Raw genomic sequence first — 57,015 nt, 5'->3', positions numbered from 1 at the left:
GATCTGGCCGACCTGGTGCCAGGCCGGGTTGTGGCTGAACAGCGCGTTCCCGAGGATGGCGTCCTTCGAGAAGAAGCCGGACAGCGGCACGAAGCCGGTGATGGCCAGGGTGGCGATGCCGAAGGTCGCCGCGGTGTGCGGCATCTTCTTCGCCAGGCCGCCCATGTTCCGGATGTCGGTGTCCTCGTTCATGCCGTGCATGACCGAGCCGGCGCCGAGGAACAGGCAGGCCTTGAAGAACGCGTGGGTGACGAGGTGCAGCACGCCGGCCCACCAGGCGCCGACGCCGACGCCGATGAACATGAAGCCGAGCTGGCTGACCGTGGAGTAGGCGAGGACCTTCTTGATGTCGGTCTGGACGAACGCGATCAGCGCCGCGAACAGCGCGGTGAGCGCGCCCACCAGCGTCACGGTGGCCATGGCCGCCGGGGCGAGCGAGAACAGGTAGGCGTTGCGCGCCACCAGGTACACGCCGGCGGTCACCATGGTGGCGGCGTGGATCAGGGCGGAGACCGGCGTCGGGCCGGCCATCGCGTCGGGGAGCCACACGTAGAGCGGCAGCTGGGCGCTCTTGCCGCACGCGCCCACGAACAGTCCGATCAGCGCGAACGTGACGGCCGCCTGGTAGGTGCGGCCGGCGAACACCCCGGTCTGGATCGCGGCGGCGGGATCGACGCCGTGCGCGAGCGACTGCAGGTCGGCGTAGCCCACCGTCCCGAAGATCGAGAACAGCGCGAACACCCCGATCAGGAACCCGAAGTCGCCGATGCGGTTGGTGACGAACGCCTTGCGGCCGGCGTACGCCTTGGCCGGGTCGGTGTACCAGAACCCGATCAGCAGGTAGCTGCAGAGACCCACGCCCTCCCACCCGACGAAGGTGAGGATGAGCGAGTCGCCGAGGACGAGCGTGAGCATCGCCGCGACGAACAGGTTCAGGTACGTGAAGAAGCGCGCGTAGCCCGCGTCGTCCTCGTGCGACATGTACGACGCCGAGTAGACGTGGATGAGCGTGCCCACGCCGGTGACGACCATGATCATCGTCGCCGACAGGCGGTCCACGAGCAGGCCCCAGCCGATCGAGATGATCGTGCGCCCGTCGGCGCCGGTCACCTGGATCCACGGATCACCGCGGAAGCGGAGCACGGTGCCCGTCAGCGCGTGGTAGAACGCGACCGACGAGACGAGGAACGCGCCCACCATCACGCCGATCGCGATCACCGTCACGTTCCCGCGACCGAGCCTGCGGCCGGTGAGACCGTTGACGATGGCGCCCGCGAGCGGGAACAGGATGATGGCCCACAGATAGGACTCTGCCGCAGCGGGAGAGGGTACGATCGAGGGCATAGAGTGGGGCGAAGGATTACCTTCATAGAGCCGCTCTAGCAAGGGTCTTGTCGGCCGAAAACCTCCCGGAGCATGCGGACATGACCACTCCAAAATTCGCCCCCGGGCCCGCCGGCGCGGCCTTGCGAGGGCTCCCGCGGACGGATCGGCTGGTGGAGGCGGCGGATCAGGCCGGCATGGTCGAGAAGCTCGGGCGCGGCGCGGTCCTCGAGGCCGTCCGGGCCGAGCTGGACCGCCACCGGGCGGCGGTGCTGGCGGGGGAGCCCTGCCCTTCCCCGGAGGCGATCGAGGCAGGGCTGCTGGACCGGCTCCGCGAGGACGCCCGCGGGTCGCTCCGGCCGGTGGTCAACGCCACCGGCGTCGTGATCCACACCAACCTGGGTCGGGCGCCGCTGTCCGATGACGCCATCGCGGCCATGGGCCGGGCGGCCCGGGGCTACACCAACCTCGAGTACGACCTGGTCGCCGGCGAGCGAGGCGACCGGTACGGTCACGCCGAGGCGCCGCTGTGCCGGCTGACCGGCGCCGAGGCGGCGGTGGCGGTGAACAACAACGCCTCGGCGGTCATGCTCGCGCTCGCCGCGCTGATGGACGCGCCGCCGGATCGGTCGGGCGGTGGGGAGGCGGGGGTGCGCCCGCTGGCCGCACCCGGCCGCGGCGAGGCGGAGCCGGGCCTCCCCGAGGTGATCGTGTCCCGCGGGCAGCTCGTCGAGATCGGCGGCGGCTTCCGCATCCCGGACGTGCTGCGCCGCTCGGGGGCCGCGCTCGTCGAGGTCGGGACCACCAACCGCACCTACCTGCGCGATCACGAGGCGGCGGTCGGCCCGCGCACACGCATCCTGCTAGCGGTGCACCGGTCCAACTTCCGGCTGTCCGGCTTCGTCCACGACACGCCGCTCGAGGAGCTGGTGGACCTGGGCCGCCGCCGCGCGCTGTGGGTGGTGGACGACCTGGGCTCGGGCACGCTCCTCGAGACGGCGCCGTTCGGCCTGGGGATCGAGCCCACCGTGCAGGAGCGGATCCGCGCCGGCGCGGACCTGGTGTGCTTCTCCGGCGACAAGCTCCTGGGCGGCCCGCAGGCCGGGATCCTGTGCGGCACGCGCGAGGCGATCGCGCGCGTGAAGCGCCACCCGCTCATGCGCGCGCTCCGGGTGGACAAGGTGACGCTCGCGGCGCTCTCGGCCACGCTCGCGCACTACGAGCGCGGCGAGGCGCTCGAGCAGGTGCCGGTGTGGCGCGCCATCGCGGCGGCGCCGGAGGCGCTGGAGGCGCGGGCGCGCGGCTGGCTCGCGGCGCTAGGGCCCGCCGGCGCCGGCTGCGCGGTGCGCCCGAGCCGCTCCGCGGTGGGCGGCGGCTCGCTGCCCGAGGTCACCCTCCCCACGTCCGTGCTCTCGCTGCCCGGCGCCCCCGACGCGCTCGCCGCCCGGCTGCGCCGCGGGGAGCCGCCGGTGGTCGGCCGCATCGAGGAGGATCGCGTGGTGCTCGACCCGCGCACCGTGCTGCCGGCCGAGGACGAGGCCCTGGTGGCGGCCGTGCGGGCCGCGCTGGCCGGCTGAGGGAGCAGCCAGTCGCGGACCGCGCGCCGCGAGGCGCGCCCGCGGGGACCTCGCGCGAGCCCGCGAATGCGGGCGCGCGAGGTCACGGGCCCCGCGCAGCAGGGTGGGGCCCCGCGGAGCTCCGCTCCGTGGGGCGGGGCGCAGCCCCGTCAGACATTGAATCTGTAGCCGATGCCGCGGACCGTCTCGAGGTGGCGCGGCTGCTCGGCGTCGTCGCCGATGTGGGCGCGGAGCCGGGCCACGAAGTTGTCCACCGTGCGGGCCGTGCCGAAGTAGCGCGAGCCCCACACCGCCTCCATGAGCTGCTCGCGCGAGTAGACGCGGTCCGGGTGGGTGACGAAGAAGGCGAGCAGGTCGAACTCGCGGCTGGTCAGGTCGAGGGCGCGGCCATCCACGAGCGCGCGCCGCGCGTCCAGGTCGAGCTCGATGCCCCCCGCCCTGCGGATCGCCTTCGGCTGCACGCCCTCGCCGCGCGCGCGGCGCCGGCGCAGCAGCGCGTCGATGCGCGCCAGCAGCTCCTTCAGCCCGAACGGCTTGCCCAGGTAGTCGTCGGCGCCGAGCTGGAGCCCGGCCACCTTGTCGGTCTCCTGGTTCTTCGCCGACAGGATGAGGATGGGGAGCTCGGGATCCTCCTTGCGGATCTCGCGGACCACCTCCAGCCCGCCCATGCGCGGCAACATCACGTCCACCACCACCAGATCCGGCTGCTCGGTGCGCGCGAGCTGCAGCCCGGTCTCGCCGTCGGTCGCGGAGCGGACGGTGTAGCCCTCCATCCCGAGGTTGAGCTGCAGGCCCCGGAGGATGGAGGGGTCGTCCTCGATCACCAGGATCCGCTCAGCCATGGTTCCCTCCGGCCACGGGCAGCGCGATGCGGAACGTCGCGCCGCACCCGGGCTCGCTCTCCACCGACACCTTGCCGCCGTGCCCGACCACGATGTGCTTCACCATCGCCAGCCCGAGCCCGGTGCCCTCCACCGTCCGCCGGAGCGGGTCGGAGGCCCGGTAGAACTTGTCGAACACGTGCTTCTGGTCGCGCTGCGGGATCCCGGGCCCGTTGTCGGTCACCGCGATGGTCACGGTGGGCCCGCTCGCCACGGCCGAGAGCCGGATCCGCTTGTCCGGCCCGGTGTACTTGAACGCGTTGTTGAGCAGGTTCAGCACCGCCTCGACCAGCGCCGAGCGGTCCGCCATCACCGAGGGCAGCCGCGGCGGGAGGTCCCGCTCCAGCTGCACCGGGTGGTGCAGCAGCTGCGGCTCGAACGCCGCCAGCGCGGCGTCGAGGACCGGGCCGAGCGGCTGCCGGGAGAGCTCGTAGACGCGCCGGCCGGACTCCATCCGCGCCCAGTCGAGCAGGCGGTTGATGAGGCCGGAGAGCCGCGCGGTCTCCTCGGCGACGATCTCGAGCGCCTCGCGCTGCCGCTGCGGGTCCTGCAGGCGGCCGAGCTGGAGCGTCTCCACGAACATGCGGATCGAGGTGAGCGGGGTGCGGAGCTCGTGGCTCACCTTGTTCACGAAGTCGGTCTGCAGCTTCGCGACCCGGGCCTCGCGGAACAGCACCGCCAGCGTGGCCGCGCTGCCGATGATGGTGGTGCCGACCAGCGACACGATCAGGATGCCGAACAGGTAGTCCCGGGCCACCGAGCCGTAGACGAGGATCAGGATCCCCACCGTCAGCATGAGCGCGGCGGGCACGAAGACGAAGCCGATGATGAGCGGAAGGACGTGGCGGAGCTTCAAGGGGGCCCTCTGGCGCGGCATCTTAAGCCGACCGCCTGCCCGACGCCTCCGTCCCCGGCCTCCCCGGCCGCCGGGGGAGCGGGCGGGCGGCGGGCGCCGCCCGGGCGCTCCGGCGGCCGGCCGCGGTCCGGAGCCGCGGCACACATTGGCCGCCCGCGTCGGGTGGCGATTGGCGCGCGCGAAATGGCTGCGAGAGATCTGCGCAATCCTGTCGGCGCCGGGGCCGTGACCACCCGCCGCCGGGCCGGCCCGCCGGGCGCTCCCGTGCGTGCACGGGCGGGCGCGCACCGCGCCGTGGTCACTCCGGGTTTCGCCTCGATTGCCTAACGCGGAGGGGCACGCGCCCGCGCAGCGGCGCGCGATTGCGCGCATGCGGCGCAATGCCCGCGGCGGATCGCCGCGGGGCGCCCGCCGCGGCGATCGCGCCAAAACGCCGCGAGATCAGGGCTCGCACCCGATCCGCGATCCGGCCGCCCGCCATCCCGTTGCGGCCGATCACGGTTGATTGCGGTCATCCGAAGCGCACATCCAGATTGCCGCCTGGACAAAAGCGCCCACCCCCATCTCGCCGACCCGGGCATGATGTCGCAGGCCCGAAACGCACGGAATCCCGATGGATTGTGGATCCGACGCGGAGCGCCGACGGAAAAATAGACAATCGTCTGGCCAATCGGTTTCGCCTTGGTAGACTCGCGCCGCGATCGGATTCGGGGGCGATATTGCCCTATCCACGCTTGGGAGCTTCACGCCATGCAAAATGTCATGCGGTACAGCGGCGCGCTGTTCTTCGCCGGCGTGCTCGCGCTTGCTGGGTGCAAGGGTTCTGACGGCGACGTCGGTCCCCAGGGTCCTGCCGGCCAGGATGGCCAGGCCGGACAGCCCGGACAGCCCGGCCAGCCGGGCCAGGACCTCACTGCCACCGCCAAGCCCGAGTCGTGCTCGGTGTGCCACGGCTCCGCCGGTGGGCAGCACCAGGCCATCTACGACAACTTCACCGACGGCCTCGACCCGGCCACCTCCAAGCTGCAGATCTCCAACATCACGGTCGTGAGCGTCCCGGGCACCGCGGCCGGCACGTTCGACTCCACGCTGACCTTCAACGTGACCGTCAACGGCCAGCCGTACACGGCCGGGATCGCCGCGCTGAAGCAGAAGCGCTTCACGGCGACCGAGTTCGACACCGCGACGAACACGTTCACGACCGCCACGGCCTTCAGCTGGGGCACGCCGGCGCACGTCGCGAACGGCCAGTACACGGCCACCAAGACGGCCGCGGCCTTCGCGCCCGAGGCGTCGAACGCGTTCGTGTACCTGTACCTCGGCGACAAGCTGATCCTGCCGGCCGAGGGGCACTACAACCTGATGGACAACGTGGCCAGCGCCGGCGTGACCTACGGCACCTGGTCGTACACGTCCGCCGCGAACGTCGCCGGCTGCGAGAAGTGCCACCCGGCGCCGTACGCGAAGCACGGCTACCGCCAGGCGACCGTCAACGGCCTCCAGGACATGGTGGCCTGCAAGGCCTGCCACACCGACCAGCGCGAGGGCACGGACTTCGTGTTCCAGATCCTCGGCGACGACCCGGCCGCGGCCGCCGCGCTGCAGACGGACGAGTCGGGTGAGACGATCTACAGCGCCGACCAGATGACGAAGTACGCCTACACCGCGACCATCGTGAACGACACGCACATGTCGCACGCGATGGAGTTCCCGTACCCGCAGTCGATGGCGAACTGCGTGACCTGCCACGAGGGCAAGCTCGACCTGATCCTCACCGACGCGAACTTCACGGTGAAGACCTGCAAGAGCTGCCACCCGGTCACCGGCACGGGCGCGAACGCCCCGGCGCTGAAGGACGTCGTCAGCGTGATGCCGTACCACCCGACGGACTTCTACGCGACGCAGATCGCCTGCAACGACTGCCACAAGGCCGGCGGCATCGGCCCGGTGTTCAGCGTCATCCACACCGGCTACAACAAGGCGATCTACAAGGACGCGGCCACGAAGTACGCGACCGCCATCACCTCCGCGGTCTCCTCGGCGACGTTCGACAGCGCCACCAACAAGCTGACGGTGAAGTTCACGGTGACCGGCGCCGACGCCGACGCGCTCGTGAAGCCCACCGTGGTCGCCGGCCTGTACGGCTACGGCACGAAGGACATGTACGTCAGCGGCCACAACGGCCAGGCCGACGGCACCCGCAACCTCGAGTGGTCCGAGGGCGCGGTCCAGCGCGGCGACCCGACCAAGTCGGCCAACAGCGACCGCCTCACGGTCACCCCGGCCACCGCGGCCGCGGGCCAGGCCGAGTGGACGGCCGTCGCCGACCTGACGCTGTGGGCGAACCTGATCGCCGACGGCACGGTGCAGAAGGTGGAGATCGCCTTCCTGCCGGTCCTCGGCCTCGACCAGGGCGCGGCCGTCAGCGCCACCAACGCGGCCATCGCGGTCGCCGGCAAGAGCGTGACGTTCGACCTCGCCGCCAACGCGATCGTCCCTGACGCCGACGCGTACGGCAAGGCCATCGTGAACACGGCGAAGTGCAACGCGTGCCACGAGTCGCTCGGCACCACGTTCCACAGCCCGTCGTACGGCAGCGCCGGCGTCGTCGCCTGCCGCATCTGCCACACGCCGCGCGACGGCGGCTCGCACCTCGAGATGCAGTCGCGGTCGATCGACTCCTACGTCCACGCCATCCACTCGTTCCAGGTGTTCGACGTGGCCGGGGTCGACTTCGCGAACCCGGTCGAGAAGATGGAGTACGAGCACCACATCGGCTCCGCCTACCCGAACTTCACGATCCTGAACTGCAAGTCCTGCCACGAGGACGGCACGTTCGAGGTCCCGGATCAGACGAAGTCGCTGCCGGGCGTGTTCTCGAAGGCCGCGGCCAACACGAGCTGGGACCGCACCATCGGCGCCGTGCCGATGTACGTCTCCGGCCCGGCCAGCCGTGCCTGCGGCTCGTGCCACCGGTCGCAGGACATCAACGCGGACGCCGCGAGTGACCTCGCGTCGTTCAACCAGCACGCGGCCACGTTCGGCTTCCTGCTGGAGACCTCGTCGGCCACCGCCGGTGCCGACTACGAGGCCGCCATCGCGAAGATCTTCTCGATCTTCAACTAGCCGCGAGGGCGGGGCGGGCTCCGGCCCGCCCCGCTCACGCGACACCCCGTAGCACGCGAGGCGAGCCGGCACCCCCGGCTCGCCTCGCTCGTTCCGGGGCCGCCTGCGGCCGGCGCTAGCCGCCGTGGAACGGCCGGCCCGCCCGGCCCAGCTCGGCGAGCAGCGGCGCCGGCTCGAAGCGCTCGCCGTGCCGCGCGCGCAGCCGCTCCATCCGGTCGAGCAGCGCCTTCGTGCCCACCGCGTCGGCCCAGCGGAACGGCCCGCCGCGGAACGGCGGGAAGCCGAGGCCGAACACCGCGCCGACGTCGCCGTCGCGCGCCGAGCGCAGGATGCCCTCGCCCAGGCAGCGGACCGCCTCGTTCACGAGCTGCAGCACCAGCCGCTCCTGGATCTCGTCCGCGGCGACGCGCTTGCGGCGGCGGCCCCCGGGCAGCAGGTCGTAGACGGTCTCGTCCACCCGCTTCTCCTTGCCGCCGTAGGTGTAGAAGCCCTTGCCGTTCTTGCGGCCCAGGCGCCCCGCCTTCACCACGTCGTGCAGCGCCGGCGGCGGCGCCATCCGCGCGCCGAACGCCTCCTGCAGGATCTTCCCGACCTTGTCGCCGACGTCGATGCCGACCTCGTCGAGCAGGGTGATGGGGCCCACCGGGAACCCGAACGCCACCAGCGCGTGGTCCAGGTCCTCGATCGCCGCGCCCTCGACCAGCAGGTGCGCGGCCTCGTTCATGTACGGCGCGAGGATGCGGCTCGTGTAGAAGCCGGGCCCGTCGCGCACCACGATCACCGTCTTGCCCTGCTTCTTCCCGAGCGCCACCGCGGTGGCGGTCGCCTCCGGCGCCGTGCGCGGCGTGACGATCACCTCGAGCAGCGGCATCTTGTGGACCGGGGAGAAGTAGTGCATCCCGAGCACGGTCTCGGGGTGGCGGGACGCCTCGGCGATGCGGCCGATGGGGATGGAGGAGGTGTTGGAGGCGAAGATGCCGGTCGGGTTCACCGCCTCGAACGCGCGCACCATCTCCTGCTTCAGCGCCAGGTCCTCGAACACCGCCTCGACGAGCACGTCCACCCGCTCCAGGCCGGACCAGTCGGTGGTGGTGGTGAGCAGGCGCAGCTTCTCGGCGCGCTCCAGCCGGTCGATCGACCGGCGCTTCACCCGCTCGTCGAGGACGCCGCGCACCGCCGCCACCCCGTGCGCCGCCGCGGCGTCGTCCCGCTCGCGCAGGCGCACCGGCAGGCCGGCGTTCACGGTCACGTAGGCGATCCCGCCGCCCATGAGGCCGCCGCCGAGCACGCCCACCGCGGACACCGGGCGCGCCTTCACGGCGGGATCGTCCACCCCGTTGTCCTTCTTGAGCGCGGTGGTGGCGAAGAAGATCTCCATGAGCCGGTGCGCCTCCGGCGTCATGGCGAGCTTCCCGAACAGCTCGGCCTCCTTCTCCAGCCCCTTCTCGAAGCCCTTCGCGTACCCGTGCTCGATGGCCTCGAGGGCGCGCAGCGGCGCCGGGTAGTGCCCCTTCGTCTTCGCGAGCGTGAGCTTCCGCGCCTGCCGGAACAGGACCTCGCGGCCGAGGAAGTTCTCCTCCAGGGCGGCGCGGGTGACCCGGGCCACCGCCCCGGCGTCCCGGCGCGGGGCGCGGCGCAGCTTGCCCGAGGCGAGCGCGGCGGCGCGCTCCTGCGCCACCTGCCGCAGCAGCGGCGGCGGGACCGCCTCGTCCACCAGGCCGAGCTTCAGTGCCTTCCGCGCCTTCACGGTCTTGCCCGCCAGGATGAGGTCGAGCGCCGGCTGGATGCCGATGAGCCGCGGGAGCCGCTGCGTCCCGCCGCCGCCCGGGATGAGGCCGAGCTGCACCTCGACCAGGCCGAGCGAGGTCTTCGGGTGATCGGTGGCGATCCGGTAGTGGCAGGCGAGCGCCCACTCCAGCCCGCCGCCCAGGCAGGCGCCGTGGATGGCGGCCACCACCGGCTTCCGGCAGCGCTCCACCCGGTCGAACAGCGCCTGGCCGTCGCGCGACAGCCGCTCCGCCTCGGCGGCGTCCTTCGCCTCCTGCATCAGCTCGACCTTCGCGCCGGCCACCCACACGTCGGGCTTGCCGGTGGCGACCACGACGGCCTTCACCGCCTCGTCCTTCTCCAGCCGGTCGAGGTGGGCCGCGAACTCCCGCATCGCCTCGGGGTGCACGGTGTTCACGCGCTCGCCCGGCTCGTCGAGCACCAGCGTCGCCACGCCGCCGGCGACCTCCACGCGGAAGTACCTCGACGCGCCCTGGCCCGCCGTCATCGCCTCAGCCGACATCATGCGTCCTCCGTGCACGCCGGCGCGCCGCCGCGGGGCGGGCGCCGGGGGCGAGTCACTCCCGCTCGAGCACCACCGCCGCGCCCAGGCCGCCCGCCGCGCACACCGTGATGAGCGCGTGCTGCCCGCCGCGGCGCCCCAGCTCGCGGAGCGTCTGCAGGATCATGCGCGCCCCGGTGGCGGCGAACGGGTGCCCGAGCGCGATCGAGCCGCCGTTCACGTTCAGCCGCGCCGGGTCCACCTCGCCGAGCGGCTCGGAGCGTCCCAGCTCGCGCTCGGCGAAGTCCTTCGAGGCGAACGCCTGCAGGTTCGAGAGCACCTGCGCGGCGAAGGCCTCGTGCATGTCCACGAGGTCCATGTCGGCGAGCCGGAGCCCGGCGCGCTCCAGCGCCACCGGCGCGGCGTAGGCCGGCCCCTGCAGCAGCTGGTCGCGCGGGTCGAGCGCGGCATAGGCGTAGGCCTTCAGGAAGCCGAGCGGCTTCATCCCGAGCGCCTTCGCCCGCTCCTCGCTCATGAGCACGAGCGCCGCCGCGCCGTCGGTGAGCGGCGAGGCGTTGCCGGCGGTGATGGTCCCGTACTTGCGGTCGAACACCGGGCGGAGCTTCGCGAGCGTCTCGACGGTGGTGTCCTTGCGCACGATGTTGTCGCGGGCCGCCACGTGGTCGTAGCGCGGCGGCACCGGGACGTGCATCACCTCGGCGTCGAAGCGGCCGGCGTCCCAGGCCTCGGCGGCGCGCCGGTGGCTCTCGTACGCGAGCCGGTCCTGCGCCGCGCGCGAGATGCCGTTCACCTGCGCCATCTTCTCGGCGCTCTCGCCCATGGTGAGCCCGGTGGTGGGCTCCTTCAGCGCGGGCGGCGTGGGCGTGAAGTCCTTCGGGCGCAGGCCGGCGAGGATGCGGGCGCGGTCGGCGAGCGTGCGCGCGCGGCTCAGCTCCACCAGCGCCTGCGCCAGCGGGCGCGAGGCGAAGATGGGCGCGTCCGAGACCGACTCGGCGCCGCCGGCGATGGCGCAGTCGGAGTGGCCGAGCCGGATCTGGTCGGCGGCGTCGGTGGCCGCCTGGATCGAGGTCGCGCAGGCGCGCGCCACGGTGTGCGCCTGCACGCTCCGCGGCAGCTGGGTGCGCAGGACCATCTCCCGGCCGATGAGCGTGACCGTGGGCGAGGGGATGACCTGGCCGAAGATGACGGAGTCGAACGCCTTCGGCGGCAGCCCGCTCCGCACCACCAGCTCGTTCACCACCAGCGCGCCGAGGTCGGTGGCGGAGAGGTCCTTGAAGTCGGTGCCCGCCTTGACGAACGGGGTGCGAAGGCCGGCCACGACCGCGGCCCGCCGGCCGGGCGGAGGAGAACCGTTCATGCCCATGAGCGCAGCTCCGGTTGACTCGGAAATCGGTCGGTTGCCTGGCCAGATGTAGTGAGCATGGCGCGAAGCGTCAACCAAGGACCGCTGCTCCCCCCCGGGGATTCGGGGTGCGGGGATGGAGCCGGCAGGCGCCCTTGCGCACGTCAGGGGGGCCGGGCACGATTGATCCATGAGGCGTTCCCGCCAGCTGAAGCCACTTTCGAGCGAGCACCACCAGGCGATGCTGGTCGCGTTCCAGCTCAAGATGGGGCTGGCCGGCCACCCGGAGAGCGCGGGCGCCCCGAAGGACCTGCCGGGGCTGCTCGCCCTGGCGCGGCGCTTCGACGAGCAGGTCTTCCGGACCCACAGCCGTACCGAGGAGGACGTGCTCGGGCGGCACCTCACCGGCGCCGACCTCCACCGGCTGGGCTCGGAGCACGCCGAGCTGACGCGCCTGCTCGAGAGCGCGCGCACGGCGCGCCCCCAGGAGCTGCGGGCCGCGCTCACCGCGTTCGCCGAGCTGCTGGAGCGGCACGTGCGCTGGGAGGAGCGCGAGGTCTTCCCCTACGCGGAGGACCACGTGGACGAGGCGACGCTCGCCACCATCGGGGGCGAGCTCGAGCTCCGGCTGGTCCTGGCGCGCACCGAGGCCCGCGGCGCCCAGCGCCGCTGAGCCCCCCGAGCGCGGCCGCTACTCCGCCTCGGGCGCGCCGCCGCTGCGCGCCACGTCCTCGCTCTTGATCTTGCCGGGGTCCATCCCCTGGGCGCGCTTCGTCATCTGCGCGAACAGCTCGTCGAACGGGGGCGCCGCCCCCTTCATGAACCGGAGCGGGTTCACCCGCGCCACCACGAAGTTCTTGAGGTAGGGCGAGTCGAACCCGCGCGCCTTCAGCCGCGCCACCGCCTCGCCCACCGCGTCGTCGAACGCGAGCAGCACCCCGGCGCGCCGCTCGCGCTCGGCCAGCGCCCGGGAGAGCTTCTCGTCCGAGAGCGCGTCCACCTTCCGCAGGATGGGCGCGTAGGCGCCGCCGGAGAGGCGCGGCCGCTGCTCGTAGGCGAAGCCGAGCGTGACGAGCGCCGGCTCCTCGAACTCGAGCGCCATCTCGCTCTCCCTGGGATCGAGCGCGCCGGCGAGGTCGCGGTACATGCGCACCACCTCGAGCGCCTTCTCGCGGAGGTTGTGCGCCTTCTCGATGTTGAGCGCGAGGATCTGGTACGCGACCTCGCGCTCCGGCACGAGCAGCGCCAGCACCGTCCGCGCCCCGAGCTCCTTCAGCGCGGTGAGCCGGTGGCCGCCGTTCGGCGTGAGGTACCGCTCGCCCTCGCGCACCGCGACGATGGGATCGAGGTACCGGCGGGTCTTGTCCATGGCGAGCGTGAGCTTGCGCACGTGCGCGTCGGAGACGTCGCGCTGGAACGCGGTGCGCTCCACCTTCTCGACCGGCAGCGCCACGAACAGGAGCGGGTGGCCGCCCAGCGGTTCGCGGTAGGCGGCCAGCACCGCCCCGCCGTCCGCCTCGACCGCCTGCGCCAGCGCCTCGAGCTCCGGCGGCCGCTCCGCGAGCGCCACCTGCTGGGCGCCGAGCTCGGTCGGCTTCAGCGTCACCCCCTTGCGGGCGCGGGGACGGCCGGTCTTGGTGACCGGGCGCTTCTTCTTCGTGGCGGCCATGAACCCATGGTAACCGGCCGCGCGACACGGGGGTTGCCCCCGGGAGGTCCGGGCCGCAATATCTCGCCCCCGTGATCCAGGTCCGCGCCCTCGCCAAGCACTACCGCGTCGCCCGGCGCCCCCCCGGCCTCGCCGCCGCGGTGCGCGCGCTGTTCCACCGCACCTACGAGACGGTGCGCGCGGTGGACGGCATCGACTTCTCCGTCGGTGAAGGCGAGCGCGTCGGCTTCCTGGGGCCGAACGGGGCGGGCAAGACCACCACCCTGAAGATGCTCTCCGGGCTGCTGCACCCCACCGCCGGCGACGTCACGGTGGCCGGGCACGTGCCGCGCCGCCGCGAGCCGGCGTTCCTGAAGGCCATCACGCTGGTGATGGGCCAGAAGCAGCAGCTGATCTGGGACCTGCCGCCCGCCGAGACGTTCGAGCTGAACCGCGCCGTCTACGACATCCCGCGCGCACAGTTCCAGGAGACGGTGGCGGAGCTGACCGAGCTGCTCGAGCTGGGGCCGCTGGTGCAGAAGCCCACCCGCCAGCTCTCGCTGGGCGAGCGGATGAAGTGCGAGCTGGCGGCGGCGCTCCTGCACCGGCCGCGGGTGCTGTTCCTGGACGAGCCGACCATCGGGCTCGACGTCTCCATGCAGGCCACCGTGCGCCAGTTCGTGAAGGCGTACAACGAGCGCTACGGCGCCTCGGTGATCCTGACCAGCCACTACATGGAGGACGTGCTGCAGCTCTGCCCGCGGGTGGTGGTCATCGACCACGGCCGGATCATCTACGACGGCGACCTGCGCGCGCTCGCGCACCGGATGCGCCCGGACAAGCGGATCGTGCTGCGGCTCGCGACCGGCAACGGCGCGGGGCCGTCGGGCGGGGACCTGGCCCGCTTCGGCCAGGTGGTGTCGGCCGAGCCCGGGAGCGCCACGCTGCAGGTGGCGGCCGAGGAGGTCTCGGCGGTGGTGGCGCGCCTGCTCGCGGCCATGCCGGTGACCGACCTCACGGTGGAGGACCCGCCGCTCGAGGAGGTCTTCTCCGAGCTGTTCCGCGCGTCGCGGCGCGCGGCGGAGCCGGCGAAGTAGCGGGCGCCTCAGAGCGCGTGAATCCATCCCCGGACCGAGCCAGGCGGTCGAGACGCGAGCAGCGCGAGGCGCGACGACCGAGCATGCCCCGAGGCATGTGAGGGAGGAGCAACGACGCGATGCGACGCGGATCGGCCGCCGCGGCGACGGGAGGGGATGGGTTCACGTGCTCTCAGCGCTCGTCGCGCGGTGGCGGCACCGGCCGCCCCGCCGGCGCGAGCACCTTCACCGTGGAGGCCTCGCCCAGCGCCAGCCCGTCCCCGCGCGGCTCGGCCCCGGTCACCTCCACCACGTCGCCGCGCAGGAGCCGCTCGAAGGCGCGGTTCTCCGGGCGCACGTGCTTCTCCTGGAGGCTGAGGCCCATCCGGCCCTCGGGGCCGCAGCCCATGTAGCGCAGCCGGCCCTTCGACGGCAGCGGCTCGGAGACGATGCGGAACACCTTGCCGGCCGGCGGCGCCTGCCAGGCCTCGCCCGGCGCCGCCACCACGAGGTAGCTCATCTTCACCGCCTCGCGCCGCAGCCCGGCCGCCTTCGCGATCTGCGCCACCAGCGGCGGCGGGTCCACCGGCCGCTCGGCGTGGCACCAGTCGGTGTCGCGCAGCAGCGCCGGGCACGGGCCGCGGAACAGGCACGGGGCGCGCACCGCGGCGCCGCGCTCGACCAGGAGGTCGCGCACGCGCAGCAGCGCCCGCGAGGTGTCGCGGAGCGCCGGCTCGATCACGAGGAGCGAGCCGCCCGGCGCCACCAGGGCGAGCGCCTCCTCGAGCAGCCCGGCGCGGCGCCGGTCCTCGTCCTGGCCCTTCCACAGCTCGTTCAGCACGTGGCCCATCGAGACGAGGTCGAAGCGCCGGCCGCCGGCGAGCGCGGCCAGCCCGGCCCGGGCCGGGTTCCACTCGCGGGTGGCGAGCGGCTCGCCGGCGTGGCGGGCCAGCTCGCGCGCGGCGGCGAGCGCGCGGGCGGAGCGGTCCGCGGCGGTCACCTCGGCGGCGCCGGCGTCGAGCGCGGCGAACGCCATGGGGCCGGGCCCGCTGCCGAGGTCGAGCACGGCGCGCGGGCGGCGCGGCAGCTCGGAGAGGACGCCGCGCGCCTGGAGGTACGAGACCGGCCAGTAGAAGAGCAGGTAGGCGCCGAGGAGCCGCTCCTCGTCCATGTAGCGGGCGCCGGCCAGCTCGCGGTCGCGGGTGAGGCCGCGCGAGAGCCGGGCCACCGCCGCCCCGACCTCGCGCAGCTCCTCGGGCAGGAGCGCGTCCGGCGGGGGGCGGGGGCCGCGGCGCGGGGGACCCTTGCGCGCGGCGCGCCAGGTGGCGAGCAGGCGGGGGACCCAGCGCGCCAGGTCGTCGGCGGGCGTGTTCGGCACGCCCGTGGTTCTAGACCAACCCGCGTTCCGGCGGAACAGCGGCGCGCGGGCCAGGCGGCAGCCGGCCCCGGCGAGCCCGCGAGCCCGCCGGGGCGCCGCCTCGCGCACGTTCAGGCGAGGTCGAACACCAGCAGCTCGGCCGTGCCCTCCCCCGCCCCGGCGAGCGCGACCTCGGCCTCGCCGGAGAGCGCCGCGCCGTCGCCGGCGCGGAGCCGCTCGCCGTTCACGGTGGCCTCGCCGCGCGCCACCTGCACCCAGGCGTGCCGGCCCGCCGCGAGCGGGAGCGCGGCGCGCTCGCCGGCCGCGAGGAGCGTCGCGTACACCCGTGCGTCCGTCTGGATGGTGGTCGCGCCCTCGGCGCCGTCGGGCGCGGCGATCAGGCGCAGCCTGCCGCGGCGCTCGGCCTCCGGGACCTCCCGCTGCTCGTAGGAGGGCTTCACGCCCTGCCGGTCGGGGATGAGCCAGATCTGGAGGAAGTGGACCTCCTCGCGGTCCGATCCGTTGAACTCGGAGTGCATCACGCCCGTGCCCGCGCTCATGCGCTGCACCTCGCCCGGCCGCAGGCGCCCGCCGCCGCCGGTGGAGTCGCGGTGCGCGAGCGTGCCGGCGAGCACGTAGGAGAGGATCTCCATGTCGCGGTGGCCGTGCGTGCCGAACCCCTCGCCCGGCTTGACCCGATCCTCGTTGACGACGCGCAGGGCGCGGAAGCCCATGTGCGCCTCGTCGTGGTAGTCGGCGAACGAGAAGGTGTGGCGGGTGTCGAGCCAGCCGTGATCGAAGTGGCCCCGGGCCTCGGACTTGCGGACGGTGATCATGCGCGGAACCTAAGGACGGGATCCGCCCGGTCCAGCGCAGGCCATGCCGATGGCCCCGCGTATGGGCGAGGCAGGGCGAGGCGCCGCCCCGTCACGCCGGCAGCGGGACCTCGAGCACCATGCCGTCGTGCGCCACGTCGAGCGGGCCCTGCCAGACCTCGCGCGCCTGCTCCACGAGCGGCTCCCAGGCGCGGTCGTAGCGGGTGGACAGGTGCGTGAGCACGAGCCGGCCCACGCCCGCGTCGTGCGCCACCCGGGCCGCGCCGCGGGCGGTCGAGTGGAGCGTCTCCTCGGCCCGCTCCGCCTCGCCGTCGCCGAAGGTGCAGTCATGCACCAGCACGTCCGCGCCCCGCGCCGCCTCCACCGTCGCCGCGCACGGGCGCGTGTCGCCGGTGATGACCAGCGACCGGCCGCGCCGCGCCGCCTCGACCACCTCCTCCGGCCGCACGGTGCGGCCGTCGGGCAACGTCACCGGCTCGCCGCGCTGGAGCGCGCCGAACAGCGGGCCCTTCGGGATCCCGAGCGCCTCGGCCTTGTCCGGGTGGAAGCGGCCCGGCCGGGCGTCCTCGCGGAGCGCCCAGCCGAGCGACGGCGTCCGGTGCTCGGTGGGGAACGGGACCATGGCGCAGCCGTCGCGGCGCACCGCCTCGCCCGCGCGCACCTCGTGGATCCGGACCTCGTAGCTGAAGCGCTCCGCGCCGGTGAACAGCATGGTCTCGAGCAGCCGCTTCGCCGGGCGCGGGCCGTAGAGGTCGAGCGGCTCGGTGCGGTTCTGCATCGACAGCGTCCGGAGGAAGCCGATCGCGCCGAGGTAGTGGTCGGCGTGGAAGTGGGTGAAGAAGATGGCCGCCACGTCGAACCCGGCGCCGAACTGGATGAGCTGGCGCTGGGTGCCCTCGCCGCAGTCCACCAGGAACAGCTCGCGCTCCCGCCGCACCGCGTGGCCGGTGAGGTTGCGCCGGATGGTGGGCTGGGCGGCGGAGGTGCCGAGGAAGGTCAGGCGGAGCATGCCGGCCGGAATGTAGTCGAAGCGCGGGCCCGGCGGCACGCCGGATCGATGGGGGGCGCCTCTCGCTAGGACGACGCGGACGTGTAGCGGGAGATGGAGCGGAGCCAGACCGCGCGGGCGAGCCCCGCGAACGCCACCGCGCCGGCGGCGATGAGCAGGGCCCTGGGCGGCGCCAGCCGGCCCAGCAGCGCCTCGGCGGGGAAGGTCGTCATCACCGCGAGCGGCACGATGAAGGTGAAGATCACCCGGAGCGCGCCGCGGAACACCGACGCCGGCCAGCGCGCGGCGTCGTAGATCGACACGAACAGGAACGAGAGGTTGTCCACCTTCACCACGAAGAAGGCGGCGGCGACCACGATGATCCAGAGCGAGTACAGGATCACCGTGGCGGCCCCGAACAGCAGGCACGCCGCGAGGACGCCGCCCGCCGCCGGCGGCCGGCCCATGCGGTGGAACGCCACCGCGAAGATGACGAGCCCGCCCAGCACGTCGATGATCCGCCACGGCTCGAACTTGGCGGTGGAGACGAGGAACTGCGCGTCGGCCGGCTTCAGCAGCACGAAGTCGAGCGTGCCCTTGCGGATGTGCTCGACCACGGTGGTGAGCGACGGGTTCACCGCGCCCTCCAGCACGCCCTTCATGAGCGTGAACCAGCCCATCACCACCAGCGCCTCGTCGAAGCTCCACCCGGCGACGGCGTCGCGGCTGCCGTAGACCACCAGCAGCGGCACGAGCGACCACCCGGTCCAGAACAGCGCCAGCGCGCCCTCCACCAGGAACTCGACGCGGTACTGCATGGCCACCGCGGCCGAGGCGCGGAACTGCACGGCGAGCAGGCGGAGGTAGCGTCTCACCTACCCTCCGAACGCCGCGAAGCGGCGCAGCCCGAGCGCCCAGGCGGCCCGCGCGCCCAGCGCCAGCGCGCCCACGAACGCCCACTGGATGGCGAGCTCGGCGAGCGCGGCCGAGCGCGGGGTCATCCCGATGATCATCTCCACCGGGAACGCCAGCATGTACCGGAACGGCAGGAAGCGCGCCGCGGTCGCCACCCAGTGCGGGAACAGCTCGAGCGGCACGAGGTACCCGGAGAACACGCCGAACAGGCCCAGCCAGATCTCGAACAGCGAGCCGGCCTGGTCGATCCAGAACGCCAGGGCGCCGATGATCGCCATGGCGAGGAACGTGATGAGCCAGGCGCCCAGCACCGTCACCGGGAACAGCGCCACCAGCAGCGGGTCGCCGGTGAGCCGGTCGCGGCCGACCACCAGGAGCGCGCCGAGCGCGATGGGCAGCGACACCAGCAGGCGCACCGGGATGGCGGAGAGGTTCTCCGCCGCGTAGGCGAGCAGCGGGTGGACCGGCCGGAGCAGCCGGAACGCGAGCGTGCCCTGGCGGATCTCGTAGTTCAGCTCCCAGATCACCCAGGCGCCGGTGAGCAGCCGGACCACCAGCGTGGCGAGGTAGTAGGCCACGAAGTCGCGCTGACCGAAGCGCCCCACCGGCGCGTCGCGGGCCACCGCCGTCCACAGCGCCAGCATGACGAGCGGCATGTTGGTGGAGAGCAGCCACACCACCATCTCGGCGCGGTACGCGACCGCCTCGGCGAAGCCGATCTTGAGGAGCGTGGGGATGGCGCGCAGGGTCCGGGGCACGGGCGGGCGGAAAGGTAGATCGTCGCGCGCGCGGGCGCCACGGAATGGCGCCCGGCGCTACCCGTACGACTCGCGCTTCACCCGGTCGCGCGGCACGCCGAGCTCGTCCAGGGCGGCGAGCGCGGCCTCCAGGAACCGGGGGGCCGGGGTCTCCCCGCGCTCCTTCGCGGCGGCGCGCTCGATCGGCCCGACCGCGGGGCCGCACGCGTACCAGAGCGCGGCGCGCGGATCCGGGACGAGCTCGCGGAGCAGCTCCGCCGAGATGCGGCCGCGCCGCACGCCGGGCCCGCGGCGCTCCGGCTCCGGCTCGCGGGTGAGCGTGTGCACCACGCGCAGCCGGTCGGGGTGCTCGGCCGCGAGCTGGCGCAGGCCGTCGCGGTAGATGACGTCGTCCCAGGTCCGGTTCGAGTAGACGAACGTGTGGCGCAGGCGCGGGTGCTCGCGGAGCGCGTGCTTCAGGATCGACCAGTTCGGCACCGAGCCGGAGCCGGCCACCACGTGTACGAGGTGGTCGGTCTTCTCCTCGACCCGCGGCGGCAGCACGTACGGGCCGGTGAAGCCGGTGATGACGAAGCGGCTGCCGCGCGGCGTGCGCCGCACCAGCATCGGCGAGAGGAGCGGCGGGTACCGGGTGCGCCCGCTCTGGTACGTCTCCTCCTTCACCGTGATGGCGAGGTAGCGCTCGTGCGGCGCGGACGCCAGCGAGTAGGCGCGCGGCGCCTCGCGCTTGCCCTTCAGGTCCTCCAGGTAGGCCACCCACCGCTCGAGCGCCGGGAACTGGCGCGGGTCGATGGTCAGGAAGTGACCGGCCAGGTAGTCGAGCCGATCGTTGCCGGTGAAGAGCACGAGCGTGGTGGTGTCGGCGGTCTCCTCGATCACGTCCGCGACCATCACCTCGAGGTCCTTGATGCGCCGCCGCGGGACCTCGGCGCGCACCGGCTCGCCCTCCGGCGGGACGGCGGTGCGGACGGCGCGGGTCTCGAGGGCGGGCTCGCTCATCGAGAGGACATAGGCGGGCCTGCGGCGGCCCGCCATGCCGCGATCGAGGCTACGGCGCCGGGTGACGGGCGCCGGCGGGCGATCAGGCCTCGAGCCAGGCGGCGAACGCGTCGAAGGCGTGCGGCCGGCCGAGGAAGTCCTTCACGAGGTCGGCCGCGGGCTTGGAGCCGCCCGGCTCCAGCACGGCCCGGCGGTAGCGGCGGGCGGGGGCGGGGTCGAGCAGCCCGGCCTCGCGGAACGGGCCCAGCAGGTCCTTCGCGATCACGAGCGACCACATGTACGTATAGTAAATGGCGCTGTACCCGTCGAGGTGTCCGAAGGACTCGTGGAAGTAGGTCCCGGGCACGTGGCGGAACGGCGTGTAGCGCTCCTGCAGCTCGGCGACGAGCGCGGTGGTGTCGAGCGCGGCGGGATCGCGCCGGTGCAGCTCGAGGCTGGTCGCGGCGTAGAACATCTGCTGCCGGACCATCAGGCCCTTGCCGTACTCGTCGGCCGCCTTCATCCGCGCCACCAGCTCGGCGGGGATGGGCTCGCCGGTCTCGACGTGGCGCGCGAAGGTGGCGAGGACCTCCGGGTCCCACACCCACTCCTCCAGCATCTGCGAGGGCGCCTCCACGAAGTCCCACTCGGTCGCGACGCCGGACTGGCCCGCCCAGCGGGTGTGGCCGCCGAGCACGTGGTGCAGCAGGTGGCCGAACTCGTGGAAGAAGGTGCGGACGTCGCCGTGCTCCATGAGCGCCGGCGCGCCCGCGGCCGGGCGCGGGAAGTTGCACACCAGCACGCCCTCCGGCAGCCGCCGGCCGGCCTGCCCCGACGCGAGCGTGAACTGGGCGTAGTGCTTGTACTTGCCGTCGCGCGGGTGCATGTCGAGGTACACGCGGCCGAGCAGCGCGCCGTCCTCGATCACGTCCCAGGCCTCGACCTCGGGGTGCCACACCGGCGCGTCCGGCGCGCGGCGGTAGGCGATGCCGAAGATCCGCCCGGTGACGTCCAGCACCCCCTGCTTCACGCGCTGATACTCGAAGTACGGCCGCACCGACTGCGAGTCGAAGCCGTAGCGCTCCGCCTTCACCCGCTCCTGGAGCCAGGCCGAGTCCCACGGGTCGACGCGGTCGGCGCCCGGGCTGTCCTCGCGCTTGCGCTCGAGGAGCTGGGCGTGGTCCCGCCGCATGCGCGCCTCGGCGGCGCCCGCGATCCGCTCGATGAAGTCGGCCGCGGCGCCCTCGCTCCCGATCATCTTGTCCTCGGTGACGTAGGCGGCCCAGCTCGGGTAGCCGAGCAGCCGCGCCAGGTCGGCGCGCCGCGCCAGCATGCGCGAGAGCACCTCGAGGTTGCGCGGGTGGCCGCGCAGCCGGTACAGCCGCCAGAGCGCCTCGCGCGCCGCGGCGCTCCGCGCATAGGTCAGGAACGGCACGTAGTCGGTGTTGTCGGTGGTGAGCGTCACCCGGCCGTTTGGCCCGGGGGCGTGCGCGCGGCGCCAGTCCTCCGGGAGCCCGTCCAGCGCGGCCGGCTCGACCTCCAGCCGGCGCACGTCGTCCTTGATGTTGCGCCCGAACTCCTGCCCCACCCGCACCAGCTCCTCGCGGAGCGCCTTCACGCGCGCGCGGGTGGCGTCGTCTCGGTCCACGCCGGCCCGGCGGAAGTCGCGCAGGCTCTTCTCCACCAGGTGGCGGGTGGCGGCGTCGAGGCCCGAGGGGTCGAGCCCCGCCAGCGCGTCGTACAGGCCGCGGTCGAGCGACAGCTCGGTGGAGAGCGCGTCCACCTCGCGCTCCGCGGCCTCGGCCGCATCGCGCAGCGCCGGATCCGGGTGGACGTTGCGCGCCAGGCTGGCGCGCGAGGCGGCCTCGGAGAGCGCCGCGAACGCCGCGTCGAACGCCTCCAGCGTGGCCAGGCCGCCCGCCGGCCCGAGCGCGCGGGCCCGGGCGGCCTCGGCGCGGGCGCGGTCCATGTCGCGGCGGCAACCCTCCGTGAACGCGAGGGGCGTGCCGGTCAGCTCTCGGGAGGCCTCGGGGCGCAGGGGCTCGGACATGGCCTCATGTGTACTTCGCCCCGGGCCGATCCGCACGGGGCCGGTGCGGGGCCGCACCGGCGGTGCGCGCGGGGCCGCGGCGGCGCGGGCCCCGTGCGCGCCCGGCGCCGGTCACAGCTCCGGCTTGGTCTCGCGCATCATGAGCGCCGTCACCGCCTCGCGCGGCGCGAGCCCCTCGTACAGCACCCGGTAGATCGCCTCGGTGATGGGCATGTCGACGCCGAGCCGCTTCGCCAGCTCCCGCGCGCTGCGCGCGTTGCGCACGCCCTCCGCCACCTGCCCGAGCTCGCGCTGGATCGCGTCGGCGGTCTTGCCCGCCGCGAGCCCGCGCCCGACCGTCCGGTTGCGCGACAGGTCCGACGAGCAGGTCAGCACCAGGTCGCCCAGGCCGGCCAGGCCGGACAGCGTGAGCGGGTTCGCGCCCTTGCGCACCGCCAGCCGCGTGATCTCGGCGAGCCCGCGGGTGACGAGCGCCGCCATCGCGTTCGCGCCGAAGCCCATGCCGTCGGAGATGCCGGCCGCGATGGCGACGACGTTCTTCACGCAGCCGCCGACCTCGCAGCCCACCACGTCACCGGAGGTGTACGGGCGGAACGTCTTGGTGTGGAAGGCGTCCTGCACCTGCTTCGCGATCCGCTCCCAGCGCGCCGCCACGGTGACCGCGGTGGGCAGGCCCTTCGCGACCTCCTTCGCGAAGGACGGGCCGGAGAGGACCGCCAGGTACGGGTGGAGCGGGACCGGCAGCACGTCCTCGACGACCTCGGTCATGGTCATGAGCGTGTCGAGCTCGATGCCCTTGGCGACGCAGACGATGGGCGTGCCGGCGTGCACGTGGCGCTTCGCCTCGATCACCACCGGGCGGACCGCATGCGAGGGCACGGCCAGGACCACCAGCTCCGCGCCCTCCAGCGCCTTCGCGACCTCGCCGCTGGCGTGCAGGGTCGGCGGGAGCTGCAGGCCGGGCAGGTAGCGCTCGTTGCGGTGGTTGCGCGCGATGTCGTCGAGGACCGCGGCGTCCTTGTCCCACGAGGTGACGGTGTAGCCCTTGCCGGCGAGGAGGGAGGCGAGCGCGGTTCCCCAGGAACCGGCGCCCAGGACGGTGGCGCGCATGATGGGTTCTCCTTTGCGGCCATCCTAGCCAGGAGCGGTCCGCGAAACGGTCTTGATTCTGCGGGGCGGGCCGTGATGGGGCGGAACGCGGGGGCGTCCCCGGCGATGCGCGGTGCGTCAACCGGCCGCGGCGGCGACCGCGGCGAGGACCAGCACCACCCCGAGGGCGACCGCCGCGGGGCGCCAGGGCTGCAGCCGCCACGCGAACGGGCGCTCGTGCTTGCGGTGGAAGCGGGGCAGCGAGACGTACTCGCGCCAGCCCTCCTCGCGCCGGCGGCGCGCGCCGTCCTGGTCCCCGAGCTTGTCGAGCGCGCGCGCCAGCCAGAGCCGCCCCTCCACCGAGCCGGGGCGCTCCACCAGGAGCCGCTCCAGCGCCTCGCGGGCGCCGGCGGCATCGCCGCGGCCCAGGCGCTGCCGCCCGAGCTCGAGGTCGATCTCCCCGGCCCGGAAGTCGGGATCCGCGGCGCGGGCCACGGCGAGCGCGCGCTCCGCCGGCTCGGCCTGACCGCTCCGGCCGAGCGCCGCGCCCATCAGGAACGCGGTGTGCGCGTCCTCGTCCCCCGCCTCCACGTTGGGCCGGAGCACCTGGGCGGCGCGGGCCGGGCGGCGCCCGGCGAGCAGGAGATCGGCGAGTTCGAGCCGCGCGCGGCGGTCGTGCGGGTTCACCTCGAGCGCGCGGGCGAGCTGGAGCCGGCGGCGCCACCGTGCCACCCCGCGGAGCGGATCGGGCAGGACGCCCACCGTCATCCGGTCGGTCGCCCACCAGACGGCGAGCAGGAGCGCGAGGGCGCCGAGCGGGCTGCCGGTGAGCTGGACCAGCAGGTAGAACAGGAGGAGCTTGGACATGGGGCGGCGGGAGCCTACCCGCCGGCGCCCCCGGATGCGAGCGCCGGCGGCCTGCCCTCACCGTTGCGCGGCCACGACCTGGACGTCCTGGCCGTACTCCGCGCGATACGGCCCCGCCGGGAAGCCGGGGCCCGGCCACGCGAACGCCTGCGCGTTCGCCTGCCGCGCCAGCGGCATGTAGTTCGGCGAGGCCTTCGTGACGGCGGCGTTCACCAGCGCGCCGATGAGGCCGCCCCCGGAGTTGCCGGGCTGGTAGCTCATGGACCGGCGCTCGGTCCAGAGCGTCTGGCCGGTCTTGCCGTCCTTCAGCACGTACTCGAACTCGACGTTCACCTGGGTGGTGACGACCATGTACTTCGCCTCCCACTTCTCGATGGAGGCGAGCAGCACCGCGTCGGCCCCGAACAGCGAGCAGAGGCGCACCGGGTCGGCGCCGTGCACCAGCGAGGCGTCGGCGAGGCCGTCGTCCTCGAGCACGCGCTTCACCAGGTTGACCGGGAACACGTAGTAGCCGCGCTCCGCCACCGGCACCGGCAGCGTGGAGAGGAAGTACTCCGGCGCGTCGATCTCGACGCTCTTGTTCACCACCGGCACCACCAGGATGGCGCGCGGGCGGGCGGTGTTGAACGCGCCGTAGTCCTTCTTCACCTGGGCGGTGCCGCAGGCGGAGAGCAGCGCGGCGAGCGCCGCGAGCGATGCGATGCGTCCCGCGACCGATGCGAGCCGTTCCATGTTCACCTCCGCTCCAGCGCGCCGGCCGGACCGTGCGTGGCGGCGGCCTTGGCCGGCGCCTTCGCGGGCGCCCTGGTGGCCTTCGGCGGGGCGCTGGCGGGCTTCGCCGGCGCGGGCGCCGCCGGCTCCTTGCCGCCGCGCCGGTCGGCGAGGCCGATCATCTTCTGCATGAGCACGCCGGACTCGGGCCACTTCTCGCGCTCGAGCTTGAAGTACCGCGAGGCGTCCTCGTACCTGGCCTCCTCGTAGAGCGCGTACCCGTACTCGGCGTAGCAGCCCGGCGGGACCTTCTCCCCGGCCTGGTCCGCCTCGTCGATGACGACGCGCAGGCGCTCGACGAACGCCTCGCGGTCCTGCGGGTTCTTGTAGTGGGCGTACAGCGCGTCGTCGTACGCGCCCCAGCGGTAGAGCGTGCGCCCGGCGCACCCCTGCAGCAGGGCCGCGGTCGCGGCGAGGACGAGGACCGCGCGGAGGGACGCGCGCATCAGTGCACCCTCACCGTCTTCAGCTCGCTCTCGACGAACACCGTCTGCCGGTACACCGCGGCGCCGGACGGGTCGCGGATCTCCACCTGGTGCGTGCCCGGCTCGACGCGCAGCACGGTGGGGTTGCCGTCGTACGCGCTCGCATCGCCCACCGGCTGCCCGTCCACCACCAGCACGGCGCCGGCGGGCGCGCCCGCCACCGCGAGGCTGGGGCGGCTCTCGATCGTCTTCACGACCGTCTGCGGCATGGCGCAGCCCGCCACCAGCGCGGCGGCCGCCGCCGCGAAGACCACGTTCCGCATGGCGTACCTCACGGCGTGGCCTCGGCCACGAAGAGCTTGGGGAGGGCGGCCTTCTCGATGGCGCCGGACGTCACCTCGCACACGGCGCCCTCGCTGGTCTCGCCGTCGCCGAACAGCGACAGCACCTTGATCGTCCCGACGCGCTTCGGCGGGAGCGCCACCTCGAACCCGGTCTGGCGGCTCTTCACCGTGTTGCCCGCCTCCATCACCGCGAGCACGTCGCCCTCCCGGACGCCCTGGTGGCGGCCGCCGGAGATGAACACCTGCCTGCCCTGCACCTCGAGGATGTCGGAGCGCCAGGGGCGGGCGGCGAGCGTGGAGACCAGGCGGTCGATCACGTCGGAGATGGCGGCCGCGATGGCGCGGTCGTTCAGGGTGGCGTCGTACTCGGCGCGGCTGCCGAAGCCGGCGATCTCGCCCGACTCGGTGCTCGCCTCGCCGGCGCCGAGCGCGGAGAAGTACGCGTGGCCGGTCTTCACGTCCACCAGGCGGATGTCCACCTTGGCGCGGGCGGTCTGGACCTTGGTGCTGCTGAGGAAGCCCTTCTTGCCCCCGACCGAGCGGCCGAACTCGGTGACCGAGCCGGAGATCACCGTGTCCGCGCCCACCAGGCCGGCGACGCCCCGGAGCGCCTGCTCGCGCTCGAGCTTCTGCAGGTCGGGGCGCTCCAGCACCACGAAGCTGCCCGACATGACGAGGCGCGACGCCAGCATGTCGGAGGCCTGCTTGCCGATGCGATCGAGGTCGGCGTCGTTCAGCAGCGAGCGGCCGTAGCTCGTCTCGTTGGTGAACCGCGCGATGGCGATCCGGGTCTTGTAGCGCTTGGCCGACGGCGCGGGCGCCTGCGCCTGCTGCTGGGCGGCGACCTGGGCGGCCTTGGGGACGGGGGACTCCACCTCCACCGGAGGCTGCGAGACGGTGGCGCACGCCTGGAGCGCCAGCGCCGCCGCCGGCAGGGCGAACCGGATCCGCATCGGACTCTCCTCCGCACCGGGTGCGGGAAAGGGACGCGGCACGCTACCACGAGGGGTGTTCCCCACAGTGAACCGAATCGACCGCGCCCCCGATCCACGGGACGCGCGGATGGAGGCGCGGGGCGCAGGGACGGGCGCGGTGTGCGATGACGGCGGAGGCCTCGCCCTCAGCCCACCGCGGCCGCGACCGCCCGCTCGAACGGGCGCGGGGCCGCGGCCGCGAGGGCGATGACGCGGCGCCGCAAGGCGGGGTGTCGCGCGAGCGCGAGCACGAGCCGGGTCCAGCGGGCGTACGGTCCGTAGCGGCGCCGCCACGCGCCCTCGTAGGCCGCGAGGTCGCGGGGGGTGGCGCCGCGGGCCAGCGCGCGCGGGAGCAGCGCGGCGAGGTCGAGGGCGCACCCGAACGCGAGCGAGAGCCCTTCCCCGGTGACGGCGTCCAGGTAGCCGCCGGCGTCGCCGAGCAGCACGAGCCGGTCCGCCACCCGCGCGCGGGCGGCGCGCGCCAGGGGGCCGGCGCCGCGGGCCGGGCTCGCGAACGCAGCGCCCTCGAGCCGCGCCGCGAGCGCCGGGAAGCGCCCGATCAGCGCCTCGAACGAGCGCGCCGCCCCGCGCTCGAACAGGAACGCGACCCCGACCTGCCGCGGGCCCACCGGCGTCACGTAGGCCTCGACCCCGTCGCCGAAGTGCACCTCGACCGCGTCGCCGGCGTCCGGGACGTCCACGTGGCGCCGCACCCCGAAGCGCTCCGGCGCGCGCACCGGGCGCTCCAGGCCGGCCCGCCGCCGGGTCGGGGAGCCGAGCCCGTCGGCGGCGACGAGCACCCGCCCCTCCGCCGCCTCCCCGCCCGCCAGCGCGACCCGCACCCGGTCCGCGAGCACGCGGTGCTCCGTCACCTCGGCGCCCTCCCGGAGCTCCGCGCCGGCCTCCCGCGCGCGCCCGCGGAGCGCGGCCTCGAGCGCCACGCGCCGCACGCCCAGCCCTCCCGGCCCGGGCAGCACCAGCCTGGCCGCGGCCCCCGACGCGTCCACCCAGCGCAGCTCGCGCAGGGGCCGCGCCTGCGCCGGCCCGAGGCGCGCGCGCACCCCGAGGCGCTCCAGCGCGGCCACGCCCGCCGGGAGGATGCCCTCGCCGCACGCCTTGTCCACCGGTCCCCGCCGGCGCTCCAGCACCAGCACGTCGAGCCCGCGCGCGGCCGCGGCGGCGGCGAAGGCGAGCCCCGCCGGTCCGCCGCCCACCACCACGGCGTCGCGGAGCCGCGCCACCGCTCAGCCCCCGCGGCGCCGCGACCGCCCGAAGGCGAGCTGCGAGCGCGCGGCGGCGAGGGCGAGGCGGAGCGCGCTCACCGGCTGCGGCGGCGTGAGCGTCCCCGCCTGGAAGCGGCGCAGCGCCTCGGCGCGCCGCAGCTTGCCGGAGGACGTCCGCGGGAGCGTGCCGGGCGCGAGCAGCCGCACGGTGTGCGGCGCGATGCCGGTCGCGGCCAGCACCGCGCGCCGGACCCGCGCCTCGAGCTCGGCGTCCGGGGTCCCCTCGTCCCGGGCGCGCTCCGCGAGCACGAGCAGCGCCTCGCCGGCGCCGCCCTCCGGCTCGAAGCCGAGCGCCACCGCGCAGCCCGGGCGCAGGCCGGGCAGCGCCGCGAGCGGCGCCTCGAACTCCTCCGGCGCGTGGTTTGCGCCGCGCACGATCACGAGGTCGCGGGCGCGGCCGTGGAGGTGGAGCGCGCCGTCCACCACGAAGCCGAGGTCGCCGGTGTCGAGCCATCCACCCCGGAGCGCCCGCGCGGTCGCCTCCGGGTCGCCCAGGTACTCGCGCATGAGCGCGGGGCCCCGCACGAACACGCGCCCGACGCGCCCCTCCCCCACGCGCACGCCGGCCTCGCCGCGCAGCTCGACCTCGACGCCCGGGACCGGGGTCCCGACGGGCATCACCTCCCGCCCGCCGGGCGCGACCACGCCGTCCGACGCGAGCCGGGCGGCGTCCACCCCGAGCCCGCCGAGCGGCCCGCCGGGGCGCGCGAACGTCACCGCCAGCGCCGCCTCGCTGAGGCCGTACACCGGCACGAGCGCCCGCGGGTCGAGCCCGTGGGGCCGGAAGCGCTCGGCGAAGCGCCGCAGCGCCACCGCCGAGACCGGCTCGGCGCCGTCGAGCAGCAGCCGCACCGTGGCGAGCGAGAGGCCGGCGAGGTCGGCGTCCTGCACCCGGTCGGCCGCGTACGCGTACGCGAAGCTGGGCGCGGCCGAGATCGTGCCGCGCCGCCGGGCCAGCGCGCGCAGCCAGAGCGCCGGGCGGGTGAGGAAGTGCTCGGGCGGGATGAGCACGAGCGGCCCCGGGTAGCTCATCGCGGCGAGCAGGCAGCCGATGAGCCCCATGTCGTGGTAGAGCGGCAGCCACGACACGAGCACGTCGTCCGGGCCCGCCGAGGTCGCCGCGACCAGCGCGTCGGTCATGGCCGCGAGCGCGCGGTGGGTGAGCGCGACCGGCTTCGGGTCCACCGTCGTCCCGGAGGAGAACTGCACCAGGCCGAGCGCGTCCGGCTCCGGCTCGCGCGCGATGCGGGCGGGCAGCGCCGAGAGCGCCGACACGTCCACGCACCCGAGCTCCGGCCCGCCCCGCTCGACGGCGCCGCCGAGCAGCCGCCGCGTGCCGCCCGCGGAGACGACCAGGCGCGCCCCCGCCACCTGGATCATCCGGCCGGTGTCCACCGCGTACGCGTCGAGCCGGCCCAGCCGCACCGGCGGGTAGAGCGGCACCGGCACCGCGCCGGCCAGCCACGCGCCGAAGAACGCGTCCAGGAAGGCCGGCTCGGTCCGGAGCACGATGGCGACCCGATCGCCGCGCCGGATGCCGAGGTGGACGAGGTTGGCGGCGGCGCGCTCGGCCCGGGCGCGGACCTCCGACCACGGCAGGAACGTCTCGCGCTCGTGCAGGTCGAGGAAGGTCGCGCCGGAGGGGTGCGCGGCCGCGGCCGCCAGCGCGTGCGCCAGCGTGGCGTGGCGCGGCGGCGGCTGGGGCGGCCCGCGCAGCCTCACGGCAGCAGCTCCGGCGCGGTGCGCGCCACCACCAGCCGCGCGAGGTCGCCGAGCGTCCGGACCGCCAGGCCGGCCTCGTCGTCGAGCGCGATCCGGAACCGGTCCTCGACCGCGACCACCAGCGAGAGCCGCGCGAGCGAGTCGAGGGCGTCCACGAGCGGCGCGTCGCGCCCGGCCGCCAGCGCGGCGTGCGCGCCGTCCAGGCGCAGCTCGGCCCGGGCGATCCGCACGATCTCCTGCGCGACGCGCCCCTCCGCGTCGTCACCCGCCGCCTGGCCGACGTCCCGGGCGCTCACCATCGCAGCAACACCAGCTCGGCCGCGAAGCCGGGGCCCATGGCGGCGAGCAGCCCGAGGTCGCCCGCGCGCGCCTCGCCCGAGTCGAGCAGGTCGCCGAGCACGAACAGCACCGAGGCCGAGGAGAGGTTCCCGATGTCGTGGAGCGAGCGCCAGGAGCGCTCCAGCGCCGCGCGCGGCAGGCCCAGCGCCGCGCCCACCGCCTCCAGCACCTTCGGGCCGCCGGTGTGCGCGACCCAGTGCCGGATGCGCCCGCGATCGAGGCCGTGCGCGCCGAGGAAGCGGTCCACGTCCGCGCCGAGGTTCGCGGCGATGACGTCGGGCACCTTCGACGAGAGCAGCACCTTGAAGCCGCCGTCCACCACCTCCCAGCCCATCACCCACTCGGTGTCCGGGTAGAGCACCGACGCGGTCGCGACCACCTCCGGCCCGCGGGGCCGCGCCGAGGCCGGGCGGGCCCCGCCGCCCAGCACCACGGCCGCCGCGCCGTCGCCGAACAGCCCGGTCGCGACGACGTTCGCCATCGAGGTGTCGTCGCGCTGCAGCGTGAGCGAGCAGAGCTCGACCGACAGCAGCACCGCGACCTCGTCCGGGAACGCGCGCAGCGCGTCCGAGGCGCGCGCCAGCCCCGCCGCGCCCGCCAGGCAGCCCAGGCCGAAGATGGGCGTCCGCTTCACCGAGCGCGGGAGCGCCATCCGATTCACCAACCGTGCATCCAGCGACGGGGTCGCGACGCCGGTGACGGTCACGTAGAACAGGTGGCCGACGTCGGACGGCCCGAGCCCGGCCCGCTCCAGCGCGTCGCGGACCGCCGCCTCGCCCAGCTCCGCGCCGGCCTGCGCGTAGGCGGCGTTGGCCTCGCCGAAGCCGCCCAGGCGCGAGTACGCCTCGAGCGGGAGCGCGAGGTGGCGCCGGGCCACCCCGGTGGCCCGGTGGAGCTCGGCCAGCCGGCCGGTGTTGAAGTGCGCCTCGCCCCAGTGGGCGGAGAGCGCGGCGATGAGCGTTTCCTGGTCGGCGACGGTCGCGGGCAGCGCGCGGCCGACGGAGAGGACTTCGGGGTTCGGGCTCGTGGATGGAACGGGCGACCTCCGCGGCGAAGCCCATCGGATGCGGGGGCGCGGCGCGCGTTGCAAGGTCCGCCCGGGTCCGCCCGGGGCGTCCCCCCATGGCGCGCCACCGGCGGGGGCGGGCGGCCGCTCCCTCGATCCTAGCTCAGTCCAGATCCAGCTCGATCCAGCTCAGCTGGCCGCGGCGCTCCACCCGGAGCACGCCGGGACCGCCGGGGGGGAGCGCGGCCACGGCCGCCTTGAGCGCGGCGAGCGAGGCGACGGGCGTCCGGTTCACCGCGTGGATCACGTCGCCGGGCTCGAGCGCGGCGCCCGCCTGCCCGGCCTCGGGCACCCGCGCCACCACCACCACGCCCGCCGGCGAGCGCAGCTCGGGCATGGCGGCGCGCGCCTGCGCGTCGAGGTCCATCGCCACCACCCCGAGCCGCGGGACGGTGCTGCGCGCCAGGTCCGCCACCTCGGCGAGCCGCTCGGCCGGGCGGCGCGGCTCCACGCCCGCCACCTTCACCGAGAGCACGTCCTCGCCGCGCCGGAGCGCCAGCGCGAGCGGCGCGTCCGCCGGGTGCAGGTAGATCGCCGGCGCCAGCGAGGGCATCCCGTCGATGGGCCGCCCGTCCACCGACACGATGATGTCGCCGGCCAACACGCCCGCCTTCTCCGCCGGGCTGCCGGGGGCCACGTCGCCGACCACCACGCCCCAGTCCTGCGAGAGCCGGAGCCCGGCCGCCAGCCCGGGGGTGATGGCCTGGGCGGCGAGCCCGATCATGCTGTGCTCCACGCGGCCGTGGCGCCGCAGGCTCTCGTACACGTACTTCACCACGTCGGAGGGGATCGCGAAGCCCAGCCCCTCGCTCCCGCCGCCCTGCGTGAGGATGAACGTGTTGATGCCGACCACGTTGCCGTCGGTGTCCACCAGCGGCCCGCCGCTGTTCCCCGGGTTGATGGGCGCGTCGGTCTGGATGTAGACGACCGGCCGCGCCGGGTCGGGCTGCCGCGCCACCGACGAGACCACGCCCATGGTCACGGTGCTGGCGAGCCCCTCCGGGCTGCCGACCGCGAACACGAGCTGGCCGGGGCGGACCTCGCGCCGCCCGAGCGCCAGCACCGGCAGGTTCCGCGCGTCGATCTTGAGGAGCGCGAGGTCGATCTCCGGCTCCACGCCGATGACCCGCGCGTCGTAGATGCGCCGGGCGGTGTGCGCCGCCGGGCCGCGTCCCTCCGGCAGCAGGATCCGGACCCGCTGAGCGCCCGCGACGACGTGCGCGTTCGTGACGATGTAGCCGTCCGGGTCCACCACGACGCCGGACCCGAGGACGCGCTGGCGCACGATCGCGCCGGAGGCGGTCTCGTCGGCCGGCGCGTAGCCGCTCACCGTGACCTGCACCACCGCGGGCGAGATCTTCTCGATCACCTCGCCGAGCGCCGCGTCGAGCGCGCGCAGGATGCCGGTGCCGGCCGGCCCCTTCGCCTTCGGGGGCGCCTGCGCCGGCGGCGCCGCCTTCGGGCCCGCGCCCGCCGCCCCCGGCGCCCCGAGCACCCCGAGCGCCGCCGCCAGCGCCATCGCCTTCCACCCCTGCCCGCCGCTCGCCATGGCCGTCCTCTCCCGCCCGGACCGCCGGGCCTCGGGCGGAAGTCTCCACGCCGGGCGCCCCCAGGCAAGGGAGGAATGCGTGACGGATCGTGCGCGATCGGCGCCCGGACGACCCTCCGGCGAGGGAACCCGACCCCCCCCCCCTCCGGCCCGGCGGCGCGGCGGGACGGCTCGCTTGCCAGGGGTCCTCCCGGTCTTACGTTGGCGCCATGCGAATGGAAAAGCTCACCGTGAAGGCGCAGGAGGTCCTCGCCGCCGCGCAGGGGGAGGCGCGCCGCCGCGACCACCAGGCCGTGGACGTCGAGCACCTCGTGCTCGCGCTGCTGGCGCAGGAGGAGGGCATCGCGCGCCCGGTGCTGGAGAAGATCGGCGCGGACCCGCGCCTGGTCGCCTCGCGGGTGGAGGACGAGCTGCGCTCGCTGCCGAAGGTGTCGGGCGCGGAGCCCTACCCGGCCAACCGGCTGCTGAAGCTCTTCGACCGGGCCGAGGACGGGGCCCGCAAGCTGAAGGACGAGTACGTCTCGACCGAGCACCTGCTGCTCGCCGCCGCCGAGGACAAGGGCGGCGCCGGCGACGCGCTGCGCGCGTCCGGCGCCACGCCCGACCGCGTCCGCCAGGCGGTGCAGGAGGTGCGGGGCGGCGCGCGCGTCACCTCGCCCGAGGCCGAGAGCCAGTACCGCGCGCTCGAGAAGTACGCGAAGGACCTCACCGACCTCGCCAGGAAGGGCAAGCTCGACCCGGTCATCGGCCGGGACGACGAGATCCGGCGCGTGGTCCAGATCCTGTCGCGCCGCACCAAGAACAACCCGGTGCTGGTGGGCGACCCCGGCGTGGGCAAGACCGCCATCGTGGAGGGCCTGGCCCGCCGCATCGTGGACGGCGACGTCCCGGAGGGCCTGAAGAACAAGCGGCTGCTCGCGCTCGACCTGGGCGCGCTGCTCGCCGGCGCGAAGTTCCGCGGCGAGTTCGAGGAGCGGCTGAAGGCCGTGCTGAAGGAGGTGACCGGCTCGGAGGGCCAGATCATCCTCTTCATCGACGAGATGCACACCATCGTGGGCGCCGGCGCCGCCGAGGGCGCCATGGACGCGGGCAACATGCTGAAGCCCGCGCTCGCCCGCGGCGAGCTGCACGCGGTGGGCGCCACCACCGTGAACGAGTACCGCAAGCACATCGAGAAGGACCCGGCGCTGGAGCGGCGCTTCCAGCCGGTGTTCGTGGGCGAGCCGTCGCTCACCGACACCATCTCGATCCTGCGCGGCCTGAAGGACCGGTACGAGCTGCACCACAAGGTCCGCATCCAGGACGCGGCGCTGGTGGAGGCGGCGCGGCTGTCGAGCCGCTACATCACGGATCGCTTCCTGCCCGACAAGGCCATCGACCTGGTGGACGAGGCGGCCAGCCGGCTGCGCATCGAGATCGACTCGATGCCGACCGAGGTGGACGAGGTGCGCCGGCGCATCGGGCAGCTCGAGATCGAGCGGCAGGGCCTGCGCAAGGAGCAGGACGAGGCCTCCCGCGCGCGGCTCGCCGCGGTCGAGAAGGAGCTCGCCGCGCGCAACGAGGAGTTCACCGCGCTGAAGGGGCGCTGGGACGCCGAGAAGGCGGTGATCCAGGAGCTGAGCCAGGCGCGCCAGGAGCTGGAGACGCTGAAGGTCGAGCAGGCCGCGGCCGAGCGGCAGGCCGACTTCCAGAAGGCCGCCGAGATCAAGTTCGGGCGGCTGCCGGAGCTGACGCGGCGGGTGAAGGCCGCCGAGGAGAAGCTGGCCGAGGCGCAGACCCGCGGCGCCATGCTGAAGGAGGAGGTGACGCCGGAGGAGATCGGCGAGGTGGTCTCGAAGTGGACCGGCATCCCGGTCTCGCGCCTGATGGAGGGCGAGGTCGAGAAGCTGCTCGGGATGGAGCAGCGCCTCCACGAGCGGGTGGTCGGGCAGGAGGAGGCGGTGAGCGCCGTCTCCGCGGCGGTGCGCCGGGCCCGCTCCGGGCTGCAGGATCCGAACCGCCCCATCGGCTCGTTCATCTTCCTCGGCCCGACCGGCGTGGGGAAGACCGAGACCGCCCGCGCGCTCGCGCAGTTCCTGTTCGACGACGAGCGGGCCATGGTCCGGCTCGACATGTCCGAGTACATGGAGAAGCACACCGTCTCGCGGCTCATCGGCGCGCCCCCGGGCTACGTCGGCTACGAGGAGGGCGGGCAGCTCACCGAGGCGGTGCGGCGGCGGCCGTACGCGGTGGTGCTCTTCGACGAGATCGAGAAGGCGCACCACGACGTGTTCAACGTGCTGCTCCAGATCCTCGACGACGGCCGGCTCACCGACGGCCAGGGCCGCACGGTGGACTTCCGCAACACGGTCATCATCATGACCTCCAACATCGGCTCGGCCGACATCCAGCGCCTCGCCGGCCGCCCCGGCGCGGACATGCAGCAGATCCGCGAGGCGGCGCTCGAGCACCTGCGGGGCGAGTTCCGCCCCGAGTTCCTGAACCGGGTGGACGAGATCGTGGTGTTCCGGCCGCTCGGCCGCGAGGACGTGGGCCGGATCGTGGAGATCCAGCTCGCCCGGCTGCGCAAGCTCATCGAGGAGCGCCACGTCACCCTCGAGCTCACCGAGGCGGCGCGCGAGGCCATCGCCGACGCCGGGTACGATCCGGTCTACGGCGCGCGCCCGCTGAAGCGCGCCATCCAGCGGATGGTGCAGGACCCGCTCGCGACCCGCCTGCTCCAGGGCGAGTTCAAGGCCGGCGACCACGTGGTCGTGGACGAGGGCAAGGACGGCAACATCGTCTTCCGCAAGGGCGAGCGGCCGGAGGTCACCGTCCACTGAGGGTGACGGGGGTGGGACCGGCGGCGCATGTGCGCCCCGGCCCCACCTCGCCCGACGCCGGGCCTGTCGGCCCCGGATCGCGGCGGACTACAACCGGACGGCCCGCCTCCCGCGGGCCCCGGAGGTCCCCGCATGCGTCCGCTCGGCCACGCAGCCCTCGCCGCCCTCGCCGCGCTGCTCGCCCTCGCCGTCGCCTGTGGCGGCCGCGCGGCGCGGACCCCGCCGCTCGCGGTGGACCCGCCGGCGTTCCGCCCCGAGGCGCTCCTCCCCACCGGCGCCGACGCGTACGGCGTGGCGCTGGCGCTCTCCGGCCGGATCGAGAACCCGAACCCGGTGGCCCTGCCGGTGGCGGGCTTCACCTACGCGTTCGAGGTGATGGGCGCGGCGGCCGGCGGCGGGCAGGTGGCGAGCGACCTCGTCCTCCCGGCCGGCGGCGCGTTGCCGGTGACGGTCCCGGTCCGGCTGCGCTGGGCCGACGTCCCTGGCTTCCTGGAGGCGCTCGCGACGCGCCCCTCGGTGCCGGTGACGGTGAGCGGCGCCGCGCGGGTGCGGGCCGGCGACGGCACGGTGGCGGCGCCGTACCGGATCGACGGCAGCGTGGTGCTGCCGCGCCTGCCGACGGTGACGCTGGCCGACGCGGTGGTGCGCGAGTCCACCCTGTTCCACACCGTGGTCGAGCTGCGCATGAGCGTTCGGAACCCGAACCCGTTCCCGCTGCCCACGGGGCGCCTCTCCTACGACCTCCGCGTCTCGGGCGTGCCGGTGATCCAGGCGGCGAAGTCCGCGCTCGACGCGGTGCCGCCGCAGGGGCAGGCGACGGTGGTGGTGCCGGTCCGCTTCTCGACCGTGGGCGCGGCCGCGGGCGCGCTGGCCGGCGCGGCGCGCGGCCGGGCGGACCTGTCGATGTCCGGGCGGGCCGGCTACGGCGCGCTGGAGGTGGGCGTGGACCTGCGCGGCGCGCTCGCGGCGCGGTGAGGCCGGCCTACACCGCGGCGGCGCCCGGCGCGCCGGGGCGCGAGACCACGAAGCGCGCGGTCATCGCGTCCATGGTCCGGATGTGCTGGACGAACCAGGCCGGCACCGTCTCGAACAGGTAGCCCCGGAGCCGCACCGGATCGCCGCCCTCGCGAAAGGCGCGCGCCTCCCCGTCCATCTCGGCGAGCACGCGGTCGTGCTCCCCCTTGTGCTGCGGATAGGCGGGGAAGCCCGTCTCGCGCATGACCTGCTCCTCCCGGAGGAAGTGCTCGCGGGTGTGGACGGCGAGCAGCGAGAGCCGCTCCAGCACCGTCTCCAGCCCGCCCGTCCGGGCGCGGTGCGCCTCGAGCGCCTCGCCCAGCCCCTCCAGCAGCCGCACCTCCTCCGCGTGGTCCTCGTTCATGAACGGGAGCGGCAGCTCGGGGATCTGGCTGGCGTCGACGAAGCGCATGGGGCAGGCGGCCTCCGGCGGCTCCGGTGGGATGCCGCGGCAGCGCTGATGTAACCCGGCGCGAACCGCGGCGCCTCGCCCTCGGCCGGGGCGGCGGCGGCCGAGACGGCGGCCCCCTCGCCGGCAGGCCGGCGAGGGGGCGCGGGGGAGGCGGGCGAGCGGGCGGGGCTACTTCGCCTGGATGTAGCCGTCCGAGGTGAGGAGCTCGGCGGTGAGCACCGCGCCGCCGGCGGCGCCGCGCACCGTGTTGTGCGACAGGCACACGAACCGGTAGTCGAAGATCGCGTCGGGGCGCAGCCGGCCGATGGTGACCGCCATGCCGTTGCCGGCGTCGCGGTCGAGCCGGGTCTGCGGGCGGGACTCGTCCTCGAAGTACTGGAGGAACGGCTTCGGCGCCGAGGGCAGCCCCAGCTTCTGCGGCTTGCCGGAGAAGCTCTTCCACAGCTCCAGCACGTCGTCCCTCGACGGCTTGCGCTCGAAGGACACGAACACCGCCGCCATGTGGCCGTCGGAGGCGGGCACGCGGATGCACTGCGCGCTGATGACCGGGTCCTGGGCGGCGACGATCCTGCCGCCCTCCACCCGGCCCCAGATCTTCATCGGCTCCTTCTCGCTCTTCTCCTCCTCGCCCTTGATGAAGGGGATGAGGTTGTCCACCATCTCCGGCCACGACTCGAACGTCTTCCCGGCGCCGGAGATCGCCTGATACGTGGCGACCGCGATGCGCTTCGGGCCGAACTTCATGAGCGGGTGGATGGCCGGCACGTAGCTCTGGAGCGAGCAGTTCGGCTTCACCGCCACGAAGCCGCGCGAGGTGCCGAGCCGCTTGCGCTGCGCCTCGATCACCGCCGCGTGCTCCGGGTTGATCTCGGGCACCATCATCGGCACGTCCGGCGTGCCGCGGTGGGCGGAGTTGTTCGAGACCACCGGCGTCTCGTGCTTCGCGTAGTCCTCCTCGAGCCGGGCGGTCTCGTCCTTCGGCATGTCCACCGCGCAGAAGACGAAGTCCACCTCGCCGGCGATGGCCGCCACGTCGGAGGCGTTCTTCACCGTGAGCCCGGCGGTCGCCGCGGGGAGCGCCGACCTGAGCGCCCAGCGCCCCTTCACCGCGTCGGCGTACTTCTGCCCGGCCGAGTTGGCGCTGGCCGCGACCAGCGTGACCTCGTACCAGGGGTGGTGCTCGAGCAGGGCGACGAAGCGCTGACCGACCATGCCGGTGGCGCCGAGGACTCCGACCTTCAGCTTCTTCTGGCTCATGGCTCCTCTCCTCCGAGGAGGGGCGAACGCGAGGGGAAAGGCGGAGAGGGTAGCACACCGGGGGCGGGGGCCCACGGCTCCCGCCTCCTGGGGAGCGGCCGCGCCCGGGTCAGTAGAAGACCTCCTCCAGGAACAGCCCCTGCGGCGGCGCGGTCGGCCCGGCCTCGGTGCGATCGCCGCGCGCGAGCAGGTCGAGCATGGAGCCGGGCGCCCGCCTGCCCCGCCCCACCTCCACCAGCGTGCCGACGATGTTCCGCACCATGTGCTTCACGAACGCGGTCGCCTCGATCACGACCTCGATCCGCCCGCCCGCCTCGCCCAGCACGTCCAGGCGGCGCACCTCGCGCACGGCGTGCTCGCAGGCGCAGTCGGAGGCCTGGAACGCGGCGAAGTCGTGGCGTCCCACGAGGTGGGCGGCCGCCTCGCGGACGCTCGCGAGCTCGAGCGGGTGGAAGTGCTGCCAGGCCTGCAGCCGGGTGAGCGGGGCGCGGGTGGGCAGGTTCTCGATCACGTAGCGGTAGCGCTTGCCGCGCGCGCTGCGCCGGGCGTCGAAGCCGTCCGGCTCCAGGCTGGCCGCGCGCACCGCCACGTCGGGCGGCAGCAGCGCGTTCATGCCCATGACGTACGCCTTCACCGGCAGCGGCCGATCCTCGGGGAACGAGACCACCTGGCCGCGCGCGTGGACGCCCGCGTCGGTGCGCCCCGCCGCGGTGACCCGGCGCGGCGCCTTGTGCAGGGTGGCGAGCGCCCGCTCGACCTCCGCCTGGATGGAGGGCCCGTTCGGCTGGACCTGCCAGCCGACGTACGCGGTCCCGTCGTACTCCAGCACGAGCTTCACCACCGGCACGCGGCGAAGGTACCACGCCCTCGCGGCCGGGCGGCCCGATGCGCAGGGTCCGGGCATGCGGACCGCCCCCGTCTCCGCCGTCGTGGTGCTGCGCCCGGTCGCCCTGCTCGCGGTGGCGCTCGCGGTCGCCGCCCTGCTCGCGCGGTGCGGCTCCGGGGGCGACGGGGGCGGCGCGACGCCGCCGCCCGGGGACGGCGGGCCGAACCCGCCGCCCGCCCCGCCGCCGGGGGCGCCGGGCTGGGCGGTCGCGGCCGCGGAGCGCTTCGAGGCGACGCTGCCCGACGGCGCGTTCGCGCCGGACCCGGTGCCGGACGACGGCCCGTTCTCGGACGGCGGCGCGTTCTTCGCTTCACGCAGCGTGACCCCGCCGGCGGCGTTCCGCGCCTCGACGCCCGCGGGCGCGGGCGGCTGGTTCACGATCGAGTCGTACACGCGCCGCGCGGGCGCCTCGACGCACGAGCTCGCCGAGGTGGTCCAGGACCCGGCCGATCCCTCCAACCACGCGCTGCGGATCACCTCGCGCGCGCACACCGACGCGACCGTGCTCCGCCCCTCCGCGCCGCTCCCGGCGCGCTACCGCGTCTCGGTGCGGGTGGGCTTCCCGTCCTTCGGCGACGGGGTCGCGGGCGGGCCGAACGGCTACGACGGGCCCGCCGACGCCGGGCCGTGGTGGCCGGGCGAGGACGCGACCCGGCAGAACGGGTTCTACTGGCTCACCATCCTGGATCGGCTCCCGCGCCCGCACGTCAACACCTGGATCCACCACCACCGCAAGGTGGTGGTGGACTCGGACAACCACTACCCGCCGTGGATGGAGATCTGGGACGGCGGCCGCTTCGTGTGGTCGGGCGAGCACCCGGTGATGCTGTTCGCGCTCGACGGCACGCAGCCCGGCACCGAGCGCACCGGCCCGCCCTTCCTCTCCTTCTCGAACGGCGCCTGGCAGCCGTCCGGCGCGATCCGCGCGGTGGACGCCTACCTGCCGGACACCTGGTACCGGCTGACCATCGAGCGCGACGGGCCGCGCTACACGATCGAGGTCTCCGGGCGCTTCCGGTACGGCGGCGAGCAGACCTACCGCGCCACCATCGACGCCGCGGCCGCGTGCGTTTTCCACTACCCGGTGGACGCGGCCGAGGCGGCCGGCGCGGCGCGCTGCGTGGACGAGGGCGCGTTCGCGTCGGTGGGGCCGGCCTACCCGCGCTGGCCCGCCGGCGGCGCCTGGCCGGACTGGTTCATGCTCGGCGATCCGCACGTGAACTACTACGAGGGCAGCGTGCTCTACGACGACCTCGTGCTCGAGACCTGGCGCGAGTGAGCCGCCCGGCCCGCCAGGGAGCGGGGCCGCGGCCCCGAGGCGGGCTAGGCTCGCGGCGTGGACCCGACCCAGCGCGCGCGCCGGCCGCTCGTGGACGCGCCGCGCGCGCTCGCGGCGCTCGCGTTCGCGCTGCACGCCGCCTGCGGCGGGCGCTACGGCATCTTTCGCGACGAGCTCTACTTCGTCGCCTGCGGGCGGCGCCTCGCGGCCGGCTACGTGGACCAGCCGCCCGGCATCGCGGTGGTGGCGCGGCTCGCCTCGGAGCTGTTCGGCACCTGGGTGCCCGGGCTGCGGCTCCCGGCCTGGCTCGCCTCGGCGGCGACGGTGCTCCTCGCCGGCCGCCTCGCCGCGCGGCTCGGGGCCGGCGCGGCCGGGGCGGCGCTCGCGTCGGCGGCCACGCTCGCGTGCGGCGTCCTGCTCGCGCTCGGGCACTACCTCACCATGAACGCGTTCGAGCCGCTGCTCGTGCTCGCGCTGGCGCTGCTCCTGGTGCGCCTCGCCGACGGCGGCGACCCGCGCCTCTGGGTGGCGGCCGGCGCGGTGGCCGGGCTCGCCGCGCTCTTCAAGTACACCTCGGCGCTGGTGGCGCTGGCGCTCCTCGCCGGCGTCGCGGCGACCTCGGCGCGGCGCGCGCTCCGGACGCGCTGGGCGCTCGCGGGCGCGGCGGTGGGGCTGCTCGCGGTGCTCCCCAACCTCGCCTGGCAGCTCGCGCACGGGCTCCCGTTCCTGGAGCTGGTGCGGAACGGGCAGCTCCACAAGAACGCGCCCACCTCGCCGTCCGCGTTCGCGCTCGCGCTCCTGCGCGACGCGAACCCGCTGCTCGCGCCGCTGTGGCTGGGCGGCCTCGGCTGGCTCGTCGGCCGGCCGGGAGCGCCGGGCGCGCGGGCGCTCGGGATCGGGGCCGCGCTCTACCTCGCGCTCCTCGCCGCCACCGGCGGGAAGCCCTACTACGCCGCGCCGGTGCTGCCGCTGCTGCTCGCGGCGGGCGGGGCCGCAGCGGCGCGGCTGCTCCGCCGCCCGGCCCTGCGGCTCGCCGCGCCCGCGCTGACCGTCCTGTCCGTCGCGCCGGCGCTGCCGCTCGCGCTCCCGCTCCTGCCGGAGCCGGCGTTCGTCCGCTGGCAGGCGGCGCTCGGCGTGGAGCCGGAGCGGATGGAGCGGACCACCTACGGCGTCCTCCCGCAGATCTTCGCCGACCAGCACGGCTGGCGCGAGCTCGTGCGCGGCGTCGGCGAGGCGGCCGCGACGCTCGCGCCGGCGGAGCGCGCCACCGCGGCGGTGTTCGGCCAGAACTACGGCGAGGCGGCCGCGGTGGACGTGTACGGCGCGGACCTGGGGCTGCCGCCGGCCATCTCCGGCCACAACCAGTACTGGCTGTGGGGCGTGCCGCCCGGCCGCGGCGACCCGATCCTCGTGATCTCCGACGCGGACGAGGACTGCGGGGGCGCGTTCCGCGAGCGCGTGCTGGCGGCTCGGCTGCCCTCGAGCCCGTGGGTGATGCCGTACGAGGACGCGCGCTGGATCTGGATCTGCAGGGGGCTGCGGCGCCCGCTCGCCGGGCTGTGGCCCGCGCTCCGGTCCTACCAGTGAGCGGCGCGCCCGGCGGGCCGCATTCGTTGACCCCGCGGCGCCAGCCGCGCTATATGCGGCTTCAACTTTCGTTGAAGGTTCCCCCGGAGGCGCGGAAATGGCGGCGCAAGAGCAGGCCATCCTCTCCCAGCTCGACGCGAGCGCGCAGCGCGGCGTCCGCCCGGAGCGCGCGCAGGCGGCGCTCGCCGGCGTGCCGAGCCTCCCGGAGAGCCTGCTCGAGCTGGAGGCGCAGCTCACCCGCGCCACCGAGGACGCCGAGGCGAAGCTCCAGGCCGCCGCGCGCCACCTCGTCTCCGCCGGCGGCAAGCGCATCCGGCCCATGGTGACGCTGCTCGCCTGCGGCGCCTGCGGCGGCGAGATGCGCGGCGCGGTGCCGTACGCGGTGGCCGCCGAGCTGACCCACTCGGCCACGCTGCTGCACGACGACGTCATCGACGACGGCCCGGTGCGCCGCGGCCAGCCGGCCTCGCGCGTCATCTGGGGCAACGCCGTGTCGGTGCTCTCCGGCGACTGGCTGCTCACCCGCGCGCTCGAGATCGTCTCGGCCGAGCCGGCCCGCTCCGCGGCGCTGCCGCCGCTGCTCGCCACCATGCGGCGGCTGGTGGAGGGCGAGGTGCTCCAGCTCTCGCTCCGCGGCGGCTTCTCCGCCACCGAGCAGGCGTACATGGACGTGGTGATGGGCAAGACCGCGTCGCTGTTCGGCTGGGCGGCCGCGGCCGGCGCCTGGGCCGCCGGCGAGGTGGGCGAGATCCCCGCCGCGCTGGTGCGCTTCGGCGAGGGCATCGGGGTCGCGTTCCAGCTGGTGGACGACGCGCTCGACTACGCCGCCGATCCGCGGCTCCTCGGCAAGCGGCTCGGCACCGACCTCATCGAGGGGAAGGCCACGCTGCCGCTCATCCGCGCCTGCGAGGCGGAGCCGGCGCTGCGGGAGCGGCTCGGGGGCGTGGTGGACGGCACCGCGGACGTGGAGACGGTGGCCGGCGAGGTCATCGCGGTCGTGAAGCGCGTGGGCGGGGTGGACGCCGCGCGCGCGCTCGCCCGCGAGCACACCCGCACCGCGCTCGAGGCGCTGGAGCAGGTGCCGGACGGCGTGCACCGCCGGGCGCTGCACGCGGCCGCGCTGCAGCTGACCGAACGGGCGTTCTGATCGTACCGAGGGCTGCGCCCTCGCCCCGCCGGCAGAGCCGTCGGGGCCCCACTCCTGCTGCGCGGGGCCCGTGACCGCTCGCGGAGCGTGACGACGAGGGCTGCGCCCTCGCCCCGCCGGCAGAGCCGTCGGGGCCCCACTCCTGCTGCGCGGGGCCCGTGACCGCTCGCGCCCGCCTTCGCGGGCGCGCGAGCGGTCCCCGCGGCGAGGGGCTGCGCCCCTCCCCCGCTGCGCGGGGGCCCCCTCCCTGCTTGCCGTCGTGCTGCGTGGATTCGCCGGTTCGACGTGGCGCGGGAGGCGCGTGGCACCGACGCTCGGTTCGGGGACCACCCGGGTACTCCGTTTCGCCCGCGCCGGTCCATACCTGCCAATCGATGCGCGCCCGCGTCGCCGCGCTCGTCCCGCTCCTGCTCGCGTCCTGCGCCCTCGGCAGGCCCCGGCTCTCCACGCCGGCCTGCGCCACCGGCGCGGAGGCGCTGCCCTCCGGGATCCAGCTGGTCGCGTATGCGCTGCCGCACCGGCCGGACACGCTGGTGGCCGCGTCGTACCGGGTCGGCAGCGCGCGCGACCCGGCCGGGAAGGAGGGCCTCGCGCACCTCGTCGAGCACCTCTCCTTCCGCGCGCACCGCGGCGGCGGGCGCGCCCTGTCGGCGCAGCTCGAGGCGGAGGGGGTCGAGTTCGACGGGCGCACCTCGGCGGACGCCACCGACTTCCACGCGGTGGGCGACCCCGAGCAGCTCGACGCGCTGCTCCGCATCGAGGCGGACCGGCTGCGCGACCCGCTGGCGGGGGTGGACGAGGCGGAGCTGCGCCGGGAGCGCGAGGTGGTCCTGCAGGAGCTGGCGCTGCGGGGCGACCCGGACGCGCTCTGGCCGCAGGTGGACTGGCTGACCGCCCGCGCGCTGGCGGGCCACCCCTACGGACGGATCGCCACGCCCGGCTCGCTGCGCGCCATCACGCTCGAGGACGTGCGCGCGTTCGCCCGGGCGCACTACCGCCCGGAGAACCTGCTGCTCATCGTGGCGGGGCCCGCGCCGGCGGAGGCGGTGGCCGCCCGCGCCCGCGCCGCGCTCGGCGAGCTGGCCACGCGGCCGGGCCAGGCGGCGGACCCGCCGGTGCCGCCGCCCGAGCTCGGCGCCGCGCGGCCGGCGGCGCTCGACGTGGTGCGCGCGCCGGTGGAGCGCGCCTGGCTGCTGCTCACGGTGCCGCTCCCGGGCGACGCGGCCGCCGGCGGCGCGCGCGCGTACCTCGCGCTGCGCGCGCTCGAGGCGCAGGTGGAGCAGGTGCTCTCCGGGCCGGACCGCGAGCGCGCGCTCTCGGTGGAGCTGCTCGTCCACGGGATGGACGGCGCGTCGCTGCCGGTGATCCGGATCGGCCTGCGCGGCCCCGACGACGCGCGCCCGCTGGTCGAGCGGCTCCGCGCCGGCCTGCGCTTCGCCGGCTGGCAGGGCGGGCCGGATCCGGGGGGCGAGGAGCTGCGCGACCGGCTGGTGCTGGACGCGCACGTGCGGCTCGAGGCGCTCGACGCGTCCGAGGTCGCCCGCTGGATCCGGCTCACCGGCCGCACCGACTACCTCACCGGCATGCCCGCGGCGGTCGGCGCCGCGGTGACGCCGGACCGCGCCGAGTTCGCCCGCCGGTGGCTGCGCGAGGAGCGCCTGGTGGCGCTGGCCGTCGTTCCCGGCGAGGCGCCGCGGGACGACGCGCCGCCGCGCCTCCCCGGCGCGAGCGCGCTCGACGACGACGACCCGCACGGCGCCGCGGCCGCCGGCGAGCCCGCGCCCGCGCGCGACGCGGCCCGCGCCATGCGCCCGCCACACCTCGACAGCGCGCGCCGGCGCAAGCTGAAGAACGGCGTGCGGGTGATCGTGTCGCCGCGCCCCGGCTACCGCGTGCTCTCCGCGCACCTGGTGGTGCGCACCGAGCCCGCCGGCCCGCTGGAGCGCGTGTTCGAGGTGCTGGCGCTCCGCTCGGCCCGGTGCGCGGACCGGCCGGCGACGGTGGGCGGCGACCGGCTGGAGTTCGGCGCGCGCGCGCCCACCGAGCTGGTGGACCTGGCGCTCGCGCAGGTGGCCTGCCGCGCGGGCGACCTCCGCGTGGACGCCGCCGCGTTCGAGCGCGAGCGCGACGCCATGGCGGACGCGCTGCGGCGCCGCCCGCCCACGCTGCACGAGGCCGCCGGGCAGCAGCTGCTCGAGCTGCTCTACCCCGGGCACCCGTACTCCGCCGAGGTCACCGAGGCGCGGGTGCGCGCGTTCCGCGCCGCGGACGCGGGCAAGTGGCTCGGCCTGAACGTCCGGCCGGAGCGGGCCGCCCTCGTCATCGCCGGCGACGTCGCCGCGACCGACGCGCTGTTCGAGCGGATCGAGCAGCGGCTCGGGCGCTGGCGGCCGCGCGGCGGCGACGGCAAGCTGCCGCCCCGCCCGCCGGCGCCGTTGCCCGGGCGCCGCGAGCTGGTGGTGGTGGACCGCCCCGGCTGGCGGGTCGCCGAGGTGCTGGTGGGCGTGCGCGTCCCGCCGCGCGGCGCCCGGGACGAGGCGGCGTTCCGGACGCTCTCCTGGCGGCTCCAGCACGCGCTCACCGCCCGGCTCCGCGACGACGCGGGCCTCACCTACCGCGTGTCCCTGTCGATCCTGGAGCAGTCGCTCGGCAGCGCGCTGGTGCTCTCGACCGCGGTGGACCGCGCGCGCGCCGGCGAGGCGCTGGCGGCGATGCTGGGCGAGCTCGCCGCCTCGGCGCGGCCGCTCGAGCCCGAGGCGCTGGCGCAGGCCCGCTGGCGCGCGGTGCGCCGCGCCGGCCGCGGCCTCGGCACCTCCTGGCGGAACGCGCTGCGGCTCACCGAGATGTTCGTCCACGGCCTGCCGCCGGACGAGTGGGACACGTTCGCGGCGCGCACCGCGTCGCTCGACGCGCGCGCGCTCGTCGCCGAGGCCGGACGCTGGGCGCTCGGTCGCGAGGCGATCGTGGTGGTGGGCGATGCCGCGGCGATCGCGCCGGCCCTGCAGGACGCGGGGGTCCCGGCCCGGGTGCTGCCGGCGATCGCGCGGCGGCTGCCGCCCGGCGCCGCGCAGCCCCTGCCCGGACCGCGCGCAGCGGTGCCGTGAGCGCGGGGGCGCGCGCGGCGCGGCGGGGTCAGGCGTTTCGCCAGGCCCGCTCGGCGCGCAGGATCACCTGCCCGAGCGGCACGTCGTAGGGCCAGGAGTCGAGGATCAACCGGCCCAGGTCCTCCGCCCGGTCGCGCTTCGGCGGCAGCGCGTCGCCGTCCAGGGCCGAGAGGTAGCCCTGCAGGCGCGAGCGGCACGTCCCGAGCTGCTCGGGGCAGAGCCGGTGCTGGTTCGTGGACAGCTCGCCGTCGAGCTCAGTGAGGGCGAGCACGATGAGGTCGCGGGCGCGGTTTCGGCGTTCCATCGAGGCGAACCATCACGCGTCCGCTTGACCGAAGTCAAGCGGCCCGGGCCAGCGTCCCGGAATCATGAGGCTCTCCCCGCCGCGGCGGGGCCTCCGGATCCGTTCAACGAACATTGAAACCCCCGGGAACCTGGGGTACAGATCCGCGCGCCATGGCCTACCGCTCGCTGCGTGAGTTCCTCGCCCGGCTCGACGAGGCCGGCGAGCTGGTCCGGATCACCGAGCCCGTCGACCCGGTCCTCGAGATGGCCGCCCTCGCCGACCGCGCCGCCAAGCAGGGCGGCCCGGCGCTCCTGTTCGACCGCCCCGGGACCCTGCCCGTCGCGATGAACCTGTTCGGCACGCGCCGGCGCACCAGCTGGGCGCTCTCCTGCGACGACTTCGAGCAGCACGCGGACGAGCTGCGCGCGCTGCTCCGCACCGCGCCGCCCCAGTCCTTCTGGGACAAGCTGAAGATGCTCCCGAAGCTGGGGAAGCTCGCGGCGATGGCCCCGAAGCACGTCTCCTCCGGCGCCTGCCAGGACATCGTGGACCGCGAGCCCGACCTGGGCACGCTGCCGGTGCTCACCACCTGGCCGCACGACGGCGGGCCGTTCGTCACGCTCCCGCAGGTCATCACCCGCGACCCCGAGACCGGCATCCGCAACGTGGGCATGTACCGGCTCCAGGTGCTCGGGCCGCGGCGGCTCGCGCTGCACTGGCAGCTCCACAAGACCGCCACCGCGCACTACCGCGCCTACCAGCAGCGCGGCGAGCGGATGCCGGTGGCCATCGCGCTCGGCGGCGACCCCGCCCTCACCTACTGCGCCTCGGCGCCCCTGCCGCCCAACGTGGACGAGTACCTGTTCGCCGGCTTCCTGCGCGGTTCGTCGGTCCACACCGTGACCGGCGTCGCCACCGGGCTCGACGTGCCGGCCGACGCCGACCTCGTCATCGAGGGCTTCGTGGACACCGCCGCGCCGCTCGTGCGCGAGGGCCCGTTCGGCGACCACACCGGGTTCTACTCGCTCGCCGACGACTATCCGGCGCTCGACGTGGTCGCGATCACCCGCCGCAAGGACGCGGTCTACCCGGCGACGGTGGTGGGCCCGCCGCCGGTCGAGGACCAGTGGCTGGGCAAGGCCACCGAGCGCATGTTCCTGCCGCTCATGCAGATCGTGGCGCCCGAGATCGTGGACATCTGCATGCCGGTCGAGGGCGTCTTCCACAACCTGTGCCTCGTCTCCATCAAGAAGGAGCACCCGGGGCAGGCGAAGAAGGTCATCCACGGGCTGTGGGGCTCCGGGCAGATGGCGCAGACGAAGACGCTGGTGGTGTTCGACGACGACGTGGACGTGCAGGACGTGCCGCAGGCCGCCTGGCGCGCGTTCGCGAACGTGGACGTGAAGCGCGACCTCGTGATCGCCGACGGGCCGGTGGACGTGCTCGACCACGCCGCCGGCGGGTTCGCCTACGGCGGGAAGATCGGCGTGGACGCCACGCGCAAGTGGCGCGAGGAGGGCGGGCGCGAGTGGCCGGAGGTGTGCGTCCACCCCCCCGAGGTGATCGCGCGGATGGACGCGCTCTACGACCGGCTGGTGCCGGGCGCGGCGCCGCTCCGCCGCCCGCGCATCGCCCCACCCCCGGCGGCGTCCTGGACGCCGCGCCGCGGAGGGATCCTCCAGTGAACGTGAACGTTCCGCTGCCCGGCGAGGCGCACCGCGGCTCCGCGGTCCGGGCCATGTTCGACCGCATCGCCCCGCGCTACGACCTGCTGAACCGGGTCATGACACTGAAGGTGGACCAGGCCTGGCGCCGTCGCCTGCTCTCCGACCTCGCCCCGAAGGACGGCGAGCGGATGCTGGACCTGTGCGCCGGGACCATGGACGTCGCCGACCTGGCCCGCCGCCGCGCCCCGGGCCTGCGCGTCACCGGCGCCGACTTCTCCATGCAGATGCTCCGCCGCGGGGTGGAGAAGACCGCCCTGCCCGCCTCGCAGGCCGACGCGATGGCGCTGCCGTTCCTGGACGCGCGCTTCGACCTCGCCACGGTGACGTTCGGCATGCGCAACCTGGAGCGCTACGAGGTGGGCCTGGCCGAGCTGGCGCGGGTGCTGCGCCCGGGCGGCCGCCTCGGCGTGCTCGAGTTCTTCCGCTCCGAGTCGCGCGGCTCGCGCCTCGTGCACGGTGCGTACAACCGGCTGGCGCTGCCGGTGCTGGGCCGCATCCTCTCGCCCGACCCGGAGGCGTACCGCTACCTGGTGGCCTCGATGGAGCGCTTCGCCTCGCGCGTCGAGTTCGAGGACGCGGCGCGCCGCGCCGGCTTCCGCGAGGTGCGCGGCGAGACGCTGTTCCCGGGCGTGTGCGGGCTCGTCACGGCGGTGCGCGCGTGAAGCTGGTGGTCGCCGTCTCCGGCGCGTCGGGCGCCCCCTACGCGAGGCGGCTCCTCGACTTCCTGGCCGCGAACGCGGACCTGGGCGTGTCGGCGGACCTCGTCTTCACGCAGACGGGGAAGCAGGTCTGGAAGCAGGAGATCGGCGCCGAGCCGCGCTACCCGTTCAAGATCTGGAAGAACCAGGACTTCACCGCGCCGTTCGCGTCGGGCTCGTCGATGTACGACGCCATGGTGGTGATCCCCTGCTCGGCGGGCGCGCTGGCGCGCATCGCCTACGGGATCTCGGTGGACCTCGTCGGCCGCGCGGCCGACGTGATGCTGAAGGAGCGCAAGCGCCTGGTGCTGGTGCTGCGCGAGACGCCCATCTCGCTCGTCCACGCCCGCGCCATGACGCAGGTGATCGAGGCGGGCGCGTTCGTGATGCCGGCCTCGCCCTCGTTCTACTCGGGGCCGAGGACGGTGGACCAGGTGGTGGACACGGTGGTGGCGCGGGTGCTCGACCGGCTGGGCATCCCGAACGAGCTGATGAAGCGCTGGGACGGCATCTCGCCCCGCGCCCCGGAGCCGGTGGAGGAACCCTGACATGCTCTCGACCCTGGCGAACCGCGCGCTCGAGCGCGACGGCCTCGGGCCCATCCGCGACAAGGTGCTGGCCGGCGAGCGGCTCACCGACGAGGACGGCCTGAAGCTGTTCGAGGCCTCGGACCTGCCCGCGCTCGGCGCGCTCGCGAACCACGTGCGCGAGGCCCGCCACGGCGCGCTCGCGTTCTACAACCGCAACGTCCACCTCAACCCGACCAACGTCTGCGTCGCGTCGTGCAAGTTCTGCTCGTTCGCGCGCAAGGACGACCAGCGCGCCTCCGACGGCTACACCATGTCGATCGACGAGGCGGTCGGGAAGGTGCTGTCGCGCAAGCCGCTCGGCGTCACCGAGGTGCACATCGTCTCGGGCCTGCACCCGGACCTGCCGTTCGAGTACTACACCGAGCTGCTCTCGCGGATCCGCGCCGGCTGGCCCGAGGTGGCCATCAAGGCGTTCACCGCCATCGAGATCCACTTCTTCGCCGAGAAGTTCGGCATGAGCTACGAGCAGGTGCTGCGCCGGCTCATGGACGCCGGGCTGCAGACCATGCCCGGCGGCGGCGCCGAGATCTTCGCGCCGCGGGTGCGCCGGAAGATCTGCGACGACAAGGCCACCGCCGACCAGTGGATCGAGATCCACCGCACCGCGCACCGCCTGGGCGTGAAGACGAACTCCACCATGCTCTACGGCCACATCGAGCGGCTCGACGAGCGGGTGGACCACATGCGCCGGCTGCGGGCGCTGCAGGACGAGACCCACGGCTTCCAGGTCTTCATCCCGCTCGCGTTCCACCCCGAGCACAACATGATCGGCAAGGCGTTCCCGAAGCCCACCGGCTACGACGCGCTGCGCACGCTCGCGGTGGCGCGGCTGTACCTCGACAACTTCGACCACGTGAAGGCGTACTGGGTGTCGCTCGGCGAGCGGCTGGCGCAGACGGCGCTCTCCTTCGGCGTGGACGACCTCGACGGCACCGTGCTGGAGGAGCGCATCTACCACATGGCCGGCTCGACGGTGCCGCAGGCGCTCAGCGAGCGCACGCTGCACCAGCTCATCCGCGCCGCGGGCCGGGTGCCGGCCGAGCGCGACAGCCTCTACCGCGTGCTGAAGGTCCACGACGCGCCGCTCCCCGAGGAGCCGCCCGCGCGCCTCCAGGTCACCGCCTGATCCCGAGAGCTCCCATGCCGAAGAAGATCCGCGCCGCCGCCGTCTCGTTCCTGAACGCCTGGCCGCTCACCGCCGGGCTGGAGGGCTCCGAGCGCATCGAGCTGGTGCTGGCCGAGCCGTCCCGCTGCGCGGCCATGCTGGAGGCGGGCGAGGTGGACCTCGCGCTCGTGTCGGTCGCCGCGCTCACCAAGGGCCAGTACGACATCGTGCCCGGCATCGCCATCGGCGCCGACGGCCCGGTGCAGACGGTGGTGCTCGCCGGCGAGCAGTCGCCGGCCATCTGGGACGAGGTGTTCCTCGACACCGCCTCCCGCACCTCGCACGTGCTCGCGAAGCTGGTGCTCGACGCCATGGGCGTGCACCCCAGGTTCACCCCCATGCACGCGGACGAGGGGCTGGCCCGCGCCAGGGGCACCAAGGGCGCGCTCGTGATCGGCGACCGCGGGTTCGGCGTCCGCGCCAACCACGTGCTCGACCTGGGGCGCGAGTGGACCCGGCTCACCGGGCTCCCCATGATCTTCGCGCTGTGGGCGGCGCGGCCGGGCGCGGTCACCCCCGAGGACGTGCAGGAGCTGACCCGGGCGGCGCAGCACGGCCTCGGGATCCGGACCGAGCTGGCGCAGAAGTTCGCCGCGCAGAAGGGCGGCGACCCGGAGAAGTACCGCCGCTACCTCACCCAGAAGATCCGCTACGGCCTCGGCCCCTACGAGCTGCAGGGGCTGGAGGCGTTCCTGGAGCGCGCCGCCGCGAAGGGCTTCCTGCCCCCCATGCCGCTCCGCTTCGTGGACGACGTGGTGCGGACCCGGCGGGTGCGCCGCGCCGTCTCGGTGGACACCGCGCTGCAGAAGGGCGCGGACGGCGAGCGGCTCGACGCCGACGAGGCGGCCACGCTCGACGAGAAGGCGCCGCTGCTCGAGCTCGGGCTGGCGGCCGACCAGCGCCGCCGCGCGCTCCACCCCGGCGACCTCGTCACCTACATCGTGTCGCGGAACGTGAACTACACGAACGTGTGCACGACGGCGTGCCACTTCTGCGCGTTCTACCGCCCCCGCGGCCACCAGGAGTCGTACGTCCTCACGCGCGAGGAGCTGACGCAGAAGATCGACGAGACGGTGGCGCTGGGCGGGATCGAGATCCTGCTGCAGGGCGGCCTCCACCCCGACCTCGGCGTCGAGTGGTACGAGGACCTGTTCCGCTGGGTGAAGCAGACCTGGCCGGTGATCAACCTCCACGCGCTCTCCCCCGAGGAGATCTGGCACATCGCCCGGACCAGCGAGCTCGGGCTCGAGGCCACCATCGACCGGCTGGTCGCGGCCGGGATGGACTCGATCCCGGGCGGCGGCGCCGAGATCCTGGACGACGAGGTCCGCCGCAGGATCGCGCCGCTCAAGTGCTCCACCGACGAGTGGCTCACGGTGATGAAGGCGGCCCACCTGAAGGGGCTGAAGAGCACCGCCACCATGATGTTCGGGGTGGGCGAGGGGCCGGAGCACCGGGTGGCGCACCTGATGCGGCTGCGCGAGCTGCAGGACGAGACGCACGGCTTCACCGCGTTCATCTGCTGGCCGTTCCAGTCGCAGAACACGCGGCTCGAGCCGGGCGACGGCAGCGCCCACGCCTACCTGCGCACCAACGCGCTCTCGCGCCTGGTGCTCGACAACGTCCCGAACCTGCAGGCGTCCTGGGTGACCATGGGCGGGGGCGTGGCCCAGGCCGCGCTGCACATGGGCTGCAACGACTTCGGCCAGGTGATGATCGAGGAGAACGTGGTCTCCGCGGCCGGCACCACCTTCAAGATGGACTCGGAGGAGGTGGAGCGGCACATCCGCGACGCCGGCTTCCGCGCCGCCCGCCGGAACATGAAGTACCAGCTGGTGGAGGAGACCCGCGCGTGATCCGGGTGGTGGCCGCGCCCTGGGTCCTCCCAGGCCTCGCGCCCGGCGCTCCGGCGGCGTCCGCGCCGGCGATCGCCGACGGCGCGGTGGCGCTGGAGGGCGATCGGGTGCGCGCGGTCGGGCCGCGCGCCGAGGTGGAGGCGCGGTTCGGGCCGGGCGAGCGCCTCGACGCGGTGCTCCTCCCGGCGCTCGTGAACGCGCACCTGCACCTCGAGCTCTCGCACATGAAGGGCTGGGTGGCGGGCGGCGAGGGGCTGCCCGGCTGGATCCAGCTGTTCGTGGCCGCGCGCCGGCGCACGCGCGAGGGCGAGCCCGAGGAGGCCATGGGCATGGCCGCCGAGGACCTGGTCCGCGCCGGGGTGGCCGCGGTGGGCGACATCAGCAACACGCTCGACTCGCTCGCCCCGCTCGCGGCCGCCGGCCTCGGGGGCACGATCTTCCACGAGGTGTTCGGCTTCACGCCGGAGCGCTTCGAGGAGGCCCGCGCCGCCGCGCGCCAGGTCCGCGAGGCCGCCGCCCCGCCGCCCGGGCTCCGGGTGGTGGAGAGCCCGCACGCGATCTACTCGACGAACGCCGCGGCCCTGCGCGCGCTGCTCCGCGGCGGCCCCGGCTCCCTGCACCTCGCCGAGGATCCGGCCGAGCGCGCCTTCTGCGCGACCGAGTCGGCCGGCCCCTTCGGGCGCATGTACGCGACGCTGGGCGCGGCGCTGCACGCGCTGCGGATCACCGGGCGCTCGCCGGTGGACGCGGTGAAGGCCGAGCTCCGCCCGCACCACCTGGCGGTGCACTGCGTGGACCTCGACGACGAGGACGTGCGCGTGCTCGCCGCCACCGGCGCCACCGTGGTGCTCTGCCCGCGGTCGAACCGCTACATCCTCGGCGCGCTGCCGCGCCTCGAGGCGCTCCTCGCGGCGGGGATCCCGCTCGCGGTCGGCACCGACTCGCTCGCCAGCGCCCCCTCGCTCGCGCCGCTCGCGGAGCTGGCGCTGCTGCGGCGCGAGGTTGCCGCCGTGGCCGCTGCCCGGCTGCTCCCGCTCGCCTGGAACGGGGCCGCGCTGGCCGCCCCGCACGTGGGCCGGCTCGCGCCGGGCGCCGCGCCGGGCGTGGTCGCCGCACCGCTCGAGGGCGCGCGGCCGCCGGATCCGGCCGAGTGGCTGGTCTCCACCTTCGGCGCCGAGGAGCGCCCGTTCACCTGGCTCGCCCGGCAGCGGCCGGGCCCGGAGCGTCCCGAATGACCGTCGCCGCGCTCGCGCGCATGGTGAAGCTCAGCCACTCGCTGTTCGCGCTGCCGTTCGCGGCCGCGGCGGTGGCGCTGGTGGCCGCCGAGGCGCGGCTGGACCTGGCCCGCCTCGCGCTGGTGGCGCTGGCGGTGGTGGCGGCGCGCACCGCCGCCATGGCCATGAACCGCATCGCCGACCGGGCGTTCGACGCGCGCAACCCGCGCACGCAGCGGCGCGAGCTGGTCACCGGCGAGGTCTCGGCCGCCGCGGCCTGGGCGCTGCTGGCCGGCTCCTCGGCCGCGTTCGTGGTCGCCGCCGCGCTCATCTCGCCCATCTGCGGCGCGCTGGCGCTGCCGGTGCTCGCGATCCTGCTCGGCTACTCCTACGCGAAGCGCTTCACCTGGGCCTGCCACCTGTGGCTCGGGGTGGCGCAGGCGCTCGCGCCGGTGGGGGTGGCGATCGCGCTCACCGGGACGGCCCCGCTCGCCTCGGTGGTGCTCGGGCTCGGCGTGGGCGCGTGGATCGCCGGGTTCGACGTCTTCTACTCGATGCAGGACATGGACTACGACCGCGGCGCGGGGCTGCGCTCGATCCCGGCGCGCTTCGGCGTCGCGGGCGCGCTCCGCTGGGCCCGCGGCCTCCACCTGCTCGCCGCCGCCGCGATCTTCGCCGCCGGCGCGCTGGCCGGGCGCGGCGCCGGCTGGATCACCGGGTCGGTGATCCTCGCGGCCACGCTCGCGGCCGAGCACCGCTACGTCGCGCCGGGCGGCGCGCTCCGGCCGGAGCGGATCAACGTCGCGTTCTTCAACTATAACGCCTTCGCCTCGATCGCGTTCGCGCTGTGCGCGCTCGCCGATCTGGCGCTCCGGTGACCGGGGGACCCGCATGACCGCCGCCGCGCAACGCGCCGCCGCGCCGACCTCCCACGCGCTGCAGAAGGCCGACCTGGCCGTCGCCGACGCGGTGGGCGCGCTCATGGAGCTGTGGGGCTTCCGGCGCCAGCTCGGGCGCATCTGGGCGGTGCTGTTCCTGTCGGACCGGCCGCTCGCCGCGCCCGATCTGTGCGACCGGCTGCAGATCTCCACCGGCCTGCTCTCGATGAGCCTCGCCGAGCTGCGCCGCTGGGGCGTGGTGCGGACCGTGGAGGTCCCGGGGGACCGCAAGGAGCACTTCGAGGCGGAGACCAACGTCTGGAAGCTGGTGGCCCGGGTGCTGCGCGAGCGCGAGAAGCGCGCGGTGGAGCAGGCGCTCGCCGCGTTCGAGCGCGCGCTGGGCGAGGTGCGGGGCGCGCTCGCCGACGTGGACCCCGCCGTGAAGGCACAGGCGCGCTTCAAGGTGCGGCGGCTGGAGGTGCTCTCGGACCTCGCGCGCGCGGCGCTCACCGTGCTGAAGCTGCTGGTGGACTCGAGCCGCGCCGACGTGGGGCCCATCAAGGCGCTCTCCGAGGCGCTGGCGCGGCGGGACTGACCGCCGCGCCCGGCGCCCCGGCCCGCTCCGGATCGGCCGGCGCGAGCGGCAGCGCGACCGTGAAGGTGGCGCCCTCCCCCGGCGTGCTCTCCGCGCCGATGGTGCCACCGCTCGCCTCCACGATCTCCCGCGCGATCCAGAGCCCCAGGCCCAGCCCGCCGTAGTGCCGCGCCTCGTGGGCGCGCTCGAACCGCCCGAAGATCCGCTCCAGGTCCGTCGCCGGGATGCCGATGCCCCGGTCGCGCACCCGCAGCACCGCGCGCCCGCCCTCCCTGCGCAGCGCGATGGTGACGGGCCGGCCGGCCCCGAACTTCAGCGCGTTGGAGGCGAGGTTGGTGAGCACCTGCTCGATCCGCAGCCGGTCGCCCTCGCAGGCGATCCCCGCCTCCACCTCGAGCTCGAGCGCGCTGCCCGCGCGCGCGGCCGGCTCGGCGAGGCGCGCCGCCGCCTGCCGGACGGCGTCGGAGAGGTCGAACCGCCGCCGCTCCAGCGCGGCGCGCCCGGTGGCGAGGCGCGACACGTCGAGCAGCGCCTCGACCAGCCGGCCCAGCCGCTCCACGCTGCCGGCCGCCGACGCGACCTGGCCGCGGGCGCGGCCGGCGTCGGGGGGGTCGCGATCGAGCGTGCGGAGCGCCTGCTGCGTCTGCAGCAGCGCGGCGGTGACCGGGGTCTTCAGCTCGTGGCTCGCCACCGACAGGAACACGTCCCGGGCCGCGATCGCCTCCGACTTGTGGCGCTCGACCTCCTTCTGCGCCTCGATGTCGGTGAAGGTCCCGAACCACTTCACCACGCGCCCGCCGGCCTCCCGCAGCGGCACCGCGGACACGAGGAACCAGCGGTAGCCGCCGTCGTGCCCGCGCAGCCGGTACTCGCCCGAGACCGTGCGCCGCGCGGCGAAGCCGGCCGCCCAGTCGGCGCGGGCCCGGGCCCGGTCGTCCGGGTGGAACTGCGCCTCCCAGCCGGCCGCGCGGATCGCCTCGTTGTCGAGGCCGGTGTAGGCCTGGAACTGCGGGCTGTGGAAGTCCGGCGTGCCGTCGGGCGCGAGCGTGAACACGAGCTGCGGGATGGTCTCGACCAGCGTGCGGAAGCGCTCCTCGCTCTCGCGCACCGCGCGCTCGCGCGCGGCCCGCTCGACGAACCCGTCGCGGATCGCGCCGACGGCCGCCACCAGCAGCGCCGAGAGCGCCACGAACGCGCCGGTCGCGGTCAGCTCCCGGGCGCCGAAGCTCCATCCGGAGGCGGGGCCCAGCAGGACCAGGTTCACGCCCAGCGCGGAGAGCAGCGCCGCGAAGATCCCCGGGCCCACCCCGCCCAGCCACGCCGAGAGCAGGACGAACGGGATCACCGGGACGAAGGGCGCGCGCGCCAGGTGCTCCGCGCCCGCCGCCGCGAGCGCCGCGCCCGCCACCGCCAGCGACGCCGACACCGCGTAGGCGGGCGCGCGGCGGAGCGCGGGCGGAGGAGGAATGCGGAGCGGCGGGCGCATGTCCATCCGGCAGCTGCCTCCAGCTGCGAGGGTACCCACGCCCGCGGCGAACGCCACGCGCCCTCCCCGGCCCTGCGGGGGTGACCCTCCTTTGCGCGCCGCACCCGCGGTGCGCGTGCGGCGCTTCGCCCGGCCGGTGCGGCGCGCCGGGCCCGGCGGCCGCCGGCGGCCACACGCCTTGCCCATCCCCGCGTGGAAACGGTAAGAAGTCCCCCCCATGCTGTCCCCCGACGTCCTGAAGAAGCTCGAGGCCATCGAGCAGCGGTTCGAGGAGCTCACCCAGCTCCTCTCGGACCCGGCCGTGGCCGGCAACGGCGACCGGTTCCGGAAGGTGGCGAAGGAGCGCGCCTCCATCGAGCAGACCGTCACCGCCCTGCGCGCCTATCGCAAGCTGCTCGAGGACGTGGAGGGCAACGAGGCGCTGCTCGCGGACAAGGACCCCGAGCTGCGCGAGCTCGCCAAGGAGGAGCTGGCGCAGCTGCGGCCGCAGGTGGAGCCCGCCGAGGAGCAGCTCAAGCTGTACCTCGTGCCGAAGGACCCGAACGACGAGAAGGACGTCATCGTCGAGATCCGGGCCGGCGC

General features: G+C 75.0%; 48 protein-coding genes (2 of these 48 running past the window's edge). 19 read left to right on the top strand and 29 right to left on the bottom strand.

Features of this window, described 5'->3' with window-relative positions; genetic code table 11:
• On the bottom strand, window positions 1-1,344 hold the 5' portion of the coding sequence (gene nuoL, locus ANAEK_RS02190) for an NADH-quinone oxidoreductase subunit L (protein WP_012524516.1). It extends 687 nt beyond the left edge of the window; only the first 1,344 of its 2,031 coding nucleotides appear in the window; its start codon is at window positions 1,342-1,344; its stop codon lies beyond the left edge, outside the window.
• A gap of 80 nt (window positions 1,345-1,424) precedes the next feature.
• On the opposite strand from nuoL, the gene selA reads away from it, so the two are divergent.
• A complete protein-coding gene (gene selA, locus ANAEK_RS02185; protein ID WP_012524515.1) occupies window positions 1,425-2,900 on the top strand; it encodes an L-seryl-tRNA(Sec) selenium transferase in 1,476 nt (491 codons plus the stop codon).
• A gap of 149 nt (window positions 2,901-3,049) precedes the next feature.
• On the opposite strand, the gene ANAEK_RS02180 is transcribed toward selA, so the two are convergent.
• Both ANAEK_RS02180 and ANAEK_RS02175 read right to left on the bottom strand, forming a co-directional pair.
• Window positions 3,050-3,742 carry a response regulator transcription factor gene (locus tag ANAEK_RS02180; protein WP_012524514.1) on the bottom strand — a complete coding sequence of 231 codons (693 nt, stop codon included), beginning with the start codon at window positions 3,740-3,742 and terminating at the stop codon, window positions 3,050-3,052.
• A complete protein-coding gene (locus ANAEK_RS02175) occupies window positions 3,735-4,637 on the bottom strand; it encodes a cell wall metabolism sensor histidine kinase WalK (protein WP_041454014.1) in 903 nt (300 codons plus the stop codon). The genes ANAEK_RS02180 and ANAEK_RS02175 overlap by 8 nt, the downstream gene beginning before the upstream one ends.
• Before the next feature lie 750 nt (window positions 4,638-5,387).
• Here ANAEK_RS02175 and ANAEK_RS02170 point away from each other — a divergent pair.
• Window positions 5,388-7,763: a cytochrome c3 family protein gene (locus ANAEK_RS02170; protein WP_012524512.1), complete on the top strand. Its 2,376-nt coding sequence runs from the start codon at window positions 5,388-5,390 to the stop codon at window positions 7,761-7,763.
• Window positions 7,764-7,878: 115 nt separating this feature from the next.
• Here the strand turns inward: ANAEK_RS02170 and fadJ are convergent, their stop codons facing one another.
• Entirely contained in the window at window positions 7,879-10,056 is a 2,178-nt protein-coding gene (fadJ, locus tag ANAEK_RS02165) for a fatty acid oxidation complex subunit alpha FadJ (RefSeq protein ID WP_012524511.1), read from the bottom strand.
• A gap of 52 nt (window positions 10,057-10,108) precedes the next feature.
• Window positions 10,109-11,416, bottom strand: coding sequence for an acetyl-CoA C-acyltransferase FadI (fadI, locus tag ANAEK_RS02160; protein ID WP_012524510.1), 1,308 nt, complete (start codon window positions 11,414-11,416; stop codon window positions 10,109-10,111).
• 169 nt (window positions 11,417-11,585) lie between these two features.
• Between fadI and ANAEK_RS02155 the strand changes: the two genes are divergently transcribed.
• A complete protein-coding gene (locus ANAEK_RS02155) occupies window positions 11,586-12,068 on the top strand; it encodes a hemerythrin domain-containing protein (protein ID WP_012631845.1) in 483 nt (160 codons plus the stop codon).
• Window positions 12,069-12,086: 18 nt separating this feature from the next.
• On the opposite strand, the gene ANAEK_RS02150 is transcribed toward ANAEK_RS02155, so the two are convergent.
• Window positions 12,087-13,064, bottom strand: coding sequence for a ParB N-terminal domain-containing protein (locus tag ANAEK_RS02150; RefSeq protein ID WP_012524508.1), 978 nt, complete (start codon window positions 13,062-13,064; stop codon window positions 12,087-12,089).
• A gap of 71 nt (window positions 13,065-13,135) precedes the next feature.
• Between ANAEK_RS02150 and ANAEK_RS02145 the strand changes: the two genes are divergently transcribed.
• Window positions 13,136-14,140: an ATP-binding cassette domain-containing protein gene (locus ANAEK_RS02145; protein ID WP_012524507.1), complete on the top strand. Its 1,005-nt coding sequence runs from the start codon at window positions 13,136-13,138 to the stop codon at window positions 14,138-14,140.
• Between the two features lie 172 nt (window positions 14,141-14,312).
• On the opposite strand, the gene ANAEK_RS02140 is transcribed toward ANAEK_RS02145, so the two are convergent.
• From ANAEK_RS02140 to ANAEK_RS02055, 18 genes are all read right to left on the bottom strand, one after another.
• Window positions 14,313-15,497, bottom strand: a complete 1,185-nt coding sequence (locus tag ANAEK_RS02140; RefSeq protein ID WP_041454013.1) for a small ribosomal subunit Rsm22 family protein — start codon at window positions 15,495-15,497, stop codon at window positions 14,313-14,315.
• A gap of 110 nt (window positions 15,498-15,607) precedes the next feature.
• Window positions 15,608-16,312, bottom strand: coding sequence for a pirin family protein (locus ANAEK_RS02135; protein WP_012524505.1), 705 nt, complete (start codon window positions 16,310-16,312; stop codon window positions 15,608-15,610).
• 91 nt (window positions 16,313-16,403) lie between these two features.
• Window positions 16,404-17,321: a ribonuclease Z gene (gene rnz / locus ANAEK_RS02130; RefSeq protein ID WP_041454166.1), complete on the bottom strand. Its 918-nt coding sequence runs from the start codon at window positions 17,319-17,321 to the stop codon at window positions 16,404-16,406.
• Between the two features lie 65 nt (window positions 17,322-17,386).
• The gene (locus ANAEK_RS02125; RefSeq protein WP_012524503.1) at window positions 17,387-18,175 is read right to left on the bottom strand and encodes an ABC transporter permease; all 789 of its coding nucleotides are present in this window, start codon (window positions 18,173-18,175) and stop codon (window positions 17,387-17,389) included.
• A complete protein-coding gene (locus tag ANAEK_RS02120) occupies window positions 18,176-18,973 on the bottom strand; it encodes an ABC-2 family transporter protein (RefSeq protein WP_012524502.1) in 798 nt (265 codons plus the stop codon). It abuts the gene before it with no gap.
• 57 nt (window positions 18,974-19,030) lie between these two features.
• Window positions 19,031-20,008 (bottom strand): oxidoreductase, encoded by a 978-nt coding sequence (locus ANAEK_RS02115; protein WP_012524501.1) that lies wholly within the window; start codon window positions 20,006-20,008, stop codon window positions 19,031-19,033.
• A 46-nt stretch (window positions 20,009-20,054) separates the two neighbouring features.
• On the bottom strand, window positions 20,055-22,001 hold the full coding sequence (locus ANAEK_RS02110) for a M3 family metallopeptidase (RefSeq protein WP_012524500.1): 1,947 nt from the start codon (window positions 21,999-22,001) through the stop codon (window positions 20,055-20,057).
• Between the two features lie 111 nt (window positions 22,002-22,112).
• Window positions 22,113-23,111 carry an NAD(P)H-dependent glycerol-3-phosphate dehydrogenase gene (locus ANAEK_RS02105; RefSeq protein ID WP_012524499.1) on the bottom strand — a complete coding sequence of 333 codons (999 nt, stop codon included), beginning with the start codon at window positions 23,109-23,111 and terminating at the stop codon, window positions 22,113-22,115.
• Between the two features lie 117 nt (window positions 23,112-23,228).
• Window positions 23,229-23,957 (bottom strand): lipopolysaccharide assembly protein LapB, encoded by a 729-nt coding sequence (locus ANAEK_RS02100; RefSeq protein ID WP_012524498.1) that lies wholly within the window; start codon window positions 23,955-23,957, stop codon window positions 23,229-23,231.
• Window positions 23,958-24,014: 57 nt separating this feature from the next.
• Entirely contained in the window at window positions 24,015-24,689 is a 675-nt protein-coding gene (locus ANAEK_RS02095; RefSeq protein WP_012524497.1) for a GNA1162 family protein, read from the bottom strand.
• Window positions 24,690-24,691: 2 nt separating this feature from the next.
• On the bottom strand, window positions 24,692-25,174 hold the full coding sequence (locus tag ANAEK_RS02090) for a DUF4810 domain-containing protein (RefSeq protein ID WP_012524496.1): 483 nt from the start codon (window positions 25,172-25,174) through the stop codon (window positions 24,692-24,694).
• Window positions 25,174-25,476 (bottom strand): hypothetical protein, encoded by a 303-nt coding sequence (locus tag ANAEK_RS02085; RefSeq protein WP_012524495.1) that lies wholly within the window; start codon window positions 25,474-25,476, stop codon window positions 25,174-25,176. Before ANAEK_RS02085 ends, ANAEK_RS02090 begins: the two co-directional genes overlap by 1 nt.
• Before the next feature lie 8 nt (window positions 25,477-25,484).
• Window positions 25,485-26,450, bottom strand: a complete 966-nt coding sequence (locus tag ANAEK_RS02080) for a CsgG/HfaB family protein (RefSeq protein WP_012524494.1) — start codon at window positions 26,448-26,450, stop codon at window positions 25,485-25,487.
• 167 nt (window positions 26,451-26,617) lie between these two features.
• Window positions 26,618-27,712 (bottom strand): NAD(P)/FAD-dependent oxidoreductase, encoded by a 1,095-nt coding sequence (locus tag ANAEK_RS02075; protein ID WP_012524493.1) that lies wholly within the window; start codon window positions 27,710-27,712, stop codon window positions 26,618-26,620.
• A gap of 3 nt (window positions 27,713-27,715) precedes the next feature.
• Entirely contained in the window at window positions 27,716-29,476 is a 1,761-nt protein-coding gene (locus tag ANAEK_RS02070; protein ID WP_012524492.1) for an AMP-binding protein, read from the bottom strand.
• Complete coding sequence (locus tag ANAEK_RS02065) at window positions 29,473-29,775, bottom strand: acyl carrier protein (RefSeq protein ID WP_012524491.1); 303 nt, start codon at window positions 29,773-29,775, stop codon at window positions 29,473-29,475. The genes ANAEK_RS02070 and ANAEK_RS02065 overlap by 4 nt, the downstream gene beginning before the upstream one ends.
• A complete protein-coding gene (locus ANAEK_RS02060) occupies window positions 29,769-30,905 on the bottom strand; it encodes a type III polyketide synthase (protein ID WP_012524490.1) in 1,137 nt (378 codons plus the stop codon). The genes ANAEK_RS02065 and ANAEK_RS02060 overlap by 7 nt, the downstream gene beginning before the upstream one ends.
• Window positions 30,906-30,984: 79 nt before the next feature.
• Complete coding sequence (locus ANAEK_RS02055) at window positions 30,985-32,430, bottom strand: trypsin-like peptidase domain-containing protein (protein WP_012524489.1); 1,446 nt, start codon at window positions 32,428-32,430, stop codon at window positions 30,985-30,987.
• Between the two features lie 209 nt (window positions 32,431-32,639).
• Between ANAEK_RS02055 and clpB the strand changes: the two genes are divergently transcribed.
• Both clpB and ANAEK_RS02045 read left to right on the top strand, forming a co-directional pair.
• The gene (gene clpB, locus ANAEK_RS02050; protein ID WP_012524488.1) at window positions 32,640-35,252 is read left to right on the top strand and encodes an ATP-dependent chaperone ClpB; all 2,613 of its coding nucleotides are present in this window, start codon (window positions 32,640-32,642) and stop codon (window positions 35,250-35,252) included.
• Window positions 35,253-35,384: 132 nt separating this feature from the next.
• On the top strand, window positions 35,385-36,227 hold the full coding sequence (locus ANAEK_RS02045; protein WP_012524487.1) for an LEA type 2 family protein: 843 nt from the start codon (window positions 35,385-35,387) through the stop codon (window positions 36,225-36,227).
• 7 nt (window positions 36,228-36,234) lie between these two features.
• Here the strand turns inward: ANAEK_RS02045 and ANAEK_RS02040 are convergent, their stop codons facing one another.
• From ANAEK_RS02040 to truA, 3 genes are all read right to left on the bottom strand, one after another.
• The gene (locus ANAEK_RS02040; RefSeq protein ID WP_012524486.1) at window positions 36,235-36,678 is read right to left on the bottom strand and encodes a bacteriohemerythrin; all 444 of its coding nucleotides are present in this window, start codon (window positions 36,676-36,678) and stop codon (window positions 36,235-36,237) included.
• A gap of 168 nt (window positions 36,679-36,846) precedes the next feature.
• Window positions 36,847-37,935, bottom strand: a complete 1,089-nt coding sequence (gene asd, locus ANAEK_RS02035) for an aspartate-semialdehyde dehydrogenase (protein WP_012524485.1) — start codon at window positions 37,933-37,935, stop codon at window positions 36,847-36,849.
• 109 nt (window positions 37,936-38,044) lie between these two features.
• Entirely contained in the window at window positions 38,045-38,782 is a 738-nt protein-coding gene (truA, locus tag ANAEK_RS02030; RefSeq protein ID WP_012524484.1) for a tRNA pseudouridine(38-40) synthase TruA, read from the bottom strand.
• Between the two features lie 55 nt (window positions 38,783-38,837).
• Here truA and ANAEK_RS02025 point away from each other — a divergent pair, with 55 nt between their 5' ends.
• From ANAEK_RS02025 to ANAEK_RS02010, 4 genes are all read left to right on the top strand, one after another.
• Entirely contained in the window at window positions 38,838-40,100 is a 1,263-nt protein-coding gene (locus tag ANAEK_RS02025; protein ID WP_012524483.1) for a hypothetical protein, read from the top strand.
• A 57-nt stretch (window positions 40,101-40,157) separates the two neighbouring features.
• A complete protein-coding gene (locus ANAEK_RS02020) occupies window positions 40,158-41,687 on the top strand; it encodes a glycosyltransferase family 39 protein (protein ID WP_012524482.1) in 1,530 nt (509 codons plus the stop codon).
• A 97-nt stretch (window positions 41,688-41,784) separates the two neighbouring features.
• Complete coding sequence (locus ANAEK_RS02015) at window positions 41,785-42,834, top strand: polyprenyl synthetase family protein (protein WP_012524481.1); 1,050 nt, start codon at window positions 41,785-41,787, stop codon at window positions 42,832-42,834.
• Between the two features lie 374 nt (window positions 42,835-43,208).
• Window positions 43,209-45,938, top strand: a complete 2,730-nt coding sequence (locus ANAEK_RS02010; RefSeq protein ID WP_012524480.1) for a pitrilysin family protein — start codon at window positions 43,209-43,211, stop codon at window positions 45,936-45,938.
• 28 nt (window positions 45,939-45,966) lie between these two features.
• Here ANAEK_RS02010 and ANAEK_RS02005 read toward each other — a convergent pair whose 3' ends face one another.
• The gene (locus ANAEK_RS02005; RefSeq protein ID WP_012524479.1) at window positions 45,967-46,242 is read right to left on the bottom strand and encodes a hypothetical protein; all 276 of its coding nucleotides are present in this window, start codon (window positions 46,240-46,242) and stop codon (window positions 45,967-45,969) included.
• A gap of 152 nt (window positions 46,243-46,394) precedes the next feature.
• On the opposite strand from ANAEK_RS02005, the gene ANAEK_RS02000 reads away from it, so the two are divergent.
• From ANAEK_RS02000 to ANAEK_RS01965, 8 genes are read left to right on the top strand one after another with little or no spacing between them, the layout of a single operon-like run.
• A complete protein-coding gene (locus tag ANAEK_RS02000; RefSeq protein WP_012524478.1) occupies window positions 46,395-47,909 on the top strand; it encodes a menaquinone biosynthesis decarboxylase in 1,515 nt (504 codons plus the stop codon).
• Between the two features lie 2 nt (window positions 47,910-47,911).
• On the top strand, window positions 47,912-48,613 hold the full coding sequence (locus tag ANAEK_RS01995) for a ubiquinone/menaquinone biosynthesis methyltransferase (protein WP_232288344.1): 702 nt from the start codon (window positions 47,912-47,914) through the stop codon (window positions 48,611-48,613).
• Window positions 48,610-49,197 carry a UbiX family flavin prenyltransferase gene (locus tag ANAEK_RS01990; RefSeq protein WP_012524476.1) on the top strand — a complete coding sequence of 196 codons (588 nt, stop codon included), beginning with the start codon at window positions 48,610-48,612 and terminating at the stop codon, window positions 49,195-49,197. Before ANAEK_RS01995 ends, ANAEK_RS01990 begins: the two co-directional genes overlap by 4 nt.
• Window position 49,198: 1 nt before the next feature.
• Complete coding sequence (gene mqnE, locus ANAEK_RS01985; protein WP_012524475.1) at window positions 49,199-50,365, top strand: aminofutalosine synthase MqnE; 1,167 nt, start codon at window positions 49,199-49,201, stop codon at window positions 50,363-50,365.
• A gap of 14 nt (window positions 50,366-50,379) precedes the next feature.
• Window positions 50,380-52,260 carry a cyclic dehypoxanthinyl futalosine synthase gene (gene mqnC / locus ANAEK_RS01980; protein ID WP_012524474.1) on the top strand — a complete coding sequence of 627 codons (1,881 nt, stop codon included), beginning with the start codon at window positions 50,380-50,382 and terminating at the stop codon, window positions 52,258-52,260.
• Window positions 52,257-53,495 carry an amidohydrolase family protein gene (locus ANAEK_RS01975; RefSeq protein WP_012524473.1) on the top strand — a complete coding sequence of 413 codons (1,239 nt, stop codon included), beginning with the start codon at window positions 52,257-52,259 and terminating at the stop codon, window positions 53,493-53,495. The genes mqnC and ANAEK_RS01975 overlap by 4 nt, the downstream gene beginning before the upstream one ends.
• Window positions 53,492-54,352 carry a UbiA-like polyprenyltransferase gene (locus ANAEK_RS01970; protein ID WP_012524472.1) on the top strand — a complete coding sequence of 287 codons (861 nt, stop codon included), beginning with the start codon at window positions 53,492-53,494 and terminating at the stop codon, window positions 54,350-54,352. The genes ANAEK_RS01975 and ANAEK_RS01970 overlap by 4 nt, the downstream gene beginning before the upstream one ends.
• 13 nt (window positions 54,353-54,365) lie before the next feature.
• Window positions 54,366-54,947 (top strand): GbsR/MarR family transcriptional regulator, encoded by a 582-nt coding sequence (locus ANAEK_RS01965; RefSeq protein WP_012524471.1) that lies wholly within the window; start codon window positions 54,366-54,368, stop codon window positions 54,945-54,947.
• Here ANAEK_RS01965 and ANAEK_RS01960 read toward each other — a convergent pair.
• Entirely contained in the window at window positions 54,910-56,433 is a 1,524-nt protein-coding gene (locus ANAEK_RS01960) for an ATP-binding protein (RefSeq protein WP_157376731.1), read from the bottom strand. The genes ANAEK_RS01965 and ANAEK_RS01960 overlap by 38 nt on opposite strands.
• Window positions 56,434-56,650: 217 nt before the next feature.
• Between ANAEK_RS01960 and prfA the strand changes: the two genes are divergently transcribed.
• Window positions 56,651-57,015: the 5' portion of a peptide chain release factor 1 gene (gene prfA / locus ANAEK_RS01955; protein ID WP_012524469.1), read on the top strand. 748 nt of this gene lie beyond the right edge of the window; the window shows 365 of its 1,113 coding nt (coding positions 1-365); it begins with the start codon at window positions 56,651-56,653; the stop codon falls past the right edge of the window.

The organism is Anaeromyxobacter sp. K (genome assembly GCF_000020805.1).
Lineage (GTDB): Bacteria > Myxococcota > Myxococcia > Myxococcales > Anaeromyxobacteraceae > Anaeromyxobacter > Anaeromyxobacter dehalogenans.
This window is presented reverse-complemented; position numbering and strand designations above follow the sequence as displayed.

Coding starts and splice junctions, on each gene's coding strand:
- mqnC (WP_012524474.1), top strand. CDS start 50,380: ATGCCGAAGAAGATCCGCGCCGCCGCCGTCTCGTTCCTGAACGCCTGG.
- ANAEK_RS02090 (WP_012524496.1), bottom strand. CDS start 25,174: ATGCGCGCGTCCCTCCGCGCGGTCCTCGTCCTCGCCGCGACCGCGGCC.
- rnz (WP_041454166.1), bottom strand. CDS start 17,321: ATGCTCCGCCTGACCTTCCTCGGCACCTCCGCCGCCCAGCCCACCATC.
- ANAEK_RS02155 (WP_012631845.1), top strand. CDS start 11,586: ATGAGGCGTTCCCGCCAGCTGAAGCCACTTTCGAGCGAGCACCACCAG.
- ANAEK_RS02180 (WP_012524514.1), bottom strand. CDS start 3,742: ATGGCTGAGCGGATCCTGGTGATCGAGGACGACCCCTCCATCCTCCGG.
- ANAEK_RS02005 (WP_012524479.1), bottom strand. CDS start 46,242: ATGGAACGCCGAAACCGCGCCCGCGACCTCATCGTGCTCGCCCTCACT.
- ANAEK_RS02085 (WP_012524495.1), bottom strand. CDS start 25,476: ATGCGGAACGTGGTCTTCGCGGCGGCGGCCGCCGCGCTGGTGGCGGGC.
- ANAEK_RS02105 (WP_012524499.1), bottom strand. CDS start 23,111: ATGCGCGCCACCGTCCTGGGCGCCGGTTCCTGGGGAACCGCGCTCGCC.
- fadJ (WP_012524511.1), bottom strand. CDS start 10,056: ATGATGTCGGCTGAGGCGATGACGGCGGGCCAGGGCGCGTCGAGGTAC.
- ANAEK_RS01965 (WP_012524471.1), top strand. CDS start 54,366: ATGACCGCCGCCGCGCAACGCGCCGCCGCGCCGACCTCCCACGCGCTG.
- ANAEK_RS02135 (WP_012524505.1), bottom strand. CDS start 16,312: ATGATCACCGTCCGCAAGTCCGAGGCCCGGGGCCACTTCGATCACGGC.
- ANAEK_RS02170 (WP_012524512.1), top strand. CDS start 5,388: ATGCAAAATGTCATGCGGTACAGCGGCGCGCTGTTCTTCGCCGGCGTG.
- ANAEK_RS02115 (WP_012524501.1), bottom strand. CDS start 20,008: ATGGCGGGCCGCCGCAGGCCCGCCTATGTCCTCTCGATGAGCGAGCCC.
- ANAEK_RS02045 (WP_012524487.1), top strand. CDS start 35,385: ATGCGTCCGCTCGGCCACGCAGCCCTCGCCGCCCTCGCCGCGCTGCTC.
- ANAEK_RS02040 (WP_012524486.1), bottom strand. CDS start 36,678: ATGCGCTTCGTCGACGCCAGCCAGATCCCCGAGCTGCCGCTCCCGTTC.
- ANAEK_RS02150 (WP_012524508.1), bottom strand. CDS start 13,064: ATGGCCGCCACGAAGAAGAAGCGCCCGGTCACCAAGACCGGCCGTCCC.
- ANAEK_RS02025 (WP_012524483.1), top strand. CDS start 38,838: ATGCGGACCGCCCCCGTCTCCGCCGTCGTGGTGCTGCGCCCGGTCGCC.
- ANAEK_RS01960 (WP_157376731.1), bottom strand. CDS start 56,433: ATGCGCCCGCCGCTCCGCATTCCTCCTCCGCCCGCGCTCCGCCGCGCG.
- selA (WP_012524515.1), top strand. CDS start 1,425: ATGACCACTCCAAAATTCGCCCCCGGGCCCGCCGGCGCGGCCTTGCGA.
- ANAEK_RS02065 (WP_012524491.1), bottom strand. CDS start 29,775: ATGGTGAGCGCCCGGGACGTCGGCCAGGCGGCGGGTGACGACGCGGAG.
- ANAEK_RS02110 (WP_012524500.1), bottom strand. CDS start 22,001: ATGTCCGAGCCCCTGCGCCCCGAGGCCTCCCGAGAGCTGACCGGCACG.
- fadI (WP_012524510.1), bottom strand. CDS start 11,416: ATGGGCATGAACGGTTCTCCTCCGCCCGGCCGGCGGGCCGCGGTCGTG.
- ANAEK_RS02000 (WP_012524478.1), top strand. CDS start 46,395: ATGGCCTACCGCTCGCTGCGTGAGTTCCTCGCCCGGCTCGACGAGGCC.
- ANAEK_RS02080 (WP_012524494.1), bottom strand. CDS start 26,450: ATGCGGATCCGGTTCGCCCTGCCGGCGGCGGCGCTGGCGCTCCAGGCG.
- ANAEK_RS02100 (WP_012524498.1), bottom strand. CDS start 23,957: ATGTCCAAGCTCCTCCTGTTCTACCTGCTGGTCCAGCTCACCGGCAGC.
- asd (WP_012524485.1), bottom strand. CDS start 37,935: ATGAGCCAGAAGAAGCTGAAGGTCGGAGTCCTCGGCGCCACCGGCATG.
- ANAEK_RS02095 (WP_012524497.1), bottom strand. CDS start 24,689: ATGGAACGGCTCGCATCGGTCGCGGGACGCATCGCATCGCTCGCGGCG.
- ANAEK_RS02055 (WP_012524489.1), bottom strand. CDS start 32,430: ATGGCGAGCGGCGGGCAGGGGTGGAAGGCGATGGCGCTGGCGGCGGCG.
- ANAEK_RS02015 (WP_012524481.1), top strand. CDS start 41,785: ATGGCGGCGCAAGAGCAGGCCATCCTCTCCCAGCTCGACGCGAGCGCG.
- mqnE (WP_012524475.1), top strand. CDS start 49,199: ATGCTCTCGACCCTGGCGAACCGCGCGCTCGAGCGCGACGGCCTCGGG.
- ANAEK_RS02010 (WP_012524480.1), top strand. CDS start 43,209: ATGCGCGCCCGCGTCGCCGCGCTCGTCCCGCTCCTGCTCGCGTCCTGC.
- ANAEK_RS01970 (WP_012524472.1), top strand. CDS start 53,492: ATGACCGTCGCCGCGCTCGCGCGCATGGTGAAGCTCAGCCACTCGCTG.
- clpB (WP_012524488.1), top strand. CDS start 32,640: ATGCGAATGGAAAAGCTCACCGTGAAGGCGCAGGAGGTCCTCGCCGCC.